The sequence below is a fragment of the Desulfofundulus thermobenzoicus genome (assembly GCF_009428905.1).
In the GTDB taxonomy this organism is placed as follows: Bacteria; Bacillota; Desulfotomaculia; order Desulfotomaculales; family Desulfovirgulaceae; genus Desulfofundulus_A; species Desulfofundulus_A thermobenzoicus.
The window spans coordinates 1-57,671 of the sequence record NZ_WHYR01000019.1 but is presented as its reverse complement, the minus strand read 5'-3'; the positions used below and the strand labels follow the sequence as shown (position 1 = coordinate 57,671).

Here is a 57,671-nt window from a genome sequence, read left to right as displayed (position 1 = left end):
TGCTCTCCGACATTGTCAATACATTACCAGATGACCTGATCCTTCTTGACAATACGGAAATTCTGTTCGATGTGGCGCTCAGGCAGGATGCACTGCGGCTGCTGCAGGGCCTTTCCCGGAACAGGACCATCGTTGCCGCCTGGAACGGCCGCCTGGAAAGCGGCTATCTGACCTATGCGGTGCCAAATCACCGTGAATACAGGCGCTATCCGGTGCGGGATTATCTGGTTTTAAACCTGGAGCCGCCCGCCGGCGGTTAAGGGGGGGACGGCGCTTCAGGGATCGATACAAAAACGGCAATGGATAGTAAGGAGGCAGATTTTTGATGAAATACCGGGATCTGATCCAATTCGATCCCATCAGATCCATCGTTCAGCTGCGGGATGCCGACCGGGAATCGGAGGCCCGGCAACTGGTGAAGACTTATGTCATTTCCCGGGAAATGGCCGAAAAGATAACCGGGTTGATCATTCCCCAGCTGCAGTTCGACCAGCCGGCGGATAACAAGGGGCTCCTGGTGGTGGGCAATTACGGCACCGGTAAATCCCACCTTATGTCGGTGATCTCCGCCCTGGCCGAGAATGCGGAACTGGTTGCCCTGCTCAATAACAGCCAGGTGGCCGGCGCCGCCGGCCGGATCGGCGGCCGCTTCAAGGTGGTGCGCACCGAGATCGGTGCCACCACCATGTCCCTGCGTGATATTCTCCTGGGCCAGCTGGAGGAACACCTGGCCGCCATGGGAGTGGATTACGGATTCCCCTCCGCGGCGGAAGTGCCCAACAACAAGCGGGCCTTCGAGGAGATGATGGCTGCTTTCCACCGGGTGTATCCCGATCACGGCCTGCTCCTGGTGGTGGACGAGCTCCTGGACTACCTGCAGACGCGCAAGGACCATGAGCTTATCCTGGATCTGAACTTTCTCCGGGAAATTGGTGAGGTCTGCAAAGACCTCCGCTTCCGCTTCATTGCCGGTGTGCAGGAGGCCATCTTCGACAGTCCCCGTTTTTCCTTTGTGGCCGATAGCATCCGCCGGGTGAAGGACCGGTTTGAGCAGATTCTGATTGCCCGTACCGATGTCAAGTTTGTGGTGGCCGAGCGCCTGCTCAAGAAAACGGGCGAACAGCAGGCCAGCATTCGCGAATACCTGACGCCCTTTGCCCGATTTTATGGACGCATGAACGAGCGCCTGGACGAGTTCGTCCGCCTTTTCCCCGTGCACCCCGATTTCATCGATGTTTTTGAACAGATCCGGGTGGCGGAGAAGCGTGAGGTGCTCAGAACCCTGTCCCGGGCCATGGAAGGGCTTCTCGACCGGGATGTCCCGGAAGACCGGCCCGGTTTGATCGCCTACGACAGCTACTGGAATACCCTGCGCGAAAACGCCTCCTTCCGTGCCGTTCCGGAGATCAGGGCGGTAATCGACTGCAGCCAGGTGCTGGAATCCCGCATCCAGCAGGCCTTCACCCGCCCCGTTTACAAACCCATGGCCCTGCGCATCATCTACGCCCTGTCGGTGCACCGGCTGACCACGGGCGACATTTATTCCCCCGTCGGCGCCACGGCGGAAGAACTGCGGGACGGGCTCTGCCTGTACCAGCCTGGAATCGAAGAACTGGGCGGCGACCCGGCCGACGACCTGCTCTCCCAGGTGGAAACGGTGTTGCGGGAAATCCACCGGACGGTGAGCGGGCAGTTCATTTCCCTAAATAAGGATAACCGCCAGTATTACCTGGACCTGAAAAAGACCGACGACTTTGACGCCCTGATCGAAAGGCGTGCCGAAAGCCTGGAAGCCTCCCATTTGGACCGCTATTATTACGAGGCTTTAAAGCGGGTCATGGAGTGTACCGACCGCACCTACGTGACCGGATTCAAGATCTGGCAGCACGAGCTGGAGTGGCTGGAGCGCAAGGCCGCGCGCCAGGGATATCTTTTCTTCGGCGCGCCCAATGAGCGTTCCACTGCGGTGCCGCCGCGGGATTTCTATATTTATTTCATCCAACCCTTTGACCCACCGTATTTTAAAGACGAGAAAAAGGCCGACGAAGTGTTTTTCCGCCTTAAAGACCTGGATGACGGGTTCCGTACCACACTTAAAAACTATGCCGCGGCCCTGGACCTGGCCTCCACAGCCTTGGGTCACGCCAAATCCACCTATGAATCCAAGGCGGGCGATTTCCTCCAGGAGCTGGTGCAGTGGTTGAAACAAAATATTTTCACTGCCTTTGAAGTGACCTGCCAGGGACGGGCCAGGTCACTGACCGGGTGGGTCAAAGGAAAGTCAATCCGGGAAGTCTCCGGCATCGCCCCGGGCGAGCGCCTGAACTTCCGTGACCTGGTGAATACCATCGCCGCCGTCTGCCTGGGCCCGCATTTCCAGAACATTGCTCCCGAATATCCGGCTTTCTCCGTGCTCATTACCGGGGCCAACCGTGCCCAGGCGGCCCAGGACGCCCTGCGGGCCATCGCCGGGCAGCACCGGACCAAACAGGCCACGGCCGTGCTGGACGCGCTGGAATTGCTGGACGGCGACAGGCTGGATCCCTACCGGTCAAGGTATGCCAAAACCGTCCTGGAGATCATGAACAAAAAGGGACACGGCCAGGTGGTCAACCGCCCGGAACTACTCCAGGAAATCTACAGTGAAGAGTATTTCGCCCCGGATAAAGGGTACCGTCTGGAACGGGAATGGCTGCTGGTGCTTCTGGCCGCCCTGGTCTACTCGGGTGATATCGTCTTGGCCATTCCGGGCCGGAAGTTCGATGCCACCGGGCTTCCCCAGCTGGCCGGGATTGCCGTGGACGAATTGATTCAGTTCAAACATATTGAACGGCCAAAGGACTGGAACCTCCCGGCACTCAAGGCACTGTTCGAGCTGCTGGGGCTGACGCCGGGCATGGCGCAGCTGGTTACCCAGGGGAAAGACGAGCCCGTTTATGAACTGCAGAAAGCCCTGGCCCGGCTGATAAGAAGGCTGGTACTGGCGCAGGAGACTTTGAGGGGAGGTTTGTCCTTCTGGGGCCGTAGCCTGCTGACCGGTGAGGAAGCCGAAAAACTGCGCTCCCGCCTGGAGCAAACCAAGACCTTCCTGGAATCGCTCCAGGTCTACACTTCACCGGGCAAGCTCAAGAATTTCCGGTATGACGTGACAGAAGTGAATGCCCACCGGGAAGGCCTGGCGGCCATGGACGAGGTTGGTTTCCTGCATGGACTGGTGGTGGAATTGGGGCCGGAGGCTGCGTACCTGGCCACCGCCGAGGCCGTCCTGCCCGGCGGGCATGGATGGATCGACAGGGTGAAAGCGGCGCGGGATGAGATCCTGGCCCAGATCAGCGATCCGGCCGGGCGCCGCCAGCCGGTCTTCCGCCAGGAGGCCCGGCGCAGGTTAACCGCGCTGAAAAAGGAGTACAAAGAGGCATACCTTTCTCTGCACGCCAGAGCCCGGCTGGGTGTAAACGAGGACAGGCAGAAGACCCGGCTGATGGGCGATCAGCGGCTGAAGGCTTTACAGAAGCTTTCCACCATCGACCTCATGCCCCGCCGGGAGTTGTCCGATTTCCAGCAACGTCTGGCGGGCCTGCAGAGTTGTTTTAAACTTACCGGGAGGGATCTGGGTGCCTCGCCCACCTGCCCGCACTGCGGCTACAGGCCGGCCGCGGAGCCGGCGGCAACCCCGGCAGCGACGGTACTGGCCGATCTGGACGGGAAACTGGACGAAATGGTGGAAAACTGGACCCGCACCCTCCTCAAAAACCTGGCGGATCCGGCGACGCAGGGCAACCTGGAACTGTTAAAACCGGCGGCCAGAAAAATTGTGGATGATTTTCTAGAAGTGCGGAAGTTGCCAGATGAAATAAGCGCAGAATTCATTCAGGCTGTGCAGGAGGCCCTCTCCGGGCTGATCAGGGTGCCGGTAAAGATGGGGGACCTGCGGGCGGCCCTGCTCTCCGGCGGTTCGCCGGCCACGCTTATAGAGCTGAAGAAGCGGTTTGAGGAGTACGTGGAGGGGCTGGCAAGGGGTAAAGAACGGGAAAAGATTCGGGTGGTATTGGAATAGGATGTCCGCTTCGGGGGAAGGAAAATGATGCCTTCGCTCATCCGTTTGGAAGCCGTCCGCGCCAGCTTCAGAAAAGTATGGCAGGAGCGGGATTATCAAACGATTGTTGCTGTGGCCAGGAAATTTATGGGAAATGTTTTGCCGGATGATCCCAAAATCCTCGTGTGGTACGATCAGACTTTATCTGGAATGGGGGTTGCTTGTTGAAAATGGGTGAACAAAGTTATGAAAGAGGAAAACTGGAGATCCGGCTAAAAGCATTGACCCCTATCTGGACCGGTGGGGTGCAGGGGATTAACGATTGCCTGCGCGAGACGGGAATCGCCGGTTCTTTGCGCTGGTGGTATGAGGCCATCGTGCGGGGCCTTGGTGGAACGGCCTGTGATCCATGCAAACATATTCACGAACTTTACGGAAAAAGCCTGCAGCAATACAAAGAAGCACTCCGGCAGGGAAATAATTGGTGGCAGGCTTTGGACACTGCCGGGTTATGCGATGCCTGTAAAATCTTTGGCACGACAGGATGGAAAAGGCAATTCCAGTTTAAAATACGGGATGAAACCCGGCTTTTGTGGGAACCGCCGCCTGATGCTTTGAATGTGCGCCCGCCGGACCGGACGAGAGGCTGGTTTATGTCGCCGGGAAGGGTTGAACGGGTAGTTCTGCAGTTTACCGGGAAAAATGAAGTTCTTGGCCAGCTGGCGTCCCTTTTCCTCTTTGTTGAAAAATGGGGGACACTGGGCGCTAAACCCCAGTTGGGCTATGGGGTTTTCCAGGTGGAGAACCGGGAGGCGGTCAAGAGCCGGGCGACAAAATGGACGCAAAAGGATAATGGATTACCTGGCGGGGAAGATAATTGTCCGGACCTGCGCCGCTTCGGCTTCTTCCGCTTTCGGTTCCGCCCGGAACGGCAAAACTGGTGGAGCTGGCTGCCGGCCCTGGAGAGGCTGCTGGGAAGAACCGATACGGCAAGGGTGCTGAAGAAAGCTGCTGAAGAGGGGATGGTTCCCGTTTCGCCGGTGTTGAAAAACGAATGGCGCTTTAATTATTGGAAAGGTCCTTTCCGGATTGAGCGCTGGTTGTTCGGAACTTCCTTAGGTAAAGAAAATCGGGTGCGAAGCAAAATCGGCGCCAGTTGGGCTTATAAAAATGGTGATGAATGGGAAGTGCGGGGATGGGTCTGGTTCCCTGAACAGGATAAAGAAAAAAGGCTCATACCGGGAGAATATCATCAACAGATTTGGGAAGCGGTGCGGGATGTGGATTTGTGGTGTGCGGCCCTGAAAGTAAAGAAAGGGGAACTCCAAACGTGGCCGGATGTTGAACTATGGCGAAAGTGGCAGCCTGACGAAGTGTTGAGTTTTTTGGAGGGGCGTCAATGATTGAGAAACTACTCATTCACCGTTTCCGGGGAATTTACAAAGGTCATCTCGAAGATTTCGCCAGGTTTAACCTCCTGGTGGGGCCGAATAACACCGGCAAGTCGGCAGTGCTGGAAATGCTGTATTTGGGCGGAGTGTGCGGGCGCGAATGCGGGCTTGTCGTGGAGGCAACGGGAGACCGCTTCACTGCTGCAGCCCCTTTGGAGAACGATTTTTTAGGCTTCAATCCTTGCTCCCGCCTTTGGGCCCGGCATGGGGAAAAGGAGGAATGGGAGAAATCGCCTGCCACCCTGACGGAAGACGGAACGTTGGTTTACCGTTTACCTTTAGACTACGAAGATTTCCTGCGGGAATTCCGCCTTGTGCCACCCCCCTCTGAAGAAACAGAATACGGGGGTTTTTCCGGGAAGGATAAAAAAAGTATTGCCGCCTTTGCCCTGCCGGGAGCGCCGGAAATTCCCGGTGAGCTCGTCCCTTTCAAAGATGAGATCGAAGGTCTTACCGGATACGTATTTTTATACCAGTGGTATGACCAGTTTGTCCATAAACATAGCGAAAAAGGCCTCTCCACCTGGGCGCTGGGCGGGAAGAGGCCGGATTCCAGGCGGGTCCTGTTTTTTGATTTCCATACCGCCCACGGAAATTTCCAGTCAAGTTTTTTTGAATTTGCCCGGATTCTTCCAGATTGGTACAGGAAAATCGAGAGATCGCTAGGAAAAATTTTCCCTGACATGGCAGGATGCCGGGTGGAAATGGTTCCTGCCGGAGAGAAGGAAATGCGGGGTGAAATCCGGCTTCCCGGTCGCAAGCCGCTTCCCGTTGACGCTTTCGGTGACGGTGCACGCCACGCCTTCAAGGTTCTTGCCGGGCTCGTCGCCCTGGTTGAAGCTGTGGACGAAGAACATCCCGGACTTTTCCTGTGGGAAGATCCGGAACTGTTCATGCACCCCGCTACCCTGGGAAAATTATTGGCCGAAACTATCAACCTGGTAAAGAAGAAACCTGTTCAGGTTTTTATCTCCACCCAGAGCCTGGAAGTGATCGCCTGGTTTGGTAAAATGATCGTAGATAAAAAATTGGAAGCCCAAGCATTGCGAACTTATACCCTGACTCTTTCTAAAGGGGAATTGCAGACGAAAATGCACCGGGGGGAGAACCTCAAGGAGTGGCTGAAGTCGGGCTTCGACCCCCGGTTCCGTGCCGTTTCTGAAGACATGCTTCCCTTTGGTTGGTACCTCCTGACGGATACGGAAGGAGGTCCGTTATGGTAGACATAGCTGTTTTTGCCGAGGGGCCAACAGAATGGCTTGCAGTTCGCAAGTTGTGGAAAAAGGGTATTCTCAAAGAAGCTAATTTATTAGGTAGCCAGAAGAAAAAAGTAGACGATTGGCTAAAAACTGTAGACAAGCTTATTGTTACCAAAGAGGAAGGTATTTTAATAGACCCGCCCTGTTCAAATATACTGTTGCTTTACGACCAGGAACAGGAATCTGAACCGGGTAATGTTTCGCAAAGGATCGCAAAAAATGCCCAAAAAGCTGGTTTATCTTTAATTTTTACTCCCATTCATCCATATGGTAATATTTTTCTTGCTAATGGAAATGAGCTGACGGTATCTCTTCACGTGGCAGATAGGCCCGGACCCGATGGAAACCGAGATTTTGACGGGTATATTATTGATTTACTTGAATCTGCCGGGCCTGAAATTGTTGCTGATTTATTAAATGACAATAAAATGACCATATCTTCCCTTAGAAACAAGGTCCAACATTTACCGGCGAAAGAGGAAACTGTATATTTGCTGGGCAAGGAAGATATCCCGGAGCTTATGAACGAACGCGGCTGGGGCGTGCAACGCTCCAAAACACTGCTTTACTCCTTTATTACTGCAACTCAGATTAACAAATCGCACGTCTGGTTTTCTGAAAAGGTTATTGAAAAAGCCCCTGCAGAAAAATTAAGGCTAGTTTTTGCTCCGCTTATTGCCGCCTGGGATGCTTTGGTGACGATGGCAACTGTGGATGCTTTGCGTGGGTAGCGCTTTTTGGTAGATAACTGAAAAAGGTTTTCCAGCAAGCTGAGCGTAATTTTTGACTGATTGGGCAAATTACCCAAAAGGGGGACAGGCACGGTGAAATATGAATTTCACGCCCTCTACGATTTCGCTTCGGCCGAAAGCCTCGTTCAACAGGAAGCCATTGCCTTTCTATCTGGTTTAATAATCCGGCCGCCGAAGGAGCTTTCCTGTTTCCTGGAGGTGACCGACCACGTTACCCGGGCCGGGCTGCTGGCCCAGGCTCTGGCCACGCCCCATAAGGATCTTGCCCGCGTGGGGCGGGGGCCCAAAAAGCCGGGCGGCCTCCTGGGTCTTTATAGAAGCGAGGAATACCGTCGCTTATTGGAAAGCAGGGTTAAAACGTTGTCATCCCTCGGGCTTGCAACTTTTCCTCCCAATCCTGCCACCTTTCCGCCCGGCTCCTGGACCGTTCAGTTTACCTTTACCCTGCAGGAGCCCTACTTCAGCCGGGATGACACAGATTTTTATGTCCTGGAGAATCCCGTTAAGAAGGAATGGATCTTCAGGGTGCCCTATGTGGCTCCCACCCAGTGGAAAGGGGCTTTGCGGGCGGCAATGGTGCGCCGGCTGGTGGATGGAAAAGAAAACCTTTCCCCTTCAGAATTTGCGCGACGGCGCCTGCGCCTTTCCCTGCTGTTTGGCGGAGAAAAGGGCGAAGAGGTAGACGGCCTGAGCAGTCCGGCCGATTATCTTGATAGAGCAGGGGGTGATGAAGCGGCCCGTCTGTACCGGAAAATGGTGAAGCAGTATTTTCACAGCATGGATGATGAAGATCTGCCTCATCATGCCGGCCGCCTTCATTTCTACCCCACGTATTTCGACTGCCTTGACCTGGAGGTAATCAACCCCCACCCCCGGGACACCGGCGCCGGAGAACTGCCTATCTATTTCGAGTGTGTCCCTGCCGGCGCCGAAGGCACCTTTGCCCTGTTTTACGCTCCTTTCGGGAGATCCGGCAACAGTGAAGCGGAAACCCGGAAAGAGGCGCTGGAGGACCTGCAAATGGTAGCGGAAGGAATCCAGTTCATGATGACCGGTTCCGGTTTCGGCGCCAGGACCTCCAGCGGATTCGGGGTGGCGGAGGAGAGGATCAGGGAAGGTATATATCAGGTCAAGGGACGGAAACCGGCGGAGTTTTCCACCTTGAGCGAGTTGGTTGGGGACGTTAAGAGACAGTTCGAGGTGGAGAAAAATGTATAATCTCGAGGATTTGAAAAAGCGGCGTGAAACTTTATTGCTGGCCGAAGTGGCTGCCTGGCTGCACGATATCGGTAAATTCACCGACCTCCATGTTGAACACGAAACAGGTGGCCCCAGGAAATGGTACAATAAATATGCTTATAAAGCAATTGTGGATGATCCGGCTTCTGTTGTAAAGCTTAGCAAAAAGGCATCAAGTGTTGGAAAACCCCGTAGTTTAAATAGGATCCTAAATGCAAAATCGCCAAAGTCTGCTGATTTCCTGCCGGCTGAAATTAAATCGTTTTTGGAAAACAGAAAAATAGAGATTAAAGGAGAATCATTTACCTTGGCGGAGCTTATCATGCTGGGTACTCCTGGATTCGCCGGATACCAGCACCGCTCCGAACTGGTTGAAAGTAAAAAGGGGTTGCTGCCGGCTTTATTGGGAGTCTGTCACAATGAGGCGCATTATGATAAACAGGAACCCGCAAAGGGGGAGGGAAACCAGAACTTCCCTATTGTACTGCTCAGCACGCCTTTTGGGTATGAGACCAGGACCTTCATTCCTGGCGACACTCGAAATAGCCTAGATGCAAAGTTAAAAAATCTTAATAATCTTTTTCTATTGATAGGCTTGCCTGGATTTGATTTACATACCATGGTCAAAAAAATAGAAGATGAATTAAAAGCCGGTCTGGGTGATACCCGTCGCCCGATTAATGAAGTATCTCTGGCCGGCTGGTCTTCAACCGTCGCGGCCCTGTTTAAATCCGCTTTGTCTCTTGTTGTTCTCGCTGATATACAACCCGAAATTCGTCAACATAAAGACTTAAAAACAATTGACCATGATATTTGCTGGCGCATTCTTCATATTACTGTTAATGGTATTGATTTCTGCGGGAAAGCGCTTCATCTTCCCGATTTATTAGCACGGCGACAGTTTTTAAAAAGTGCTTTGGATAATGTTCGACAGTTATTAGAGACAGATTACCCTTTAGGGAATGAAATTTATCGTGATGAATATGGCAGCGCCTTTGTTGTTCCTGACTTACCGGATAAGGAAAATGACGGAGAAGCATTCAAATCATTGCTTGCAAGCATTATAATAACGGAGTTTGCCAAACTTGGTCTTGATAGTGAAATTACACCAGTATTATGGGTCAGCCGGGCTACCCGGAAAGCGGAAGTGCTTGCAGAATACCTGGACCGGCTTTCTAAAAATCCTCCTTCGATAGAACCTAATTCCCAGATTGTGCGACAGTTTTGGACTGGAGTTCATGAAGAGGCGTGCACTGTTTGCTATAACCGGCCTATAGGCCCTTCTGAAAAAGCTAAAAAGCGCCTGGTTTGCGATATCTGTGAACAGCGCCGGGCCGACCGCGCGCAGGAATGGGCAACGGAAAGGCTTTTCACCACCATCTGGATGGACGAAGTGGCCGACATAAACGGGCGGGTGGCTCTGCTCACCGGACAGTTCGACCTGACCCACTGGCTGGACGGTACACTGGTAAGAACCCTGGCGGTGAGAAATCCTGCAAACGTAAATGACCCTGAAAAAAAGGCTGACGCGGTGGCCAAGAACCCCTCTTTTGCCCGCCTGCGCCGGATCTGGGAAACCACTCGCAAATTCTGGCAGGAAATCCTGCCTGCCGGGGAGGAGCAAAATCCCCGGAACAGCATAACTGGTGAGACAGTTGGTCAGGCGGGGCCGCGACTGGCAATCCAGGGTACCTTAAAACCGAAAAAAGGGGCTGTTAAACCCGGCCCCTACCATGCTTATTCATTGGTGCTTTCAAGCGGTGTGCGCCTGGGTGTGGTCTGGGACGAGCAAAATGAGCGTTTCCTTACCGCCGCCAGCCTGGCCTGCGTCGCCCGCTTATTGGGAGAATCACCACCGGGGCGACGTAACCATGAAGATGAATTGTCTTACCAGCAGCGTCTTCATGAATGGGGGGCGCAGAAAATTAAAAATGCGCTCAAGGAAACTCTTGCCATCGAGGAACCTGCCGGCTATGGCGCGGATAAATTTTGGGGAGAGATTACTGATCTTCACGTCAAGGAAGTTCAGGACAGCACATACACCCCTGTCATTCCCATCCTGGCCGAACCCCGGACTTTTCTGGCCCTGGTGCCGGCCGGGCGGGCCCTGGCGGTGGTCAAGGCCATTAAGGAAAAGTACGAGCGGGAGATGGGGAAGGTCCGCAACCGCCTGCCCTTAAATTTGGGCCTCGTTTATGCCGACCGGCGCACGCCGCTGCGGGCCATTCTGGATGCCGGGCGAAGGATGGTGGAAGGTCTGAAAGATGCGGGGAAAGCGGTTGAAGGCTGGCAGGTAGATTCCGTTGCCGATTTTAAGGGAGAGTTTTCTCCAGACTTTCTCAGGCCTGCAGGCCGGCCCGATCCCCATTTTGCCCGGTGGCGGGAGCTGAAACTGGTCAAAAAGGAGCACACCGCAATCTGGCGGGTGCCGCTCAGAATGGGCGACGGCCAGACAAAAGATGCCTGGTACCCTTATGTTTTTATTGAACAGGCAGCAAAAAAGCCGGCTAATCAACGAAGGCGTTCTTTTTCGGCCCCGAACCCGTGGAAAAACAACGGACCAGGCCAGCTTGTCCATGCTGAAGAATTGGAAGAAGGGGATCTTGTGTTCTTTACTCCCGCCACCCTGGACTGGGTCTGGCTTGATTCGGCGGGACGGCGCTTTGAAGTTGCCTACGATAAGGACGGCGTGTGCCTGGACCCCGCTTTGCAACGGCGTCCATACTTTCTGGATGAACTCGAACTTCTGGAGGAAATTTGGGAAAACCTTTCCAGCCACCTCACCACCACTCAGATTTACGCTCTCCGGGATCTGATCGAGAGAAAGCGCGCAGAGTGGCAAGCAGACAAATCCGAACTGCAAGATGAGGGACCGTTCCGGCAGTTTTGCCTGGACGCCGTGACCTCTGCCCGGTGGCAGAAAGGGAGAGATGGTTGGCGAAAAAACAAATATCCCTGGGACATTGCCGGTAAAGACAAGCCGGAGTGGCTTGTCACCATGGCCGGCCAGGCAGCGCGAGGGTTGCTGGCCGATTGTATTGAGCTTTATCTGCAGATTACGAAAAGCGAAACCCGTAGCCCGTTAAAAATTCAGGAGGTGGAAGGATGAGCCGGGAGAAAAACAAAAAACAATTCTTTGTCTGCCGCTATCTTATGATGACTGTAGACCCGGTCCATATCGGCACCGGCGGTTACCGCCTGGGGCGGGTGGACCTGAGCATTGTCCGGGAGCCGGGGACACGCCTTCCCAAAATTCCCGGCACCAGCTTCAACGGGGCCATCCGTTCTTACGCCGCCTACCGTTACGGCAAGCGCCGGTGCGCCGGACAGGGCCAACCCCGGGAGGGAAATGAAGGCCACTGCGGACGGCCCACCTGCCCTATCTGTTACACCTTCGGGACAGCCCGGGAGGAAGGGGGCGGGTTTAGCGGCGTAGTTTCCATCGGCGACGCCCGCCTCCTGCTCTTCCCCGCTTATTCCATGACCGGACCGGTCTGGGTAAGCACCCGAAACATTCTGGAAGAAGCGGGGTGGAAAGCCGATCCAGTGAATCCGCCTGCAACCACCATGGATTGGGACAGGCCGCTCAACCTGGGGTGGCTGATGATTGAAAAAACAGGGAAAGTGAGCATAGAGCCTCCGGCAGCCTGGCGAAATGTAAAGGAATGGCTGGAGGTCCGGGACCGGATCGTCCTCCTTCCGGAAAAACTCTTTTCCCAGGTGGTAAATTCCAATCTGGAGGTACGCACTTCAGTCAGCATTGACCCCGAAACCGGAGCAGCACAGGAAGGAGCTCTGTTCACTTACGAAGCCATCCCCAGAGCGACGTTCCTCTGGATGGATGTGATTGTGGATGATTACAGGCAGGCATTTCCCAGCCGGCAACGCCTGGACGAATGGAAAAGGATCCTGGAAGGGAAAGACGAGGCAGCGAAAAAGAAATTGCTTGCCAGATGGGGCCTCTGGAAAGAAAATGGCGGGAACGAGGTTCACGACAAGACAGTTGAGAAAGCTTTGGGTTGGGTAAAAAGCGACATAGAGCATTACTCTTCGGGATCATTGCCCCAAAATACCGGTTCCTGGCGTTTTGAGCCCGCTAAAGGCGATGATCGTCCCTCTGACGTGGTTGCCGCCGCCCTGGAGTGGCTGGAACATCTCGGTATCGGCGGCATGGGAACCCGGGGCTTCGGGCGAATCCGGATGATTGGCGGGGAGGTGCGGTGATGAGCGGCGATGTATTAAACCTGGACCTGCTTACCGCCGGTTACGCTCAAGAGATGGTTGAAAAAGCCCGGTGTATGACAGAAGGAGCCAATAAATCCATAGAAGCCCTGGAGCGCCTGGTGACCAAAACATTGGGCGTGCTTCAGGAACAGGGTATTTACGCCATGATATTGTTTCTTCACTCCCGCACCAGCACAGAAAAAGAACTGGCGAAAACTATTCGGGCCAGTTTATTTGGCTTGCTCAGAGAATTACCTGACCTTCAAAATAATGATCAATTTCCGGCAGACGATGCTCAGCCACAGGAAGTACTCAAGTTTTTTAAAGAAAACATTTTAAACGATCTGGATACCCTTCTCCTGATCCGCGATCTGTACGAACAAACGCTGATTTACTCCCGTTACGGAGCAAAGGCGGCTAAAGACAGGGGGGCGTGAAAAATGGGATGGCTGCACTACCGCATCGCTTTCCGCCTGCTTAGCCCCCTGCATGTGGGTCACCGCAAGTCAGGCAATCTAATGCAAACCCGGCGTTACGTACCGGGAAAATCGCTCTGGGGGGCGCTGACCGCCCGCCTGACCCGGGACGCCGGCAGCGGCTTTAAACCAGAGGCTTATGAAGCAATGGGCAGGGTTATTCAATCCTGTTTTCGTTTTGGGTACCTTTACCCGGCTTACTTAGAAACGGAGGTAGATGCACCGGACCCGGAAAATCTGAAACCCTGTTTCCCGTGGGAAAAAGACAAAGTTCCCTTTGATTATTTGTTTCTCGGAAGCTATACCGGCACTGCCGTGGATGAAAGCAGCCGGGGCGCTTTTGCCGGCAGCCTGCACGAAACGGAATTCATCTCTCCGCATACACGTCCTGTACGGGATAATTCCCTGAGCTTTCCCGTTTACCTGGTAGGAGATTTATGGGTGAAAAAAACGCCGGGAGAAATCGAAAACCACCTGAAGGAATTTCCTGAGGCACTGCGAAGCATGGTAATGAATGCAACCAGCGGGTGGGAGAATGTATTGGATAAACTTCAATTGGGCGGAGAGCAGAAGTACGGATGGGGTTTGGTCAGGCTAATCGCCAAAAAAGAAACGGAAAAACTTATTCATCCAGGCTGGCAATGGGTTAAAAGCGATGAGGGAGAAGTCGTGCTGGTCGCAAAGGAAGACGAAGCCCCTTTGCTTGCCCACGCCCTGGCAACAGAGGAAGGATCTTACCGGCAGTTAATTCCGGTTCGAGGACCCATCGAACCGGTGGTTAGCCGGGAAACCCGTAAAGAAGGTTTCGGCGCTTTCCTTCCTCCCGCCCTCATCTGCTGGGAACCGGGTGGCAAAGTCAAACAAAACCAAAAAATGCGCGTAGAAGAAAACGGTATCTGGAAGCCGGTTTAACAGAGGATGAGAAAAGAACATTAAGAAATCACGATCAGGACATTTGTCCGGCTAAAAAGCTTATGAGAGCGGCAAAAATTGAGAAGTTTGAGGATATAGAAGCCCGGCAGGAAGCTCGTGGATTGGCTAAAGCGGTTCGGGGATAGTGCCTTTTCCCGTGACGTTGTTCTCCGCGATCAAATCCGTAGAGCAGTTGTTTCCGTTATGTCAAATATAGCGGAAGGTTTCGACCGGAGCAGGAACCGGGAGTTCATCTATTTTCTTTTTGATTGATGACTTCATCCGTTATTTATCAGGTTCAAAAAAGAAGGAGCCAGGAATAAATGAAACAACTCTCCCTGTTTAACCCGGAACTCGAAACTCACAACTCGGAACGAAATTCGGTGGAGTGTCTGGGGATGACCTTCGCCAGCGATGAAGAACGGCGGAATTATTTTCTGGAAAAGCTCCGCGCCGGGCTCGAAGAGCTGCAAGAAAAGCTGGGGGGTGTCCCTTTTACCGGTGTTGAGGACACCGTGACGCGCCTGAAGTCTTTTCAGCACTGGCCCTTTGGTGATGAAGAGCGCATCCGGGAACTGGCCGCGCGCATCGCCGCTGCCGCCCGCGCGGCCCGGGGAAAGGAGCCGGCATCCTGCGACCTGCTCAGCCTCTACAAGGACGAGGCCGGCTTTCCCCACGGGAAGATGGAGGACATCCTGGCCCTGTCCGACCCGCCGTATTACACTGCCTGCCCGAACCCGTTCATTGAAGATTTCATCAGGTGTTACGGCAGGCCCTACAACCCCGCTGCGGACGACTACCGCCGGGAACCCTTTGCGGCGGATGTGAGCGAGGGGAAGAACGACCCCATCTACAACGCCCACTCCTACCACACTAAGGTGCCACACAAGGCGATTATGCGCTATATCTTACATTATACGGAACCGGGGGATATTGTTTTTGACGGCTTCTGCGGGACGGGGATGACCGGCGTGGCGGCCCAGCTATGCGGCGACAGGGCCACGGTGGAGTCCCTGGGTTACATGGTGGATGAAAATGGCATCGTTTATCAACAGGAAACGCAGGAAGGAACAGACGGGAAAGCCAGGACATTCTGGAGGCCCTTCTCGAAGCTGGGGGCGCGCCGGGCCGTATTGAACGACCTTTCGCCCGCCGCCACTTTCATTGCCTACAACTATAACACGCCGGTGGATGTGGAGGCTTTTGAACGCGAAGCCCGGCGCATTCTTGCCGAAGTAGAGGATGAGTGCGGCTGGATGTATGCTACGCTGGTTGCTGGTTCGGAGCTGCGGGCTGCGGATTCGGAGCTGGCAGTTGCGAGTCCAGCGTTGCGAGCTACGGGTTTGGAGTTGCCGGTTTCCGGTTCCGGGGCGGGAGACGATTGTTCGGCGGAGGCCGAAGTAAACAGGCTGGCAGAGATGATTCGCCATGCCGGATCCGCCGCCGATGTCCGCATACTGATCCACCGGCTCCGGACTGATGGCTCCAAACCCGGAACTCATAACCCGATACTCGGAACCATCAACTATACCGTCTGGTCCGATGTTTTCGTCTGCCCGGAATGCGCCCGGGAGGTGGTCTTCTGGGAAGCGGCGGTGGATAAGGATGCGGGCAGGGTTCATGACGAATTTCCCTGCCCCCACTGCACCGCCCGGCTCACCAAGCGCCGCCTGGAAAGGGCCTGGGTGACGCGGTTTGACAAAGCCGTCGGCGAAACCGTCCGCCAGGCCAAGCAGGTGCCCGTGTTGATCAACTATTCCGTGGGCAATAAGCGTTACGAGAAGAAGCCCGATGCCTTTGACCTGGCCCTGATTGAGAAAATTGAGGAATTCGATATACCGTACTGGTTTCCCACCGACCGGATGCCTGAGGGCTATAATACCCAGCAGCCGATTATTTCGCACGGTTTTACCCATGTGCATCATTTTTATACAAAGCGGAATTTGTGGGTGCTGGGGGTGCTTTATACTGGTGCGGAGCATTCCTCCTTGAAAGGTCTGTGTAAATTTTTTATTCAGTACGCCTGCCTGGGTTTTTGTAAGCTATCCAGGTATGTTCCAACGCATTTTTCGCAGGTTAACCAATATCTAAGCGGGACACTTTACATCGGATCGCAACAAGTGGAGGTTTCACCCGAGTACATTTTATCAGGAAAACTTGTAAGAATGATCAACCGAGAGCTAAGAAGAAATACATTGTCACAGGTAATGCATAGTATTTCAGATGTTTCAACTAACGGCCTTCCCTCTTCGTGTATTGATTACATTTTCACTGACCCGCCCTTTGGCGGCAACCTGATGTATTCAGAACTCAATTTCCTCTGGGAAGCCTGGCTCAGGGTTTTCACCAATAACAGGCCCGAAGCCATCGAGAACAAAGTGCAGGGTAAGGGGCCTGTGGAATACCAGCAGCTCATGACCCGCTGCTTTCAGGAATATTACCGTGTGCTCAAACCGGGCCGCTGGATGACGGTGGAATTCCACAATTCCAAAAACAGGGTGTGGAACGCCATCCAGGAGGCGCTCCAGGCCGCGGGCTTTGTGGTTGCCGATGTGCGGACGCTGGATAAAAAACAGGGTACATTCAAGCAAGTGACAGCGGCGGGAGCGGTCAAGCAGGACATTATTATTTCCGCATATAAGCCCAACGGCGGCCTGGAGCAGCGGTTTAAACTGACGGCCGGCACCGAAGAAGGCGTCTGGGATTTTGTCCGCTCCCACTTAAAGCAATTGCCCGTATTTGTGGCCAGGGACGACAAGGCCGAGGTCATTGCCGAGCGGCTCAACTACATGCTTTTCGACCGCATGGTTTCCTTCCATGTCCGGCACGGTGTGACCGTACCGCTTTCGGCGGCGGAGTTCTACCAGGGGCTGGTCCAGCGTTTCCCCGAGCGGGACGGCATGTACTTCCTGCCGGACCAGGCGGCGGAATACGACCGGAAGCGCATGACCGTAAGGGAGGTCCTGCAGCTGCAATTATATGTCACCGACGAGGCCTCGGCCATCCAGTGGCTCAAACAGCAGCTCACCAGGAAGCCCCAGACTTTCCAGGAACTTTTCCCGCAGTTCCTCCGGGAAATCGGCGGCTGGCAGAAGCACGAGAAGCCCCTGGAGTTAAAGGAACTGCTGGAGCAGAACTTTCTGGTATACAACGAAAAAGGCCCCATCCCGCCCCAGCTCGTCTCCTGGATGAAGCAGAGCGAGAAGCTGCGCGGTATTATCCAGGCGGAAATAGCCGCCGGCCGGGCGGTGGAGGATAACGGCCGGCTGGAAACCGGCAACCCGGAACTCCTTCGCGCGGCAAAGGACCGCTGGTACGTACCCGACCCCAACAAAGCGGGCGATCTGGAAAAGCTACGCGAGCGGGCCCTGTTGCGGGAGTTCGAGGAGTACAGGGCCTCATCCCAGCGCCGCCTCAGGGTGTTCCGCCTGGAGGCGGTGCGCGCCGGTTTCAAAAAGGCCTGGCAGGAGAAGGATTATATCACAATCATTACTGTAGCCCGCAAGATCCCGGAGAATGTCCTCCAGGAAGACCCGAAACTGCTCATGTGGTACGACCAGGCGGTGACCAGAATGGGGGAGGATGGGTAACCATGTCAAGTCTTCGTTTATTGAGGTATTGTCTGTCGGATAAGGCGGCCGGTCGGAACGACTTTTATTAATTGTGATAGTTCAATAAGGAGACACCCATGACCAGCTGGCGCGATCACATTCTTCAGGAATTCACCCCCGGCGTGGCCCGGCTTACCCTGGTGGCCGACCCGGACGGCCTTCTGCTGGAGGAAGGGATCCTGGAGGGCATCCGCGGGCGGGGCTTTGAAGTAATCCCCTTCGAGGATCCCGTTTCCTTCCGTTATACCTACGAATCCGGATTCCGTTCCCGCTGGGACCGGGGTGAGGAGACGGACCTGGTGGTTTTGTTGCGGTCCGGGGAAGGGGATCTGGACTCTTTGCCGTATGATCTGCTTCAGGTGGGCCGCAAACTTTATTTCAGTCTCGGGGAAATTTTTCCCCACCTGAGCTACCCGGTGGTGGCCGCCCTGGACCGGGGGGACATGGATGCCCTGTATGAGGCCCAGGAAAAATACGCGCCCGGTCAGCTCGGCGATAACGCCACGAAGGAATTCATCCTCCGCCATGTCTTTGAGATCACGCCGGAGTTCATCAAAGAGCCGAAGGACCTGCTCCGGGTGCTTCTCCGCCGCCACTACCGCGGGCAGCGCGTACCGGCGGTTATCGATGAGCGGTTCGTTCAACTGTTGCGGCAGAATGATGCTTTTCACTGCTGGCCGCTGGAAACCATCGTCCCGGACCGGGAGAACTTTTTCGCCTTCCTGCAGGAACGCTGGCCGCTGTTTCTCGATCGACTGGCCGGGGAAGGGCTGGCCCGTGCACGGGAAACCGGGGAACCTTACGGGCTGGCATTTGCCGGCCCCTTGGACCTGCCCTTTGACGACGGGGATGTCCGGGTCTATCTCGACAACCTGTTCCTTGAACGGCTGCTCCAGCCCCTGCCCCATAAGGCTGCAGGGGCCCTGTCCGGGACCTGGGCGGGCATTGGCGTGCGCACCGATCCCGCGGGGGACAGGTTGCGCCGCCTGGCCGGGTTGATGAAAAATCTCCGTTCGTCCATTCCGGCCGGAAATGCAAGGCACAGGGACTGGTTGCGTTTCGCCCGGGGGTGGGCGGAATTGACCGCACTGATCCACGGGCTGGGGGAAGTAAATGATAGTGCCGGTACAGGGGAAAACCGGGATTTCAGGGAACTGCAATCACAGGTGGATGCCGCCTTTACCGCCTGGCTGGCCGGGCGCTATGCGGGATTGGGCAATTTGCCGCCGGCGCCTCCGGTTATGCTTCATCACGTTCCGCGTTATCTGGCCCGTTATCTGGAAGAGAATCCGCAAGGAAAAATAGCGTTGCTTGTGCTGGACGGGCTTTCTCTCGACCAGTGGATTACCCTTCGGGAGGCGCTGACATTAAGGCGGCATGATCTCCGCTTCCGTGAAAACACCGTTTTTGCCTGGATTCCCACCATTACAGCGGTCTGCCGGCAGGCCGTGTTCGCCGGCCGGCCGCCCGTCCTGTATCCGGACAGCATCCATACCACCGACCGGGAGCCTGCGCTGTGGGCGCAGTTCTGGGTGGATCAGGGGCTGACCCAAAATAATGTTGTTTACGCCAGGGGATTGGGGGATGGTACACTGCAGAACGTCATGGATCTGCTTTCCAAACCCGGGGTGAGAGTCGCCGGGCTGGTCGTCGACAAGGTGGATAAAATCATGCATGGTATGGAACTGGGCACCGCCGGCATGCATAACCAGGTGCGCCAGTGGGCCCGGCAGCCATACCTGACGGATCTGCTGGAGTTTTTGCTGGAGCGGGGATTCCAGGTTTTTCTGACTTCTGACCACGGCAATATCGAGGCCGGTGGATGCGGCCGCCCGGCGGAAGGGGCGGTGGCCGACCTGCGCGGGGAGCGGGTGCGCGTTTTTGCGGACGCCCTGTTACGCGATCAGGTGCACGGCCGGTTCCCGGAAGCCCTGAAATGGCCGCCGGTGGGCCTGCCCGAAAACTATCTACCTCTTATTGCCCCGGCCAGACAGGCTTTTGTACGCCGGGGCGAGCGGGTGGTCTGTCATGGTGGCCTTTCCATCGAGGAGGTCATCGTCCCGCTGGTGCAAATCGAAAAGTTGCCCGCCGGATCTACCTGCGTCCCCGTAAATACGGCCGGGACACCTGCGGCCGGAGGAAGGGGAATGGAATGAACCTCCGCACAGATCAAATCGGCTTCAGCCAGCGGGTCCGCCTGGAGTGGCTTGAGCAAACGGCCGGGCTCGTCCTGGACGGTAATGATCGCTCCACCATATTCGCAGCGCTGGAGGATCTTTTAAAGGATAAGGTTTCCATTGGCGGCACCGCCGTGCGGGGCAACCGGGAAAAGATTATTACGATTCTTATGAAGGTCTGGTTCAACGCACCACGGGAACTTGAATCCCTGCGCATTGACGGGCTCCAGCTGATCAGGCGCCTTCCCTGTAACCATCATCTGGCGGTTCACTGGGGGATGATCATGGCCGTTTACCCGTTCTGGGGGGCCGTGGCGGCCTGCACCGGCCGTTTCCTCAAGCTGCAGGGTACGGCCGCGGCGGCCCACGTGCAGCGGCGGCTGCGGGAACATTACGGGGAACGGGAGACGGTATCCAGAGCGGCGCGGCGCGTGCTGCGCTCTTACGTGGACTGGGGGGTGCTCAAAGAGTCCGGTACGAAAGGTGTCTACAGTCAGGGAATGTCCTTGATGATAGAAAATCCCGGCCTTTTTGCCTGGTTGATCGAGGCCTTTCTGCATACATTGCCCGGTGGCCGGGCGCCGTTGAAAACTGTCCTGGAAAGTCCGGGGCTGTTTCCGTTTCGCTTTCAGCCGGCGGCCGCAGATGGCGCTCTGGCCGCATCTTCCCGGTTGGAGGTGTTACGCCTGGGGCTGGACGAGGAACTGGTAATGTTGCGGGATTAGTCAGAAATAATTAGCTGGCCCGCAAGATCTCGGAGAATGTCCTCCAGGAAGACCCGAAACTGCTGATGTGGTACGACCAGGCGTTGACGCGAATGGGGGAGGAATAACGACAAGAAACGTCTGAATAAAACCTGGATATAATGAAACGGAAGGGAGGCTGAAACGAAATGGCCACGGCTGAACAGATAAAGGCGCTGATTCGCTCACACTTGAACGAAGAACAGGAACAATTTATCACCACGGCTTTGCAGGTAGCGGCGCACGAAGCGCGCCACGGGCATACCGAACTCGCACATGAGATACGCCAACTGGTGGACAGAGCAAAATCAAAACCGGCGGTTGTCATAAAATTCCCAAATGAACTAAGTGGGTTAATTATTTCGGAAAAACCGGCGGTGCCTCTGGAGGCTCTGGTTTTGAGCAAGGATATGAAGGCCAGAGTTGAGCGAATCATCCTGGAATTCCGCCAGCAAAACAAACTTAAAAGCCATGGCCTTACCCATAGACGCAAGATTTTGCTCTCCGGAGCACCAGGAACTGGCAAAACCATGACCGCCAAAGTGCTCGCTTCTGAATTAAAGCAACCCCTTCACATGGTTCAGATGGATCGTATGGTAACAAAATTTATGGGGGAAACCAGCGCTAAACTGAGGCAGATTTTCGATCATATACGGGAAGTGCCCGGGGTATATCTCTTTGATGAATTTGACGCTATTGGTGGAGAGCGGAGCCTGGAAAATGACGTGGGTGAGATGCGCCGTGTTTTGAATGCCTTTCTGCAATTCATTGAGAACGACCCTTCTGATAACCTGATTGTGGCGGCTACGAATAATCCACGCCTGCTTGACCGGGCGCTGTTTAGACGATTTGATGATGTGCTCCATTACGACCTGCCAGGAAAGGAAGAACGATCGCGTTTGATTGCAAACTTGCTGGGTACTTATTATAATAAGAATTTCTCACTGAAAAAAGCAGTCGATGTGGCTTCGGGACTAAGCCACGCAGAAATCGACCGGGCTTGTCGGGATGCCATTAAATTGGCCGTTTTGCAAAGCAAAAACCGTGTTACCCTCAAAAGTTTAACGGAGTTGCTAAATGAGAGGCAGGAGGCATACCAGATCAGGGGGGAATAGGTAGTCGTGGCGGGGGAACGGTTTCGACATCTTTTTCTGGTTGATCATCCTGGTATAGAACCATTTACCAGTCCGTCTTCAGGCGGGACGAAAAAGCGGATACCCTCTCGAAATCGGCAGACACATAGTGAATACTTGATGCAAAGATTCATTGAGGCCTGGCAGGAAGCTGAGGCCGAGCAGGCTGTACATCATGTAGATCGGAATGGAGTTTATATTGAATTTAAAAGCGATCTCGGTGCCGATCTCGTTATCAAAAGCTTGGAAGACTTGCGTTCGAAAAAAGTGCGCCTGCTAAATGTACGCACTGAAGGGGAAGGGGATGAGCGTGTTACTTATGCCACCGTCTACGTGGCGCATGAGAAAAAGCGTCATTTCTTGAAAAAGATCGAAGAGTACGCATTACAAGTTACTCCAGGTGGAAAGCCTAAGAATGCTGATCTGGTGAACAGTATTGCCGACCTGCGCAAAGCGCTTTTAGTCGAATCCTTCTGGCAGGATAACCGGGATTTGATGCCTGCCGGTGAAAAAGCCTGGTGTGAAGTGTGGTTGAGCAGTGATAGGGATGAAGTCCGTCAGCGTTTCGAGGCTTTGCTTGAACGTGAAGGGATAAAAGCCACCAGTGGTTTTATTCGATTTCCCGAAAGAACGGTCAAGGTTATCCTGGCGAACAGACAGGATCTGGAGAGGTTGACTGCTATTTCAGACGATATTGCGGAGTACCGCCGGGCAAAGGACACGGCTGCCTTTTGGTTGCGGATGGAGAATCGCGAGCAGGCGGAATGGGTGCGTGATTTACTCGGACGCATTCAGGTTGAAAGTGATTCAAGGGTTGCGGTCTGTATTCTTGATACCGGGGTTAATAATGGACACCCACTTCTACAGCCGGTATTAAAAGATGAAGACTGTCTGACAGTGAATCCGGTTTGGGGTATAGATGATCATGATGGGCATGGAACTCTCATGGCTGGAATTGTAGCTTACGGGGATTTAACTGATTGCCTGGCTAAACAAGAAGCCATTCGGCTAAGGCACTCCCTTGAATCCGTTAAAATCCTTCCCCGCCCGCCAGCGCAAAACGCTCAAGAATTGTGGGGTTTTATTACCGCACAGGGTGTGAGCAGAGCTGAAATTCAGGCAGTCGGTAGAAAACGCATATTTTGCCTGGCGGTATCGGCAACGGATACAAGGGACAGAGGTCGTCCCAGTTCCTGGTCCGCCAGGCTCGATCAACTGTCATCGGGAGCGGATGACGATTTAAAGCGCCTTTTCATTGTTTGTGCGGGAAACGTGAGTGATTTGAATGCTGCGTTAAATTACCCGGATGCTCAATTGACCGATTCCATTCATGATCCCGGACAGGCGTGGAATGTTTTAACTGTTGGAGCCTACACGGAATTGGACGAAATCCGGGATCCGGCGCTAAATGGTTTTGTTCCTCTTGTACGTTCGGGAGAGCTCTCTCCGTTCACGACGACATCCTTTACCTGGGATAACAGGTGGCCAATCAAGCCGGAGATCGTCATGGAGGGAGGTAATCTGGCACATGATGGACAGGGTTTTTATGATGAAAGCGATGATCTTTCTCTTCTTTCCACGTATCGCGATCCGGCAACACGTTACTTCTACGGTTTCAATATGACCAGTGCCTCTACGGCCCAGGCAGCATGGTTGGCCGCCCAGATTCAAAATGAATATCCTGACATCTGGCCGGAGACCGTACGTGCCCTGATAGTACATTCAGCTGAATGGACGGAGGCGCTTAAAGCACGATTTTTGCCGGATCAATCAAAAACTTCCTGGGCAAGGCTCCTTCGTATCTGTGGATATGGCGTGCCTAGCCTCGAACGAGCACTTTACAGTGCTTCGAATTCACTTACTCTAATTGCGCAAGAGGAAATTCAACCTTTTGACAGAAAGAAAAATGGATCAGGTTATAAAACCAGAGAAATGCATCTTTATGAACTGCCTTGGCCAAAAGAAGTATTAATTGCGTTACCAGATAACGTGCAGGTACAAATGCGTATTACTCTCTCCTATTTTATTGAGCCCGGTCCGGGGGAGATTGGCTGGAAGGATCGTTACCGCTATGCCTCCCATGCACTGCGCTTCGATGTTAAGTCTCCAAATGAAAGGACAAAGGATTTTCTCAGGCGTATTAATGCTGCGGTCCGCGCGGAGGAAGAAGGGCATCCCGGAACAAAAAGTGCATCGGATCACTGGGTGATAGGGGCCAACGGCCGGAATAAAGGTTCAATTCATTCGGACATATGGCTGGGTACGGCCGCGGAACTTGCTGCTTCAAACGTGATCGCCGTTTATCCTGTCACTGGATGGTGGCGTGAAAGAGCTTACCTGGGCCGGTGGAACCGCCGGAGCCGTTACAGTCTAATCGTTTCGATTTCGACAACTGAGGAAAATATAGATATTTACACCCCTGTGGCCAATAAACTTGGTATTTCGGTACCGGTAGCTGTTAATGCTTAACTAATATCACTAGCATTACATAAATATATTTTTATATGTCAAGATCCAAAATTTTAGAAAACCTTTTCCTTTCACGTCCGGCACGGTGTGACCGTACCGCTGTCGGCGGCGGGGTTCTACCGGGGGCTGGCCCGGCGTTTTCCCGAGCGGGACGGCATGTACTTCCTGCCGGACCAGGCGGCGGAGTACGACAGGAAGCGCATGACCGTAAGGGAGGTCCTGGCAACTGCAATTGTGTGTCACCGACAGGCTACGGCCATCCAGTGGCTCAAGCAGCGGCTTACCAAACGGCCGGGCTCGTCCTGGACGGTAATGATCGCTCCACCATATTCACAACGCTGGAGGAGCTTTTAAAGGATAAGGTTTCCATTGGCGGTACCGCCATACGGGGCAACCGGGAAAAGATTATTACGATTCTAATGAAGGTCTGGTTCAACGCACCACGGGGACTTGAATCCCTGCGCATTGACGGGCTCCAGCTGATCTAGGCGCCTTCCCCGTAACCACCATCTGGCGGTTCACTGGGGGATGATCATGGCCGTTTACCCGTTCTGGGGGGCCGTGGCGGCCTGCACCGGCCGTTTCCTCAAGCTACAGGGTACGGCCGCGGCGGCCCACGTGCAGCGGCGGCTGCGGGAGCGGTGGCACTTGTGCTGAAAAATATTATTGAAGAAGAGTACCGGAAGATTGGTTTTTAGCCAGGAACGTGACAACTATTTATGATATAATGATCTCGGGATGATAACTGCCGAAGCCCCCCTGCCCGCTGATATACGGGAGCTGCTTGCCGGGGAAAACACCGGCCAAAAGCCATAAAGAGGTGTTAAGCGTGGGAAGGCAGAGAAGAACAAAACCCCAAACGAGCGGCAAGTGTTATTTATGTGGCAGCATCTATGGTAAATCAGGGATGACCAAACACTTGTCCATATGCAAAAAGAAATATCTATTATCTTCTCCGGAAATGGTGGTACCGGAAGAATATTTTCATATTGTTGTTGAGGGCCGCTATAATCCTGAATACTGGCTGCACCTGCTGGTGAAAAGCGAAGCAACTCTCAATGAACTGGACCAGTTTCTGAGGGATATCTGGCTGGAATGTTGTGGTCATTTGAGCCAGTTCGTTATCCAGGGCGTAAGGTATGTCAGTGAAATGGATGAGGATCTCTTTGACTTTTTTGGCAACGATAGAGATATGAATATTTCCCTGGCAGATGTGCTTGGGCCGGGAACCAGATTTCACCATGAATATGATTTTGGCACCACTACCGAACTGGCCCTGCGGGTATTATCAATAGACCGCCTGGATGGGGAAATAAAAACGGCAATTAAGAATGATGATGAGGAAGGCCTGGATTATGAAGACATCCAAATCCTGGCCAGGAATGAACCGCCTTTGCTTAATTGCGAAAAATGCGGGGCAGCGGCTACACTGGTATGTATTAATTGTTTTTACGATGGTGGAGGATGTTTGTGTCAGAAATGTGCTGGTGAGCATGAATGTGGTGAGGAAATGCTCTTGCCGGTGGTCAACTCTCCCCGGGTGGGCATGTGTGCCTATACAGGAAGATAAGTGCAGGCGGAGACGGTTCCTCCGTGTGCCTCTTTACCCTGCGGATACGGCGTAAACTGTAGTCAAAAGAATAAAGGAGCCGGCAAATTGTTCCTTACGGCGGGAACCGGGAACTTTCCCGGAAACCTCGCGCGAAATTACCGGCGGTCGTGTCGGATACCGCTATTATTTCCCTGACGAAGGAAGGAGAAAATTAATGGAAAATGGTCATGTCACCCGCGAAGAAGCCCTTGCCCTTTTAAAGGAGTACAACCAGAACGAAAGCCTGATCAAGCATGCCCTGGCCGTGGAGGCGGTGATGCGGCATTTTGCGGAGCTGTTCGGGGAGCCGGATGTGGAAAAATGGGGGATTATCGGCCTGGTCCATGATCTGGACTATGAAAGGTACCCGGAGCAGCATTGCCAGAAGGTGCGGGAAATACTGGCGGACAGGCAGTGGCCGGAAGAGTATATCCGCTCCATAGTCAGCCACGGTTGGGGAATCTGCTCCGATGTGGAACCGGTGGAAAGAATGGAAAAGGTGTTGTACGCCATCGATGAGCTGACGGGCCTGATCACGGCGACGGTCCTGGTCCGGCCGAATAAAAGCATAATGGATCTGACGGTAAAATCGGTGAAAAAGAAATGGAAACAGAAAAGTTTTGCCGCCGGGGCGAACAGGGAAGTTATTGAGGCCGGGGCGGAAAAACTGGGCATGAACCTGGATGAACTGATCGCCGAAACCATCAAGGGGATGCAAAAAGTTGCGGATGAAATCGGCTTGAAAGGGGAACTTTAGCAGCGCGGCACGGCGTTTCCCCTTGGGTTACGCGCCTGTTTTTCCCGTTGACAAATTCCAGCGGTCCGGATATGATTGTTTAAGTAAATAAACGAGCTCAAAGCTATTAGTCATGAGGGAGCTTGCCTGACACGCATCCTACGGTATGCGTGTAAAAAGCGGCTCCTTTTGTTTTTGCCCCGGGCTCCCATACCGGCGATATGGCGCCACTTTTAGATATCCGTACCGCCTACGCCGCTCCGGCAGCGCGTCCAAGATGGGAGCCATTGCCCATTTGTTATAGAATAGGGGAGGTCTTAAAATGGCCCTGGCCAGATCCACGGCGGGTGAAGGGGCGGTAGAAAAAGTAAGCCTGGACGGGGAAAGCCTGGACATCGAGCAGGTGGTCCGGGTGGCCCGGCAGCACGCCCCGGTTTTTCTGGAGCCGGCGGCCCGCCTGTCCATGGAAAAATCCCGCCGGATGGTGCAGCAGATAGTGGCGGAAAAGCAGGTGGTCTACGGCATTACCACCGGTTTCGGCAAGTTCAGCAATGTGGTCATTTCCCCGGCCCAGACGGAACAACTGCAAAAAAACCTGGTCATGAGTCACGCCGTGGGCACCGGAGAACCCTTCGACCGGGAGATTGTGCGGGCAGTGATGCTTTTGCGGGCCAATACCCTGGCCAAGGGGTATTCCGGCGTGCGGCCCCTGGTGGTTGAGCACCTTTTACAGCTGCTAAACCGGGGGGTACACCCGGTGGTGCCCGAGCAGGGTTCCGTGGGTGCCAGCGGGGACCTGGCGCCCCTGGCCCACGTGGCCCTGGTGCTTCTGGGTCTGGGGGAGGCCGAATACCGGGGAAAAAGGATCAGCGGCGCTAAGGCGCTGGCAGTGGCCGGGTTGCCGCCCCTCACATTGCAGGCCAAGGAGGGCCTGGCCCTGATCAACGGCACCCAGCTCATGGGCGCCATAGGCTGCCTGGCGGTATATGATGCCGAATTGATGGCCAAAACGGCCAGCATTGCTGCCGCCCTGGCCGTGGAAGCCCTGGACGGGCTGGTCATTGCCTTTGACCCCCGGGTGCAGCGGGTGCGCCCCCATGCCGGCCAGGTGCGCTGCGCCGCCCACCTGAGGCAGTTGCTGGCCGGAGGGGAAATTGCCAGCCGCTCCGCCGGGCCCCGGGTGCAGGATGCCTACACCCTGCGCTGCACGCCCCAGGTGCACGGCGCCACCCTGGACGCCATCGACTATGTGCGGGGCGTGCTGGAAATCGAAATTAATTCCGCCACAGACAACCCTTTGCTCTTCCCGGAGGAGGTGGAGGTAATCTCCGGGGGCAATTTCCACGGCCAGCCCCTGGCCCTGGCCCTGGACTTCCTGGGTATGGCGGTGGCCGAGTTGGGCAGCGTGGCCGAGCGGCGCGTTGCCCGCCTGCTGGACCCGGCCACCAGCGGCCTGCCCGCCTTTCTGACCAACCACGGCGGGCTTCATTCCGGACTGATGCTCACCCAGTACACGGCGGCGTCCCTGGTTTCGGAAAACAAGGTGCTGGCCTCACCGGCCTGCGTAGATTCCATTCCCACCTCGGCCAACCAGGAGGATCACGTCAGTATGGGCCCCATAGCGGCCCGCAAGGCCCGCCGGATCATCCACAATGTACAGCAGATCCTGGCCATCCAGCTTCTCTGTGCCGCCCAGGCCATCGACCTGGGACCGCGGCGCAATATGGGCCGGGGCACCGCCCGGGCCTACGAAGTGATCCGGGCGGAGATTCCCTTCCTGGACCGGGACCGGGTGCTTTACCCGGACCTGCAAAAGGCTCTGGCGCTGGTGCAGGGGGGCCATTTGCTGCGGGCCGTGGAGGATGAGGTGGGGGATCTGGAGTGAAGCGGCGGTAAAGGTTTGGCAAGATTGTGCTACCAGAGCAAAAATTTTTAGAGGAAAGAGAAAATGGATATAGAAAAAATAACTATGGTAGCATTCAGTAAACCAGCAATCAGTAAATCCGGTTTGGATATAGTAGCTTTTACCGGTTAGTTTTGTTCTTTGCTTTTGCATTTACTGCACTGCCGCACCAAATCCTGGCAAAATGGTTTTATGGAGTATTTGCGTACAAGTTAACTTTTCCCGCTCACCTGATCATTCTCTTTCCTTAATAGTTAAAATACAGAATGCAACGGCGCTTTGAAACATCAGGCGATGTGGCCGATGTGCTGCAGCTTCAAAGCGTCTTTTTGTTTCTATGAGAAACAAACGTAGCCTGCTGAACTTTAACTTCTTAATAATTCAATGAGTCATTTCCATTAATGGGAAACCCATTTTAAAATTGATTATTAAGTATGGTGGGAAAGCTGCGGAATTTAACGTTTGCGCCGGTACAGTTAGCCAGTTTGGACAGGAAGGGGTGTAATACGTGTATTTGACATCCGTTGAACGGGAGATGCTGGATGGAAAATACGGGGAAGGGGTGGCCCTGGCCATGCGCGTTCAGGTAGCCCTGGGAGAGGCCTTTGATGCCGAACGCATGGTGGAGATTGGCCGGGCCCATGTGGCACTGAGCAACCAGGAGGCGGATTTATGGTTTGTGGAAAAATTGCTGCAGGCCGGCGCCCGCTGCCGGGTATCACCTACGGTGAATCCCGGTTTCCACCTGGAGTATTTTCTGGATAAAACGGATCTTACCGGCCAGGATATGGAGATGATCTCCAGAACCAGGAAGGCCTACCGTCAAATCGGAGCCACATTGAGCTTTAGCTGTACCCCCTATCTGATGGAAAATATCCCTCGCCAGGGGGAAATAGTGGCTTTTTCCGAGTCCAGCGCCACTCCCTATGTAAATGCCGTCTGGGGCGCCCGGAGCAACCGGGAATCCGCCCAGAGCGCCCTCTGCGCCGCCGTTACCGGCCGTGTTCCTTTATACGGATTGCTATTGCCCGAAAACCGGTTGGGTAACATCCTGGTCAGGGTGGAGGCGGAAATGGGGGACGACTTTGATTTCCGTCTGCTGGGCTATTGTGCCCCCAAAATCGGTCACGGTGTGCCGGTTTTTACCGGCATTTCCGGGGCCACTCCGGAGGCATTGATGAACCTGGGCGCAGAGCTGAACACCGCCGGGGCTTACGGTATGTATCACGTGGTGGGCATCACTCCGGAAGCACCGGCTCTGGAGGCCGCCCTTGGCGGGCGCGCTCCCTTAAGGGAGGTCACCATCAGCCGCAGGGATCTGGATGAGGTGAGGGATTCCCTGTCCTGCCCGCCGGGGAAAATTGATTTTGCCCTGTTCGGCTGTCCCCATCTCACGTTGCACCAGGTCCGGCACATCGCCCGCCTGCTGGAGGGGGAGCAGTTGAAATCCCCCCTCTGGGTTATGACCTCTTCCACCACCAGGGAACTGGCCCGGCGGACGGGGTTGCTTTCCATTATTGAAAAGGCCGGTGGTTACATAGTGGAGGATACCTGCATCGACCAGCCCTGCTGGCGTTTTCTGGAGGGAAAGGTGGGCGTGACCGATTCGTTAAAGGGCGCCTATTACGCCCGCAGGCGGGGCATGTCCTTTGTTTTGCGTAGCATAACCGATTGTGTGCGGGCCGCTATAAAGGGGGAAGTGGAATGAAAGAAAGCCGGGAGTTTTCCTGTCATCCCATCTGCCGGGGAAGGGCCGGCGGTCCCGTTCTGATTTCCGGTGCGGATATTTGTTTTTATCTATGCGAACCGGAAACGGGGAAAGTCATTGAAAAGGGGCACCCCCTGGAAGGGGAAAGCGTCGGCGGCAAAATACTGGTCTTTCCGGGGGGTAAGGGCAGTTCCGTGGTCCAGGCGGATGGCCTGTACCAGCTGGCCATGAAAGGGAATGCGCCCAAAGCGCTGGTTATCCAGCATCCGGACACGGTGCTGGTCACTTCGGCCATAATCATGGATATACCTTTGGTGGATCGGGTCGATCCCGGTTTTTACCAGAACGTGAAAAATAATGATCATGTTCTGGTTGATGCCCAGGAGGGGCGTTTGATCATCAACCGGGACTGAATGATCAGAATTTCCGTCCGACGCCCAACGTCCAACGATCAACGCACTTTTTCCGGGTGTGTCCTGTAAAAACGATCTTTTCTTTTAGAGGCGATTAAAATTAGTGGTTATTTCTGGAATAAGCATCACTAATTCTTTTTAAGCTAACGACCAACAATCCATGATCATTTAGGGGAGGATGTCCTTTTGCGTTGCAAGGGCTGGGAACAGGAAGGTTTGTTAAGGCTTTTCCGGAACAGCCTGGATCCGGAAGTGGCCGAGTATCCGGAGGAGCTCATTGTTTACGGGGGTACGGGCAGGGCGGCCAGGGACGGGACCAGCGTGGCTCAAATAGAGGAAAGGCTGATGCAGCTGGAAAACGACCAGACCCTGCTCATCCAGTCGGGCAAGCCCGTGGGGGTGTTTACCACTTCCCCCCTGGCCCCCCGGGTGATTATGGCCGGTTCTTTGCTGGTGCCCGCCTATTCGGATGAGGAAACCTTCCGTCGCCTGGAAAGGCGGGGCTTGACCGCCTACGGCCAGTCCACTGCCAGTTGCTGGGCCTACATCGGTGTACAGGGTGTGCTGGAGGGCACGGCCAACACCTACGGTGAAATTGCCCGGCGGCATTTTGGCGGCAGTCTGCGGGGGCGCTGGGTGCTCACCTCGGGCCTGGGCGGTATGAGTTCCGCCCAACCCCTGGGGGTGGAATATAACGGTGGCGTGGTGCTGGTGGTGGAAGTGGATGAAACCAGGGTCAGCCGCCGGCTGCGCCACAGCCTGTGCCAGGTTAAGGCATCAAATCTGGACGAAGGTTTGATGCTGGTCCAGCGGGCGGTGGCCCGGAAGGAACCCTGCTCGGTGGCGCTGGTGGGCAATGCGGCCGAGGTTTACCAGGAAATATTGTCCCGGAGCCTTTTGCCCGATGTGGTAACGGACCAGACGGCGGCCCATGACCTTCTTTACGGCTATATCCCGCCGGGTATTTCCTTCAACGAAGCCATACAGCTGCGCTCTGCCGATCCGGAAAAATATCTGGAGTTCAGTCGCCGGGGCATTGTACAGCATGTAAAGGCCATGGTGGAGTTCATGCGCCGGGGGGCGGTGGTGTTTGATTACGGCAACAATATCCGGCAGCAGGCCGCCCGGGCCGGTTATCCGGAGGCTTTGGAGATACCCGGTTTTGTTTCCGCCTATCTGAGGGAATATTTTTGCGCCGGGCGCGGTCCCTTTCGCTGGGTTGCCCTTTCCGGCAAACCGGAGGATATCTATACCATCGATGAAGCCATACTGCAGGAGTTTGAGGATAATACCGGCATTGCCGGGTGGATTAAATTTGTGCAGGCCCGCATACCCTTTCAGGGATTGCCGGCGCGCATCTGCTGGCTCAACCTGGAGCAGAGGGTGCGCCTGGTGCATATCATTACGGAGTTTCTTCGGGAGGGAAAACTGGCAGCTCCGGTAGCTCTGACCAGGGACCACATGGGATCCATCGCCAGCCCCTGGCGGGAAACGGAAAAAATGCCTGACGGCAGCGATGCCATTGCCGACTGGCCGGTGCTGGGTGGACTGTTAAATGCCGTATCCGGTGCCAGCCTGGTCAGCATCCAGCAGGGCGGGGGTGTGGGCATCGGCCATTCCGTCCACTCAGGAATGACCGTAATTGTGGATGGCTCCGATCTGGCCGCTGAAAAGGCCGCCCGGGTGACATACAGTGATGTGGGCATGTGTATTCTCCGCCACGCCGATGCCGGCTATGCGTCGGCCCGGCAAATGGCTGTAAAATATGGTTTGCTGTCCCATTGAAACGGGTGGAGGCAGGGGCTATGGGTGAGAGCAAGGGCCGGCGGCGGGAACTGGCCTACAGCCTGCTTTTTGGCATTGTGGAAAATCTAAGGGAACTCTGGGAAATGACCAGGCGCTCGGGAATAGAAAACCCGCCCAACTATGTGACCCTGTGGGAAACATATGATGCTCGGGAATTGCACCAGAGAAGTGAACTGTGGAAAATTTCCCTGCGCAAAAAAATAGAACAGGCCTTCGATGAAATTGTTGGTGACGGCGGCCTGTATTGCTTTGTTGCCGAAGGGATGGCCTTGCTGATCAACAGCCGTCACTGGGGTGACCCGGGGGAGGATCTGTCCCGGTTGGTTGAGGCCAAAGAGCAGCTGGAACAGTGCCTGGGTGCCGGCTTTGTGGTGGGGGTGGGCCGTCCTTACGGCGATATGCGCCATCTCACCCTGTCCTACCGGGAGGCCGTCCAGGCCTTGACACACAGGGGAACGGGTGGGGAGCCGGCTATTTATTATTTTGAATCGGCGGACCCGCACCTTTTCTCCACCGAACAATTGGTAAACCTGCGCCGGGCTATTGTCAACGGTGAAGTGGAACCGGCGCGGCAGATGATGAAAAATATGCGTGAGAAAATTATTGGTACACCGGCGACGGATGTTAATCACCTGAAGATAGTGGTGCTGGAGTTTATGGCTGCGGTAATGGGGGCGTGTATGGAAACGGGCCGGGATCCGGGGGTTTTGTTCCGCTATGGTCTGGAGTGGGTGCAGCAGATGCAGGTAGCCCGGGATCAGAAGCAACTGGAGGCAATATGGGAAATGATTTGCGGGGAGGTTTTTGGGGTCACTCCGCCGGCCGATGAAGTGCAGGTAATTGAAAGGGCCAAACAGTTCCTGTCCGAACACTTTGCCGAGGATCTTTCCCTGGCCCAAATTGCCCGGCAGCAGTTTTTGAGCCCTTTTTATTTCAGCCGCCTCTTCAAACAGGTCACGGGCGTTACGGTAATGGACTACCTCACCGGTTTAAGGTTGCAGGCGGCCAGGGAACTGCTGGTGCGCAGCGATCAGCCGGTCAGCCAGATAGCCGGTGCGGTGGGATATGCCGATCCCAATTACTTCAGCCGGGTATTTCGCCGTCATGTGGGCGTTTCCCCCAGCGAATACCGCAGCCGTTTTGTCAACTCAAAATTTCGGGAGGGTTTGTGATGCAAGGCTCGCTTACGCAATGGTTCGGTTTGGAGGGAAGGGTGGCACTGGTTACCGGTGCCGGCCGCGGGCTGGGTGCCGGCTACGCATCGGCGCTGGCCGCGGCCGGAGCCTTTGTGGTGTGCGTGGGGCGCAGGATTGATTCGCTGGAAAAGACCGTGGCGCAAATTCACCGGGACGGCGGACGGGCGACGGCCTTTCCGGCCGATGTTACCCGGCCGGCGTTGATGCGGGAGATCATTGACCGGGTGGTAAAGGATTACGGCAGTCTGGATATCCTGGTAAACAATGCGGGTACCGAGATTGCCAAAGGGATCCAGGAAGTTGCCGAAAAGGACTACGATACCATTATGGGTACGAACCTCAAGGGGCTCTACTTTACGGCCCAGGCCGCGGCCAACCATATGATCCGCCGGCGAAGGGGGAAAATCATCAATATCGGCTCCCTGGCCAGTCAAATCGGTATTGCCGGTTCCACTGTCTACAGCGCTTCCAAGGGCGGCGTCCTGCAATTCACCCGGGCGCTGGCGGTGGAGCTGGCCCCTTATAATATACAGGTTAATGCCATTGGGCCGGGCTATTTTCGCACGGAGATGACCGAACCCTTTTTCCAGGATCCCGAACACCGGCAATGGATTGAGCAGCGTATCCCCATGGGGCGTGTCGGCACGGCGGCCGATCTGGCAGCCACGGTTGTTTTTCTGGCGGGTCCCGGTGCGGATTATATTACCGGTCAGATTATTTATGTGGATGGCGGCTGGCTGGCCAGCTGATATGGATTGATGGCCGGTTCTTGAAGGATCGGCCATCCGGGAAGATGTCCTTTGGTGCTAATAAGCAGGGGGTGAAGTGTTTTGCTGGCTCTCCGTTTTTACGGCCCCGGAGATATCATGATCCAGAATGTGGAAAAACCGGTGTGCGCCCCGGGGGAAGTGCTGGTAAAGGTCGCCTATGCCGGTATTTGCGGGTCCGATCTGCACGTTTATCGAAAGGGTATGTTTGTCACGTCCACGCCTGTGACCATGGGCCACGAATTTGCCGGGGTTGTTGTGGAGGTGGGGGAAGGGGTGGCGGCAGTTTCTCCGGGCGATCATGTGATCGGGGACCCGCGGGTGTCCTGCGGAAGCTGTCAATGGTGCCGGAGGGGACTGGATAACCTTTGTCCGGATCTGGGCTTTATCGGTGAGGTTTCCCCCGGTTGCTTTGCCGAGTATATCGTTATCAGTCCGGAGAAGCTTCTGGTGGTGCCGCCTGATCTGGACCTGCGCCTGGCTGCCCTGGTGGAACCCCTGGCAGTGGCCTGGCACGTCGTGCAAAAGGCCGGTCTTTCGGCAAACACCTCTGTAGGCATAGTGGGGGCCGGTCCCATTGGACTGCTTACTTTGATACTGGCCGGGATTGCTCCCGCGGGCGGGGTGACCGTGGTGGATATTTCTTCCTCCAGGCTGGATGTGGCCCGGAAGCTGGGGGCGGACAGGGTGCTGAGTGCTTTCCCCCATCAGAGTTCGGACCAGGTGGATGTGGTTGTGGAGGCTGCGGGCGTAAAGGACACTTTGTGGGCGGCGGTAAAATGGCTTAAACCCGGAGGAAGGCTCATTCTGGCCGGGTTGTACGAACAGAAGGTAGAACTGGATTTTAACGAAGTGATTGCCAAGGAACTCAGTGTAGCCGGCAGCAATGCCTATGATATTGCCGATTTACGCACTGCCATAGAATTATTATCCAGCAACCGGGTGAATGTTACCGGCATCATTTCCCATGTTTTTCCTTTAAGGGAGGCGGAACAGGCCTTTTCCCTTTTGACTTCCCGGGACAAAAGGGCCTTAAAGGTGCTTCTGGCCCCTTGACGGGGTAATGTTCAGTGAACCTGGCTGGCGCCAGGCACGCTGGCCCGGATAGCACCACGGCGGGCAATGGGACCGGGCCGGCGGCGCTGCAAATGCGGTATGGCCAAAGACCAGTGACTGCGACCAACGACCATTAAAGGAGGTTTATGTATGCTTATACTGAAGGAGGCCCGTGGGAACGGCCAGCAAAAGGACGGTGTGGGGGAGGTTGTGGCTTCCATCCTTGACCACGTCAAACAGGAAGGGGACAGAGCGTTATTCGATTTAACCCGCCGGTATGACGGGGTGGAATTAACCGGCTTGCGGGTGCAAAGGGAAGAAATAGATCGGGCATACGGTCTGGTTGAACGGGAGACCATCAAACATTTGCAATTTGCCGCTGCCCAGATCAGAAACTTTGCCCTGCACCAGTTAAATTGCCTGCAGGACATGCAAATAAATCCTATGCCCGGCGTCGTCCTCGGTCACAGGCTGGTTCCGGTCTCCTCCTGCGGCGCTTATGTGCCGGCCGGCCGTTATCCCCTTCCTTCGTCGGCGCTCATGTCCATCATTCCGGCGAAGGTGGCCGGAGTAAAACGGATTGCGGCCTGCTCACCACCGAACAAGGAATATGGGGGCATACACCCGGCCGTGCTGGTGGCCATGGATATGGCCGGGGCCGATGAAATTTATTGCATGGGCGGTGCCCAGGCCATCGGCGCCTTTGCTTACGGGACCGGCACCGTTCCCCGGGTGGATTTGATTGTCGGTCCGGGAAACAGGTATGTCACGGAGGCCAAAAAACAGCTGACCGGCATGGTGGGCATTGATTTGCTGGCCGGTCCCAGCGAGGTGCTCATAATTGCCGATGAAACCGCTACACCCCGCTATGTGGCCGTAGATCTGCTGGCCAAATGTGAACACGATCCGGCGTCCATAGCCATTCTGGTGACCACCAGCCGGGCACTGGCAGAGGCGGTGCAGGATTATATCGCCGCAGAGCTGGAAAACCTGGAAACCGCCCCACTGGCCCGGAAAACCTGGGCAGAAAACGGACAGATCATACTGGCAAAGACCCTGGAAGAAGCGGTGGAGATAGCCAACAGCATCGCTCCGGAACACCTGCAACTGCAAACAAAATGCAATGAGGATCTGGTGGAAAAGTTGCATAACTACGGTTCGCTCTTTATTGGCCATTACGCCCCGGTAGCCTTTGGGGACTACGTTTCCGGCCCCAACCATATTTTGCCTACCATGGGATGCGCCCGTTTTGCCGGCGGAGTCTGGGTGGGTACATTTATCAAGGTCCTCTCATACCAAAAGGTGAATAAAGAAGGGGCTGCGGCCCTGGCCAACACCTGCTCGTACCTGGCCGGACTGGAAGGCCTGGCGGCACACAGGCGTTCCGCAGATATAAGAAAGTGAAAAAAACGAGCCGCTGCCATAAAACCAAAACTTATGTGGAAACGCCGTCACTATTTCCAGTTCGCTGGCTGCATAAGTAAACGGGAGGATATTCCTATGCGCGAAACAGGTTCGGAAAGCAAATATGAAAACCAGGACAGTATGCTGGTGCTGCAGGATATTTGCAAGATCTATCCGGGCACAATCGCCCTGCACAAAGTAAATCTAGATGTTAAAAAAGGAGAAGTGCACGGAATAATTGGCAAAAACGGGGCGGGAAAATCGACCCTGGTGGGGATTATAGCCGGGGTTACCGCCCCGACAAAAGGGGTAATCAGGGTAAACAACAAAAGTTTTAACGCCCTGACCCGTGAGCTGGCCAAAAAAGAGGGCATTGCCATTGTTCCCCAGGAACCCCAGGTCATCCTGGATTTTACGGTGGCGGAAAATCTTTTTGTAGGCAATTATCTTTCCCGTAAAGGGAAGGTTGACTGGGCGGAGATGAAGCAAAGGGCCGCGAAAATATTTGAAAGGGTCAATCTTAATCTTAACCTGCAGTTGATCGCACGGGATCTTTCCGTTAGTGAACAGCAGTTGCTTTTGATTTTAAGGGCCTGCTTTGTGGAAAACGCCAGGATTATCATTCTGGACGAAGCTTCCGCTTCTCTTTCCCAGAAAGATCAGGAGCTTTTGTTTAAGATTATAGAAGAAAAAAAGAAAGAGGGCAAAACCATACTTTTCATCTCCCACCGGACGGACGAGTTGTTAAGAATTTGTGATCGGGTGACGGTAATCCGGGATGGCTGGTCGGTGGCCACCGAAGATTGCCGCCGCCTGGACAAGCAGAAACTTTCCGCCTTAATTGTCGGGGAAAATTCTGTCTTCGAAGGACCCGTCACCGACTCCCTTTCCCGGCGAAATGGGGTAACGGAAGAGATCTTCTCGCTGGAGGATTTTACACGGGCAGGCTGTTTTCACCATATAAATATCAGGCTGCAAAGAGGGGAAGTGCTGGGCCTGGCCGGACTGAGGGGGAGCGGGCGTACGGAAATATTTAAAAGCATCATCGGGATAGATCCGGTGGATGAAGGCTGGGTCTGGATCGATGGTAAAAGAACCCGTTTTGCCAGCCCGTCCCAGGCCCTGAAGGCCGGCATCGCTTATCTGCCCGAAGATAGGGATATGGAAGGGTTGATTCCTTCATTCAGTACCAGGGCCAATTTAATTTTAAACGCTCTAAAAAAAATCAGCCGCGCTTTCGTGATCGTTGGCCGGAGGGAAGGGGAACTGGTGAAGCAACTGATCTCGTCGGTGGGCATCAAGGTGGCGGCGCCGGAGCAGGAGGTCAGTCAATTAAGTGGCGGTAACAGACAAAAAGTGGTTGTTGGCCGCATTTTAGCCACGGAGCCCCGGATTTATCTTTTGGACGAGCCCACCAAGGGGGTGGACATAGCGGCCAAGGAAAGCATCCTGCGCATTATCAAAGAAAATTTAAGCCATTCGGCAGGTGTAATTATCACTTCCCCCGGGATCGACGACTTGATGTTGATTTGTGACAGGATTCTGGTGCTGTACCGGGGAAGGATCATCGCGGAGTTTCAGAGGGAACGGTTTACGGAAGAGGCCATATTTCTGGCCATGCAGGGAGTGATAGAGGGGGAAAGGGGTGCCCCCGCAGATTGTGTTGCCGGCTGACAGATGGGTTTGGCAAAAGCAGGGCAGGCCGGAAGGATGCTTTCCCCTGGAGAGCGCGAAGCGAGGGGGGTCACTGCCGTCAGGTGACTTGTCAGGGCATTTGCCAGGGGCTTGTTCAGGATCCGGTTAAAGCGACCTTTAGAAATAACGGTATGACTTTTACCATTTCCTGGGGCCGCTAGAGAGAATAGGGGAAAGGAGTATAGTTGCGTCATGAAAAGGCTTAATTTGCAATTGATGCTGCTGGACAACTTGATCTGGGTGCTGGTGGTCCTCTTTTTCCTGCTCAACCTGGTGATTACACCCAATTTTGCTTCATATAACAACCTGATCAATATACTTTATCATTCGTCCATATTGAGCTTATTAATTCTGGCTGAAGGTCTGACCCTTTTAATTGGTAAACTGGACCTGTCAATTGAATCAACACTGGCCTTTGCTCCCGGAATAGCCATGCTGCTGGCTACCAAATGGGTACCCGGCGGGATTGACCCGATAACAAGCATCTTTTTAACTTTGCTGATTGGGGCACTGGTTGGATTCTTCAATGGATACTGCATTGCTAAAGTGGGCATGGACCCCCTGCTGCAAACGTTGTCGGTATCCATTATGTTGCGGGGTCTGGTTCTTTTCCTGGTGCCTCTTTCCATTTTTCCCCTGCACAAAATTTATACCTATGCCGGGCAGGCACGGCTGGTGGCCAATATACCGGTGGCGGTGGTCATTGTCATCCTGGTTTACCTGCTGTTTCATTTTATAATGCAGCATACCATTTACGGCCGGCAATTCCTGGCCACCGGAGGCAACCCGAAGGCCAGTTTTATCGCCGGCATAAACACCGAACGCATCGTCGTATCTGCCTTTGTATTAAGCGGCTTACTGGCGGCGATGGCCGGCTTGTTGACTGCCGGCAGGCAGGGATCAATTTCCAATTCCATGGGCACCGGTATGGTTATGCTGGCCTTCGCCGGGGCCATTCTGGGCGGGACCAGCCTGGAAGGAGGCAAGGGTACTCCCATGGGTATGCTGGGCGGCGCCCTTCTTCTGGGCATGATTTCCAATGCCTTAAATCTCCTGGGAGTGGGTGTCACCCTGGTGTATGCCACCCAGGGAGCATTGATTTTTGTGGCCATAGTTATCGACCGGATCAGGGTAAGGATCAGAAATCGTTTGCTGCATCAGGAACAGATCAGACACCTTGATGCGGCGGAAGATACGGAAAAAGGGCTTGTTGTGGGACAGTCGTTGCACTGAATAAAAGTAGCGGAACACTAAACGGGAGGTGAGAATGACTGAGATTTGAATCATTCCCCGGTATCCAGAATAAATCAAAACCAGGAGGTAATGGCGATGAAAAGCAGGTGGGTTTTCTTTTTCTTCATCTTTTTGGGGTTGGGGCTGATCCTGGCCGGATGCGCGTCGCCCCAGGGAAACCAGCAGACCGGTAAGGATACGTCCCAGAAGCAGCTGACCTTTGGTATGATCATCAAAGAACCCAGCGCCCCCTACATCCAGGCTTTTATCAATGGAGCCCAGGAAAAGGCGAAGGAATTGGGTGTGAAGGTTGATATCAAGGACGGTCAGGCCGATTCATTAAAGATTATGGAAATCATGGACAACTACATCCAGCAAAAGGTGGACGGCTTTATCATGGCCGGGGCCGTAGATTTGAAAGCCATCGTTCCCGGTATTAAGAAATTGAACGAGGCGGGTATTCCCGTAATCGCCCTGGATACCTCCCCCGAGGGGGGAAAGGTGGACCTCTTTATCTCTTTTGATATTCAAGAGTCCAGCAAGCGGGCCGCTGAAGCCTTCATTCAGGGAATCAAGGATCGTCATGGCGGCAAGGTTCCCCCGGGAGTGGTTCTGGAAATCACAGGTTCCCTGGAAGATATGTTTACCCAGGCCTGTTCAAAGGGTTTCCACTCGGTAGTGGACCAGTATCCCCAGTTAAAAGTGGCCCAGGGCGAGGGTAAATGGAACAATGTGGATTCCAATCAAAAGACAACAGATCTCTTAACCCGTTATGGAAAACAGGTTATGGGGATATATGTGCATACTCCCGATATCATGGGCCCCGGTGTGGTCAATGCCATTGAGTCTGCCGGGCTAAATCCGAAGGATTACGGTATTTGCGGAATATGTATCGGTCCGGAAGGGCTGGAGCTTTTAAAACAGGGGAAACTGCTCGCTGCGGTAGAGCAACCGGCCCTGGATTCCGCCGAACTGGCCGTACAATACCTGTATGATATCAAGAATGGAAAGCCCATTCCCAAAATCGGCGAGACGGTGGTTAAGGAGGGCGCCATCTGGTCGCCGGCAAAGGTAGTGAAGAATCCCTGGGCCGATGAAGGTGCATTTATGGTTCTTCAGGGTCCCCTGGTACCCAATGAGGTAAAAACTGATGATCCACGGTTATGGGAAAATAAGCTGAGCAATTTGTGGAAGAAGTGAGCTAGTTAATTCAAATATATGCAGACAAGTATTTGCTTCCCTTATGTGGTGAATAATCAGGTGGTTAGTTGGCCAGAGAGATTGCTACGCATAAAGCAAAATGATAAGTACCTGCAGTTGGGACAGCCTGTTCTATCATCGTCACCAAGCCCCGTTCCCGGTTCCCCGGGCCGGGACGGGCTTTACCTTTATTTCACGCGATGCTGTTCATGAGAATCATGTTCTCTGTTTAATTTATTTTCAATGGGGGCTTTATTATGTTCGACTTCACCAACCACACCAACATCCGCGCGCCGAGGGGCAACCGGCTGCACTGCAAGGGCTGGGGTCAGGAAGGTGCCCTGCGCATGCTCATGAACAACCTGGATCCGGAGGTGGGGGAGCGCCCGGACGATTTGATTGTCTACGGCGGGCGGGGCCGGGCCGCTCGCTCCTGGGAGGCCTACGATGCCATTGTGCGGACCCTTTTGGAGCTGGAGAACGACGAAACCCTGCTGGTGCAGTCCGGTAAGCCGGTGGCCGTATTCCGCACCACCAAAGCCGCCCCCCGGGTGCTCATCGCCAACGCCAACCTGGTGCCCCAATGGGCCACCTGGGAAGATTTTAACCGGTTGGAGGAAATGGGCCTGACCATGTTCGGGCAGATGACCGCTGGTTCCTGGATTTACATCGGGAGCCAGGGGGTGATCCAGGGCACCTTTGAAACCCTGGCCGCCCTGGGGCGCAAGCATTTTCAAAATCACACCCTGCGGGGCCGCCTCTATGTTTCCGCCGGGCTGGGTGGTATGGGCGGCGCCCAGCCCCTGGCGGCCAAAATGCTGGAGGCCGTGGCCCTGCTGGCGGAGGTGGACCCGGCCCGCATTGAAAAGCGCCTGGCCACCGGCTACCTGGACAGGGTGTCGCCCACCGTTGAGCAGGGGGTGCAGGAAGCCCTGCGGGCGAAGGAAGCAGGGGAAGTGGTGAGTATCGCCGTGCCAGTGCACGCCACGGAACTGCTGCAATATCTGGTGGACCACCAAATCACCCCGGACGTGCTGTCGGACCAGACGGCCGCCCACGACCCGCTGGTGGGGTACATCCCCGATGGCTACGATGTGCGGTCAGCCGCCCTTTTGCGCGCCGCCGACCCCGCGGAATACCTGAAAAGGGCCCGGGCTTCCATTGCCCGTCATGTGCAGTTGATGCTCACCCTGACCCGCCGTGGGGCCAGATCCTTCGATTACGGCAACAACATCCGGCGGGTGGCCTATGAGGCCGGGGTGCAGGATGCCTTTGAGATTGACGGCTACGTTCCCGCCTACATCCGGGATCTGTTTGCCCAGGGCAAGGGCCCCTTCCGCTGGGCCGTGCTTTCCGGCAAGCCCGAAGAGATCTATAAATTGGACCGGCTGGCCCTGGAAATGTTCCGGGAAAATGAGGCGCTGTGCCGGTGGATAGAGCTGGCTGGAAAGCACATTCAGTTCCAGGGGCTGCCGGCGCGCATTGCCTACATGGGCTACGGTGAGCGGGAAGCCTTCGGCGTGCGGGTGAATGAAATGGTGGCCAGGGGCGAGCTCTCCGCACCGGTGGTCTTCGGCCGGGACCACCACGACACTGGCTCCGTGGCCTCCCCCTTCCGGGAAACGGAAGCCATGCGGGACGGATCTGATGCCATCGGCGACTGGCCCATTTTAAATGCACTTTTGAATGTGGCTTCCGGCGCCCACTGGGTATCCTTCCACCACGGTGGCGGCACGGGCATCGGTTATTCGCTGCACGCCGGGATGGTGGTGGTGGCCGACGGTTCGGCGGACAGCACTGGCCGGCTGGAGAGGGTGCTGCACAACGACAGCGGCCTGGGCGTGGTGCGCCATGCCGACGCCGGTTATGAGCTTGCCGTGCAGACATTGCAAAAGAACCCGGTGAAAACTCCCCTGCTGGGGCCGGAAACCCAGCCCCGGCGTAAGTAAAAGGAGGATTAAGTTTTGTCCAAACTGGTGGAATGCGTACCCAATTTCAGTGAAGGCCGTCGTCCGGAGGTGGTGCGGGCTATTGTGGCCGCCGGCGAAAAATGCGGTGTAAAAATCCTGGACTGGACCATGGACGCGGATCACAACCGCAGTGTGGTCACTTTTGCCGGTGAACCGGAGGCGGTGCTGGAAGCGGCCCTGGCCATGATCCGGGAGGCCGCAGCCCGTATCAATATGGAGGAACACCGGGGTGCCCACCCGCGCATCGGGGCGGCGGACGTGGTGCCCTTTGTCCCCATCGGCGGGGTGACAATGGCCGAATGCGTGGCCCTGGCCCGCTGCCTGGGGGAAAGGGTGGCCCGGGAACTGGAGATACCCGTTTACCTTTACGAGGAGGCGGCCACCCGGCCGGAAAGGCGCAACCTGGCCCATGTGCGGCGGGGAGAATATGAAGGGTTGAAAGAGGAAATTGCCAGACCGGAGCGCCGGCCCGATTTCGGCCCGGCCCGCCTGCACCCCACCGCCGGGGCGGTGGTCATCGGCGCGCGCAAACCTTTGATTGCCTTTAATGTGAACCTGGGCACGGACGATCCGGCGGTGGCCAGGGCCATCGCCCGGGCGCTGCGGGCTAAAGATGGGGGCCTCACCTTTGTTAAGGCCCTGGGGGTGGAGCTCAAGGATCGCCGCCAGGTGCAGGTGTCCATGAACCTGGTGGACTACGAGCGCACGCCCATTTACCGGGCGCTGGAACTGGTGCGCCTGGAAGCGGCCCGTTACGGTGTGTCCGTGGTGGGGACGGAAATAGTGGGCCTGGTGCCCCTGGACGCCCTGCTGGGTTCCCTGGAGTATTACCTGCAGAGCGAATCCTTCCGCCGGGAACAGGTGCTGGAAGTAAAACTGAACGCATAGTTGGGGATTGGTACAGGGCATGGGGGGTGTTTATATTTTGCAGCCATACGCGGAAATGGTGGTGCATAATATTGGTGTTCTGGCCACCTGCGCCGGGGGGATAAAAAAAGGCCGGGACATGCTGGACGCCGGCCTGGTGGAGGGCGCGGCGGTGGCCGTGTCCGGCGGCCGGATCCTGGCCGCCGGACGGGAGGATGAAGTAAAGGGGGCCGTGCGGACGGACGGCCGGACAAAATTCATCGACGCCATGGGCTGTCTGGTGACCCCCGGCCTGGTGGACTGCCATACCCATATGCTCCACGCCGGTTCCCGGGAAAAGGAGCTGGCCTGGAAACTGGAAGGCAAAAGCTATCTGGAGATTCTCTCCGCCGGCGGGGGGATATTGAGCACTGTAAGGGAAACCCGCCGGGCCGGTGATGAGATCCTGCTGATGCAAACGAAAAAACGCCTGGCCCGGGCACTGGCCCACGGCACCACCACCGTGGAAATAAAAAGCGGCTACGGGTTGAGCGTGGAGGAAGAACTGCGGGCGCTGCGGCTGGTCCGCCGCTTGCAAAGGGAGCAGCCGGTGGAGCTGGTGCCCACCTTCCTGGGCGCCCACGCCGTGCCGGAGGAGTGCAAAAACGAGCCGGACCGGTATGTGGACCTGGTCTGCCGGGAAATGATCCCCCGGGTGGCAAGGGAAAAACTGGCCCTTTTCAACGATGTTTTCTGCGAAGAGGGAGTATTTACCGTGGACCAGTCCCGCAGCATTTTGCAGGCCGGTCTGGCCCACGGGCTGCGGCCGAAAATACACGCCGACGAAATGGCCGGCAGCGGCGGGGCGGAACTGGCGGCGGAGGTGGGGGCGGTGAGCGCCGATCACCTGCTGCACGTTTCTCCCCGGGGGGTCCGGGCCCTGGCGGCCTCAGGCACTGTGGCCGTGCTGCTGCCGGGCACCGCCTATTACCTGGCTTCCGGGCATTATGCCCCCGCCCGGGCGCTCATCGAAGCCGGCGTGCCGGTGGCCGTCGCTTCCGACGCCAACCCGGGCTCCTGCCCCACCGAAGCCCTCCAGTCCCTTTTCAATATGGCCTGCCTGTACCTGCGCCTGCGGCCGGCGGAAGTGCTCAACGCCATGACCGTTAATGCTGCGGCAGCCCTGGGTCTGGTCGGGCGGCTGGGCAGCCTGGAGCCGGGCAGGCAGGCGGACCTGGTGATCTGGGACGCGCCCAACCTGGACTACCCGGCCTACCACTTCGGGGTCAACCTGGTGCGGCAGGTGATCAAGACCGGGCAAATAATCGGACGGGGAGAAGAATGTGCATGCTGATGGACTTAACCGTTCATGACTTCATGGGTACCGTGGCTGCGGACAGCCCCGCCCCGGGCGGGGGAAGCGTGGCCGCCTGCACCGGCGCCTGCGGGGCGGCGCTGATGGCCATGGTGTGCCGCCTTACCCTGCGCGGCCGGGAGGAAGGGGATACTGCCGTGGGCCGGATGCTGGCCCTGGCCGAGGAAAAGCGCCGGGAAATGGAAGTTCTGGTGGAGGAGGATGCCGCCGCCTTTCACCGGGTGATGGATGCCCTGCGGCTGCCCAAAGGAACACCCGCGGAAAAAGAAAAGCGGCGCCAGGCCCTGCTGGAGGCTACATTGTACGCCGCCCGGGTACCCCTGCGTACGGCTTTCCTTTGTGTGGAACTGCTGGAGCATATCCAGGTGCTGGTGGACCGGGGCAATCAGAATGCCTTAAGCGATGCGGCCGTGGCCCTGGAGTGCCTGTATGCCGCCTGCCGGGGGGCGTGCTATAACGTGCGGATCAATTTAAAAGGGCTGGAGCCGTCGGCAAGAAAGGAAGTCATTTTGCAACAGATGGAGGAGATGGAAAGGCGGGCGGTCGGTTATTATCTTGCCGGCAGGGAGTTGCTTGGGCAAAAGGGCCTGTAAGCCCGGCCTTCTGCCCAAAAGATTGTTTTAACGAATTCCACTGGGAAGGCCGGCCGAAAATCATAGCTCCGGTGAGGACCTTTTGCGCCCCGGGGCAAAGACAGAAGCAAAGGGCCTTCCCGGAAAGCACCCGGCCGGCAGCGAAAAAGCCTGTCGGGTCCAAAACGAATGACTTGCGGGGCACTGAAGTGAGCGTGGACAACGCGGTACCATAGCCGGGTTACTGAACATAAATCGTGTACATGAGCAGGTGAGTATTCTTGCACAGCATTGGTAAGGTGGCCATTCTCACCGTTTTGGGCCAGCCCGTGCCGGACGATGTATTTCAAGTGGTTACGGGACAGGTGGGTTCCATGAGTGTAGAAAAGGTGGTGGCGGCCGTGGAAACGGCCGCTAAAAGGGAGGGGCTCATTGCCGCCGATCATTACCGGGGCGAGCACGCCCTCTATCACGCTGTCCTGGAGGCCCTGCACGGCGTCTGCCGGGGACAGCTGGAACTGGGTTCCATCCTGCGCACGGCCGGGTTGAAATTTGCCGTGGTGGCCGGACCCCGGGACGCTGACCGGCCGGAGGAGGGGCACTGGCTGGCCGTGGCCCTCTACGGGTATATCGGTGCCCCCCGCCGGGGCTTTGAGCATGAGGTCATCGGGCTGGGGATCAATCATCTTTAAATCTCCCTGCTGATCACCCTGGAAATGGCCGGCGCGGCGGCGGATAAAAATAATTCTGCCGGCGGGCAGGATGGCGCGCTGCCGCTTTTTTGTGCATGGTTTGGCTCCGTTATACCAGGTGGTGTCCGGTAAAGTTTTTACTAAGCTGACCGGCTGGCCATGAATATATGCAACCGTTCACCCACCCGCCGGATCTCCTCTGTGCCGGGCAGGCTGTCCAGGATCTTTTCCACATGGCCGTTGCGCCGGATCTCCGCCAGTGTCCACGGAAAGTTGATATCGTAAATCCAGGAGAGCATCAAGAGTTTCCGGTCGTTGAAATTCTTCATATCGCTATAATTGCAGAGCTCGCCCTGCAGCAGGTTGCGGATCAGTACCGGCGAATAGCCCGGCGTGTCCGGCAGGCCGGAGTTTAAAAGGGGATTGGGTGCGGCTTCCTTTCGTTCCAGGGACCCGGTGAACACCTGCAGGATGTCCAGTTTGTCCGCATCCCGGATCAGGCGGGCAAACAAGGCCGGGCGCTCCGGCAGTTTCCCCGGCAGGTCCCGCAGATTGTGATACTCTATGGACATGGTGATCAGGTTTCTTTCTTCCTCCGGCAGGCCGGCCAGCACCCCGGCCCTTTCCAGTTCCCGCACGCCCAAAAGGGCGTGGTTCTCCGAGCGGCGGTCGTTAAAGGTGTGGTAGGTGGCGTACTGCCGGAAGCGGCCCAAATCGTGGAACAGGGCGACGGCTTCGGCCAGGTGCAGATCCTCCGGCGGCAGGTCCAGGGATCGGCCGATACCCACAATGGCCGTGCACACCCGCCGGGTGTGCTCCTCCTTGAGCCGGATCCCGGCCTGCACGGCGGGGTCGTCGCTGTAAAAGCCCTGTACGTATTGTTTGAACCATCCCTTGAAAGTCTGGAGTTCTTCCCGGTGCAAGATATAACCCCTTTCCATTGAAGTCCACAAGGTATATACTACCATGTCACTGTTAAAAAACGAAGACGGTGTGGTTAAAAAACGGGCTTTAAAATACATGCGGGGCGGAAATGCGTCTTGCAAAAACCGGGAAACCGGTGTAAAATATAAGTTACGGGGTGGTATCCCCCTCCCGGCGTTCCGGTTAATGGGCCATTGGCCCGGTAAGGGATTACCCGCGGGGTTAAAAACCGGTTTCACGCCCGGTGTGCCGGCGGGATGGCAATTGTTCCCCCTTGAGTTTTTTATGCCGGGAAGTTATAATATAAATCCAGTGGCAGTAGACCATGGCCGAAAGTGTGGAGAGATGGCTGAGTGGTTGAAGGCGCTCGCCTGGAGAGCGAGTAGACGGGCATTAAACCTGTCTCGTGGGTTCGAATCCCACTCTCTCCGCCAGCAGTTGCCGGCCGCGGGTTCACCAGCCCGCGGCTCACAATATAAATTTGGTCGTGCTAGACGGGGAGGTAGCGGTGCCCTGTACCCGCAAGCCGCTATAGCGGGGTCGAATTCCTGTCCGCGGATTTAGCTTGTGGGGTCCGGCTCCTGTAAGGGGTGACGACGGTTGGGTCTTGCGCGACGGAGACTTCTGAACCGTGTCAGGTCCTGGCGGAAGCAGCACTAAGGAAGCCCCTCCGGGTGCCGCAAGGGCGCCTGACCCGAGCTACCTGCAGGAGTAACGCCCGGAAGCTATTATTCAACGACAGGTGCACGGCCAGTCATTTTAAAGAACTGCTTTAGTGCAGTTCTTTTTTGTTTTTAAAAGGAAACCCATATGAAAGTGGCGAATTAATCACCGGGTTCAGCGGAAAAACAATCCAGGCGGAACTGAACGGGCCTCTCCCGGGCAGGCGAAGCGAATGATTGTAATTCACCGGGTTTATGTTACAATATATGTAATGATGTAAGGAGTTAAGCGGAGTTTTCCGGATAAAACAAAACCGGAGTGATGGTCATGGCCTATCAGGCCCTTTACCGCCGGTGGCGACCCCGGCGGTTTGCCGATATCGTCGGGCAGGAACATGTCACCCGCACGCTGCAAAACGCCCTGCTGGCCGGGCGGTTGACCCATGCCTACCTTTTCTGCGGCCCCCGGGGCACCGGTAAAACCACCACCGCCCAGGTGCTGGCCCGGGCTTTAAATTGCCGCAGCCGCCGGGGGGCGGAGCCGTGCAATGAATGTCCTTCCTGCCGGGACATCACCGCCGGTACATCCATGGACGTGGCGGAAATTGACGCCGCTTCCCACCGGGGGATTGATGAAATCCGTGAATTGCGGGAAAAGGTGCGTTTTATGCCGGCCGGTTCCCGCTACCGGGTTTATATTATCGACGAAGTGCATATGCTGACCAGTGAGGCCTTCAATGCCCTGCTGAAAACCCTGGAGGAGCCGCCGGCCCACGTGGTTTTTATCCTGGCCACCACCGAGCCCCACAAGGTGCCCCTGACCATCATCTCCCGCTGTCAGCGCTTTGATTTTCACCGTATCGGCCTGTCCGTAATGGTGGATTATTTAAAAAAGGTGGCTGCCGGCGCGGATCTGGTGGTGGAGGACAGCGCCCTGTACCTCATCGCCCGGGTGGCGGAAGGAGGCCTGCGGGACGCCCTGGGCGTACTGGACCAGGCGGCCGCCTTTGCCGGCGGGCGGATCACCGCCCGGGACATCCACCAGATCCTGGGCACGGTGCGGGAAGAGATGCTGGATGAGGTGGCTGCGGCCCTGGCGGACGGCCGGGCGGACCGCCTGCTGGGGCTGGTGGCCGCCCTGGTGGACCAGGGTAAGGATCTGCTCCTTTTCACCCGCTCGGTCACTGCCTTTTTGCGCAATCTTTTGCTGTGGCATGCGGGCTGCGTGGAAGAACCGGTTGTGGCTCCGGCGGAAGGGGAGCGGGTGGGTGCCCTGGCCGGCCGTTTTACCCGGGAGCAACTGGTGCATGTCCTGCACATTCTCACCCGGGTGGAGCAGGAGATGAAATGGGCCAGCCAGCCCCGCATCCTGCTGGAAGTGGCCCTGGTGGAGGCGGTACATACCGCTGGCGATGGCTCCCTGGTGGCGCTGCAGCGGCGGGTGGCCGAACTGGAACGGCGCCTGGATCATTTAACCGGGATGCTGCCTGTGGAATCCGAAGCCGCTGCCGGACTGGAGGGGGATTTGGAATGCAGTCCTCCTGCCGGCAGGGTCGGGGATACTGCACGGAAAAGGGAGGAACTCCCGCCCGTACCCCGCCGGAAGGGCGATGCTGAAAATGCGGGCGAAGAACGGGGCAGCGCTGGCGGTCCGGGGGAGGATGGGGGAACCGGTGCGGGCAACCGCCCCGGTGATAGTCGGGAGGGACGGGAACAAACGGGGACGGCCGCCGACCGGGCCGGAGGTTGTGACCATCTGGCGGGAGCAAATACGGCAGAAACGCCTCTGCAGGCCCGGAACGCACGGTCCGTTGGAGATGACGCTTTCGATAAAAGTGATGCCGGAAGCAAAAACGCCCTCCGGCTCAAAGACATGCAGGACCGCTGGGAGCAGATACTGGATGTGGTGCGGGGAATCAGCAGGCCGGTGTCCGTTTACCTGGCCCGCAGCTGGCCGCAGCAGGTGGAGGAATATTGTTTGACCGTGGCCTTTGAACAAACGGACCCGTGCAAGGACCGGCTGGAAAGTCCGGAAAACCGCCGGGTGCTGGAGCAGGCTTTGGCCGTGCTTTTCCCCGGTCGATGGGAGGTGCGTGTATCCTGCAGCTCCGGTGGGGCTCCTCCAGAGATGAAACGTTCCCCGGAGGAACAGGTGGATGCTGCGGCCGCCATCGACCTGTTCGGCGGAGAGGAAGTGGAACTGGACCGGGGTTAGCTTATCCCGGAAAAAAGGGACGGGGAAGCCGGCGCAAAACATTCCCAAAAACGAGAGGAGCGATGTATTCAATGATGGGTCCCAATATGAACAAAATGATGAAACAAGTGCAGAAAATGCAGGCAGAAATGATGCGCATGCAGGAGGAACTGGGCAACCGCACGGTGGAGGCCACGGCCGGCGGCGGGGTGGTCAGGGCGGTGGCCAACGGAAAACAGGAGCTGGTTTCCCTGGAAATCAAGCCGGAAGCGGTGGATCCGGAAGATGTGGAAATGCTGCAGGATCTGATCCTGACGGCCGTGAACAGTGCCCTGGACCAGTCGCGGGAAATGGTAGCTGCGGAAATGGGCAAACTCACCGGCGGATTGAATATCCCCGGCCTGTTTTAAAAATAGAAAATTACCCGTGATTTTTTAAAGGAGTGCGGACAGGTGCGTTATTTCACCGGGCCGGTGACCCGGCTGATTGAAGAGCTGTCCAGACTGCCGGGCGTCGGACCGAAAACGGCCCAGCGCCTGGCCTTCTTTCTCATGAATGCCCCGCCCCAGGTGGCCCACAACCTGGCCCGGGCCATGGTGGAGGCCAGGGATACCATTCGCTTCTGTTCCGTGTGCGCCAACCTGACCGACCGGGAGATCTGCCCCTTATGTTCGGATCCGGACCGGGACCACTCCCTGTTATGCGTGGTGCAGGAGCCCAGGGATGTACTGGCCATGGAGAAAACCCGGGGCTACAGGGGGCTTTACCACGTTTTACAGGGGGCCATCAACCCCATGAACGGCGTGGGGCCGGAAGATCTGACCATCAAGCAGTTACTGGCCAGACTGGGCGAGGGAAAGGTTAAGGAAGTAATCCTGGCCACCAACCCGGATATCGAGGGAGACGCCACCGCCCTTTATCTGGCCCGCTTAATTAAACCCCTGGGTATAAAGGTTACCCGTATCGCCCACGGCCTGCCCGTGGGCGCCCACCTGGAATATGCCGATGAAATGACCCTGGCCAGGGCGCTGGATGGCAGGCGGGAAGTCTGAAGGACGGCCGGATGGGCGGCCTGCCGGGATGTTCACCGGGAAGGACGGCAAATCGTAATAATTTACCCGTCCCCTTCATATAAATGCCAGGACAGGATGTCTTTGGACAGGGGGTGGGAAGGGTGGACTTGAAGCTGGTATTTTTGCTTCTGGCCGGTTTTCTGGGGCTCATACTGGTGGTCGGTGTGTTCACCGCGCCACTGAAATTTTTCCTGCGGCTGGGGTTTTACGCCGTTGCGGGGTGGGTAATATTAACGGTGGCCAACTTCCTGCTGGACCGGTGCGGTTTGCACATTGCCCTGAATCCGGTTACGTTGCTCACGGCCGGGGTGTTGCACCTGCCGGGGGTGATTTTACTGGCCCTTCTGGATTACCTGTTCACCTGAAAAACCATGGCCAAATTTTTCGAAAAGGGCCGGTTTATGAAGAAATATGCATAAATATTCCTCCTGCCCGGACAAAACCGGGCAAATTTTCTGCCTTTGGGAACCATTGTTGACGGGGAATAATTTTTGCACTATACTTTAACAGAATGGTTTGGTTAAAGTGATACTTTTTATTTTTTCAGTTCTCACCAGTATTACAATAATGCTTGCCTCTTTTTTCGTTCTCGAATTTATTTATTACTTCTATAAAATAATAAAGCCGGGTTGCCGGAAGCCGGGTGTTTACCCGTTTGTATTGTTCCCCGGCAAGTCACCTCCGGAAGGGGGATGGCCCGGAGCCCGGCGGATCGTCTGCTTTCGTGCTTACCTTCTTCTTTGCGGCGGGTTGTCCAACACATGATTTTCCGGAGGTGACGCATATATTTCCAGCCGTACAGTGGAAGCATATGTAGGAGAATACGCCAGCGGCAAAAGCGAGGTGGCCGTAAACCGGGCGCTGGCCCTGGCCGCCGCCGGCCGGCAGGTTAATCTGGTGGACCTGGATATTGTCGAGCCCTGTTACACCCTGCGGCCCATCAAAAAACGGCTTTCCGCCCTGGGGATAAATGTGCTGGCCTGGGAAAACAGGACCATCGGCCTTGGTGAAACGGGCTGTGTGTTGCGCCCGGCCAACCGCTGGGCTTTAAAGCTGCCGGGGGATGTCATCCTGGATATCGGCTATGGAGTGGCAGGGGCCAGGACGCTTCATCTCCTGGAGGGTGCCGGTACAGATCCGGATCTTAAGGTGCTGGCGGTAATCAACATTGCCCGCCCCATGACCGGGTCGGTGAAAGAAGTGGTGGAGTACATAAAAGAACTGGGCCGGGTGGACGGATTGATCAACAACAGTCACCTGGGGGACGAAACAACGGTGGAAATCGTCCAGGAAGGTGCCCGGGTCGTGGAACAGGCCGCCCGGGAACTGGGCATACCGGTGGTGGCCACCACCGCGGTGGAAGAACTGGCCGCTGTTATCGGCCCCCGGGACGAAACCGGGCATCCCGTCTGGCCCATTAAACGGTTTATGCCCCAAACCCTGTGGTAAACTGACCGGCTTGAACCGGTTCCGGCTATAGAATCAGGAGGTGTAATTTATGCCAGACAAACCCATTGAGGGGGAAAAGCGCGTCTTTATGACCGGTAACGAAGTGGTGGCCTGGGCGGCTTTAGCGGCCAAAGCCGAAATCATGTACGGCTACCCCATTACCCCCCAGAACGAGATCATGCATTACTGGACCCGGATGGCGCCCAAATTCGGCCGTGAATTTTTGCAAACGGAGGACGAGCTGTCTGCCGGCTTCACCACCATCGGCGGCGTACTGGCGGGGCGCAAAGCCTTCACGGCCACAGCCGGGCCGGGCAACACCCTGATGCAGGAGCCCATGTCCATGGCCGAAGCCATGCGCCTGCCCACGGTGGTGGTGATCCAGCAGCGGGGCGGCCCCTCCACCGCCACGGTCATTTATTCCCAGCAGGAAGTGACCATGACCACCCTCGGCGGTAATGGCGAGGGCCTGCGCATTGTTTACTCCACCGCCAACCACCAGGAACTTTTCGACTACACCATCAAGGCCTTCAATACCGCCTGGAAATACCGTTTCCCCACCTTTGTCCTGGGTGACGGTTATCAGGCCAAAATGAGAGAGTCCCTGACCATTTATGATCCCGAAGGCCGGGGAATCGAACTGATCCCTGCCGAACCATACCTGGGCAAGCCCGGCACCCCCGGTGTGGACAGGCCGCCCACCCAACTGCGCAACACCTATAACGTGGAGGAAGAACTTTACGAAGTGCTGGAAGGGTACTTCAGGGACTATGAAAAAATTGCCCCGGAAATAGCGGAACACGAAGCCTTTGGCCTGGAAGACTCCAGCCTGGTGGTGGTTTCCCACGGTGTGGTTTCCCGGGCCTGTAAGGCGGCGGTGAAGGAATTGCGGGAAGCGGGGATAAAGGTGGGTTATTTCCGTCCCATCACCCTGCGGCCGCTGCCGGTGGCGGCGTTGCAGGATACGGCTGCCCGGGCGAAGCAATTCCTGGTGGTGGAATCGGCCAACGGCCAGCTGGCCCGCCTGATCAAAGAGGCCATCTATGGCAGTACGGTGGAAATGCTGCCCCTGTTCAAGCCCGGAGTGGGCATCACCGCCGAAGAAGTGGTGGAAAAGGTTAAGGAAATAGCCGGTTAAGTGTATTGACATCACGTAGTATATAAATGGATTTGCGAAGAGGCGGGTTAAATCCGCCCGGCACTCACTGACATGCGGATTTTACCTGGTGTTACTTGAGAAAACAACGGGCAGATAAGCATAATTCTCTTCAAAATTACCTTAATACCGGTGAGTGGGGGGCTGCTTAACCCGGCGACTGACGTCCGACGACCGACGACTATTTAAGGAGGTTCACCTTATGTCAGTACAGCCTGCCATGCCCAAAAGCTGGCGTGTGGATACAAAACCCCATAAATTTTGTCCCGGTTGCGGCCACGGTCTGGTTTTAAAAGCCCTGGGCCAGGCCATTGATGAACTGGGCATTCAGGACCGGGCGGTTTTCGGCTGCGATATCGGATGTTCCCTTTTGTCCTGGGACTTCTTCAATGTGGATACCATCCAGACCCACCACGGGCGGACCACGCCGGTGATTACCGGTCTGAAGCGGGCCAATCCCAACCTTATTGGCATCGCTTACATGGGGGACGGGGGCGGCTACGCCATCGGTTCCCAGCACCTGGTCAACGCAGCTGCCAGAAATGAAAAGATCACCGCCATTCTGGTGAACAACACCCAGTACGGTATGACCGGCGGCCAGATGGCTCCCACCACCCTGCCCGGTCAGAAAACGGAAACCACTCCCTATGGCCGGGACCCGGAAAAAACCGGTTATCCGGTACAGGGGCCGGAAATGGTGGCCGCCATTACCAAAGAGGGTGCTTATGTGGCCCGGGGTACGGTGGCCAACCTGAGGCAGTTAAAGAACTTCCTGAAAAAGGCACTGGAAAACCAGATGGCCGGCAACGGCTTCTCCTTTGTGGAAGTGCTTTCGGCCTGCCCCACCAACTGGCGGACCAACGCCCAGGAAACCTGGAAGATGGTGGAAGAGGAAATGCCCAAATACTTCAAGGTGGGCGAAATAAAAGTGCCCGGCGGCCAGAAGGAGGGACAGGAGAATGGGTAAGGCGGTGAAAATACTCCTGGCCGGTGAAGGTGGCCAGGGTGTGCAGTCGGTGGCCGAAATTTTGGCGGAAGCGGCCAATGAAGAAGGCCGGGAAGCCCTGTACATCCCCAATTTCGGCGTGGAACAGCGGGGTGGCGTTTCCATCGCCTACCTGCAAATTGGGGATGAACCCATCGGCGCGCCCAAGTTTGAAAAAGGCGATATCGTCATTGCCTTAAGTGACCGGGCGGTGCACCGTACGCGGCAGTACGTGGGTCCCCAGACCCTGTTCGTATACGATTCCGGCATCGAGGATATTGAAGACGCCCTGCCCAAAGGGGCGAAAAAAATCCTGCCCATTCCAGCCATTGAAGTATCTAAAAAAGAACTGCATCCCCGGGTGTTTAACATTGTAATCATGGGGGCGGTGATCAAGGCCACCGGCGTGATTTCCGAAGATGATGCCAGGAGGGCTATTGAGAAAAAACTGGGCTACAAGTTTGAAAAGAATCCCCGGTTGCGGGAATTGAATTTCAAGGCCCTGCAGCGGGGCATGGAACTTGTGGCCGGTGTAGCATAAGGAGGCGGAAATAATGACCCAGACTTTTAAGGCCCGTACCATTGAAACTCCGAAAAGTTTCTGGACCGTTTTCCCCGGCCTGTGCAAGGGATGCGGGTTATGCATTCAAAAATGCCCCAAAAAATGCCTCGCCTGGTCCGACGTGCTGGGAGTATACGGCACCCCGTCCATAGAGCCCAATGATGAGTGCATAGGCTGCGGTATCTGCCAGTCGGTTTGTCCGGACTGTGCCATAAATGTCACCAAGAAAAAGGCAGAAAAGAAAGCCAGCTAAAATCAATGGGCCCTTTCCCGGAAGGGAAAGGGCCTTTATTTGAACAGCCGCCGCCGGACGGCGGAAGCTGGTTCAAGGTTGATGCAATAAACCCGGCAGTGTATGGGCCGGCGGGAAGTACCGGCTATATTAGACTATGATCAATGGGGGCCGGTTGCTTATTCCCTCTTCTATAACCTTATCAGTTCAGCCGGAACATAATCTGGCGTTCACCGGACGATTCCTTTTTGCGGGCCTGGCGCAGGCGCCGGTGGGCCATTTCGATATCAGAGCGGATTTGCTGTAATGTAAGCGGATCTACACCGGTGCCGGCGGCAATCTCCATATCGGAAAGGCCCTTTTTCCAGGCACGGACCAGACGTCCCACGTTGGTGCGGTATTTGCGGGAAAGGCTCTTTTCATCTATGGCCTGATCCCTGGGCACGGCCACCAACTCCTTTTGTTCGTTATGTTTGTCTTTATTTTGGCCATCAACTCCGGTGGATATAAGTTTAAACTGATGGCAACTCTTTTGCTCTTTAATTCCCTTTATGACAGCCAATGGTTATGTTAAAATAGAAATAATATAAAAATAACAAAAGGAATAGCCAGGTGGGACAATTATGTACGAAGGCCAGGGGGAAACGCCTCTGATCACTGCATTATTGCAACATTGTGCCGGGAATTACGCCCACCTGCATGTTCCGGCCCACCGCCAGGGGCGGGCTATTTTTCCAAAGTGGCGTGGTTCGGGCGGGCCGGATCTGCTGACCCTGGATCTGACCGAATTGCCCGGCCTGGACGACTTGAGCTGTCCCCGGGGAGTAATTGCCCGGGCGCAGGATCTGGCAGCGCAGCTTTTTGGGGCGGACAGGACTTTTTTTCTGGTGAACGGCAGTACCGTGGGATTGCAGGCCCTTTTGCTGTCCCTGTGCCGGCCGGGGGAGGAAATCCTCCTGCCCCGCCACGCCCACCGGGCGGTGCTGGGCGGGCTGGTGCTTTCCGGGGCCAGGCCCGTGTTTTATCACCCGGCCGTCATCCAGGAGTTTGGCGTTCCGGCCGGGCCGGATCCCGGGGCGGTGGAGGAACTGCTGGAGAAATATCCCCGGCTGAAAGGGGTGCTGGTCCTGCATCCCACCTATTACGGGATAACCGGTGACCTGGAACGGCTGGTGGCCACGGTTCACCGGCTGGACAAACCGGTGGTGGCCGACGAAGCCCACGGGACCCATTTCCCCTTTCACCGGGAACTGCCCCCGCCGGCCCTGGCCTGCGGGACGGACGCCACCGTCCAGAGCATGCATAAGACGGGCGGTTCCCTGACCCAATCCTCCCTTTTGCATCTGGCGGGCCGCCGGGTGGATGCCGGCCGGGTGGCCGGTGCCCTGGGTCTGTTGCAGACCAGCAGCCCCTCCTACCTGTTAATGGCTTCCCTGGACGGCGCCCGGCAGCAACTGGCCATGCGGGGGGAAGAACTGCTGGAGCAGGCCCTTTCCCTGGCCCGGCAGGCCAGGGAAGAGCTGGCCTCCCTGCCCGGGATCCGGGTGCTGGGTCCGGAACATCTGGCAGGCCCGGGAGCCTGCCGGCTGGATCCCACCCGCCTGGTCATTTCCGTGCGCCGGCTGGGCTTAACCGGCTATCAGGCGGCTTATATCCTGGCCCGGGAGTACGGGGTGCAGGTGGAGATGGCCGATTATTGCAACCTGGTGGCCGTAACCGGTATGGGTACCACCCGCCGGGACTGTGCCTTGTTGATCAGGGGCTTGAAAGAGGTGGCGCGGCGGGAGGG

At 56.1% G+C, this 57,671-nt stretch carries 49 protein-coding genes, 1 tRNA gene and 1 other RNA gene (1 of these 51 running past the window's edge); 49 read left to right on the top strand and 2 right to left on the bottom strand.

What is annotated here, in order from left to right; genetic code table 11:
* From brxF to GFC01_RS08445, 37 genes are all read left to right on the top strand, one after another.
* Positions 1-260, top strand: partial view of a BREX-3 system P-loop-containing protein BrxF gene (gene brxF / locus GFC01_RS08620; RefSeq protein WP_152946247.1) — the 3' portion only. 211 nt of this gene lie to the left of the window's left edge; the window shows 260 of its 471 coding nt (coding positions 212-471); its start codon lies beyond the left edge, outside the window; the stop codon is at positions 258-260.
* A 65-nt stretch (positions 261-325) separates the two neighbouring features.
* Positions 326-4,057 carry a DUF6079 family protein gene (locus GFC01_RS08615; protein WP_152946296.1) on the top strand — a complete coding sequence of 1,244 codons (3,732 nt, stop codon included), beginning with the start codon at positions 326-328 and terminating at the stop codon, positions 4,055-4,057.
* A 24-nt stretch (positions 4,058-4,081) separates the two neighbouring features.
* Positions 4,082-4,264 carry a hypothetical protein gene (locus GFC01_RS08610; protein WP_152946245.1) on the top strand — a complete coding sequence of 61 codons (183 nt, stop codon included), beginning with the start codon at positions 4,082-4,084 and terminating at the stop codon, positions 4,262-4,264.
* A gap of 2 nt (positions 4,265-4,266) precedes the next feature.
* A complete protein-coding gene (cmr1, locus tag GFC01_RS08605) occupies positions 4,267-5,439 on the top strand; it encodes a type III-B CRISPR module RAMP protein Cmr1 (RefSeq protein WP_243137382.1) in 1,173 nt (390 codons plus the stop codon).
* Entirely contained in the window at positions 5,436-6,710 is a 1,275-nt protein-coding gene (locus GFC01_RS08600) for an ATP-binding protein (protein WP_152946241.1), read from the top strand. The genes cmr1 and GFC01_RS08600 overlap by 4 nt, the downstream gene beginning before the upstream one ends.
* The gene (locus tag GFC01_RS08595; protein WP_152946239.1) at positions 6,704-7,477 is read left to right on the top strand and encodes a hypothetical protein; all 774 of its coding nucleotides are present in this window, start codon (positions 6,704-6,706) and stop codon (positions 7,475-7,477) included. The genes GFC01_RS08600 and GFC01_RS08595 overlap by 7 nt, the downstream gene beginning before the upstream one ends.
* Before the next feature lie 93 nt (positions 7,478-7,570).
* A complete protein-coding gene (locus tag GFC01_RS08590; protein WP_152946237.1) occupies positions 7,571-8,716 on the top strand; it encodes an RAMP superfamily CRISPR-associated protein in 1,146 nt (381 codons plus the stop codon).
* On the top strand, positions 8,709-11,846 hold the full coding sequence (locus GFC01_RS08585; RefSeq protein WP_152946234.1) for a CRISPR-associated protein Csx11: 3,138 nt from the start codon (positions 8,709-8,711) through the stop codon (positions 11,844-11,846). The genes GFC01_RS08590 and GFC01_RS08585 overlap by 8 nt, the downstream gene beginning before the upstream one ends.
* On the top strand, positions 11,843-12,961 hold the full coding sequence (locus GFC01_RS08580) for an RAMP superfamily CRISPR-associated protein (protein ID WP_152946232.1): 1,119 nt from the start codon (positions 11,843-11,845) through the stop codon (positions 12,959-12,961). The genes GFC01_RS08585 and GFC01_RS08580 overlap by 4 nt, the downstream gene beginning before the upstream one ends.
* A complete protein-coding gene (locus GFC01_RS08575; RefSeq protein WP_152946230.1) occupies positions 12,961-13,398 on the top strand; it encodes a hypothetical protein in 438 nt (145 codons plus the stop codon). The genes GFC01_RS08580 and GFC01_RS08575 overlap by 1 nt, the downstream gene beginning before the upstream one ends.
* A 3-nt stretch (positions 13,399-13,401) precedes the next feature.
* Positions 13,402-14,349, top strand: a complete 948-nt coding sequence (locus GFC01_RS08570) for an RAMP superfamily CRISPR-associated protein (protein WP_341473851.1) — start codon at positions 13,402-13,404, stop codon at positions 14,347-14,349.
* 117 nt (positions 14,350-14,466) lie between these two features.
* On the top strand, positions 14,467-14,622 hold the full coding sequence (locus GFC01_RS20310) for a four helix bundle protein (RefSeq protein ID WP_207707595.1): 156 nt from the start codon (positions 14,467-14,469) through the stop codon (positions 14,620-14,622).
* A gap of 50 nt (positions 14,623-14,672) precedes the next feature.
* Positions 14,673-17,939 carry a DNA methyltransferase gene (locus tag GFC01_RS08560; protein WP_152946226.1) on the top strand — a complete coding sequence of 1,089 codons (3,267 nt, stop codon included), beginning with the start codon at positions 14,673-14,675 and terminating at the stop codon, positions 17,937-17,939.
* 98 nt (positions 17,940-18,037) lie between these two features.
* Complete coding sequence (gene pglZ / locus GFC01_RS08555) at positions 18,038-20,116, top strand: BREX-3 system phosphatase PglZ (protein ID WP_152946224.1); 2,079 nt, start codon at positions 18,038-18,040, stop codon at positions 20,114-20,116.
* Positions 20,113-20,862 carry a hypothetical protein gene (locus GFC01_RS08550; RefSeq protein WP_152946222.1) on the top strand — a complete coding sequence of 250 codons (750 nt, stop codon included), beginning with the start codon at positions 20,113-20,115 and terminating at the stop codon, positions 20,860-20,862. The genes pglZ and GFC01_RS08550 overlap by 4 nt, the downstream gene beginning before the upstream one ends.
* A 167-nt stretch (positions 20,863-21,029) precedes the next feature.
* Positions 21,030-21,995 carry an AAA family ATPase gene (locus GFC01_RS08545; RefSeq protein ID WP_152946220.1) on the top strand — a complete coding sequence of 322 codons (966 nt, stop codon included), beginning with the start codon at positions 21,030-21,032 and terminating at the stop codon, positions 21,993-21,995.
* A 6-nt stretch (positions 21,996-22,001) separates the two neighbouring features.
* Positions 22,002-24,482, top strand: a complete 2,481-nt coding sequence (locus GFC01_RS08540; RefSeq protein ID WP_341473850.1) for a S8 family peptidase — start codon at positions 22,002-22,004, stop codon at positions 24,480-24,482.
* A gap of 263 nt (positions 24,483-24,745) precedes the next feature.
* Positions 24,746-24,970 (top strand): hypothetical protein, encoded by a 225-nt coding sequence (locus tag GFC01_RS08535; RefSeq protein WP_152946218.1) that lies wholly within the window; start codon positions 24,746-24,748, stop codon positions 24,968-24,970.
* Between the two features lie 46 nt (positions 24,971-25,016).
* A complete protein-coding gene (locus GFC01_RS19740; protein ID WP_279233451.1) occupies positions 25,017-25,139 on the top strand; it encodes a hypothetical protein in 123 nt (40 codons plus the stop codon).
* A gap of 262 nt (positions 25,140-25,401) precedes the next feature.
* Entirely contained in the window at positions 25,402-26,052 is a 651-nt protein-coding gene (locus GFC01_RS08530) for an IS1096 element passenger TnpR family protein (protein WP_207707594.1), read from the top strand.
* 196 nt (positions 26,053-26,248) lie between these two features.
* Entirely contained in the window at positions 26,249-26,830 is a 582-nt protein-coding gene (locus GFC01_RS08525) for an HD domain-containing protein (protein ID WP_152946214.1), read from the top strand.
* A gap of 301 nt (positions 26,831-27,131) precedes the next feature.
* Positions 27,132-28,694 carry a histidine ammonia-lyase gene (gene hutH / locus GFC01_RS08520; protein WP_152946212.1) on the top strand — a complete coding sequence of 521 codons (1,563 nt, stop codon included), beginning with the start codon at positions 27,132-27,134 and terminating at the stop codon, positions 28,692-28,694.
* Between the two features lie 526 nt (positions 28,695-29,220).
* On the top strand, positions 29,221-30,420 hold the full coding sequence (locus GFC01_RS08515; RefSeq protein ID WP_341473849.1) for an aconitase X catalytic domain-containing protein: 1,200 nt from the start codon (positions 29,221-29,223) through the stop codon (positions 30,418-30,420).
* A complete protein-coding gene (locus tag GFC01_RS08510) occupies positions 30,417-30,833 on the top strand; it encodes an aconitase X swivel domain-containing protein (protein WP_152946210.1) in 417 nt (138 codons plus the stop codon). The genes GFC01_RS08515 and GFC01_RS08510 overlap by 4 nt, the downstream gene beginning before the upstream one ends.
* Positions 30,834-31,019: 186 nt before the next feature.
* Entirely contained in the window at positions 31,020-32,618 is a 1,599-nt protein-coding gene (gene hutU, locus GFC01_RS08505; protein WP_152946208.1) for a urocanate hydratase, read from the top strand.
* Positions 32,619-32,638: 20 nt separating this feature from the next.
* Entirely contained in the window at positions 32,639-33,811 is a 1,173-nt protein-coding gene (locus tag GFC01_RS08500; RefSeq protein ID WP_152946207.1) for a helix-turn-helix domain-containing protein, read from the top strand.
* Entirely contained in the window at positions 33,811-34,584 is a 774-nt protein-coding gene (locus GFC01_RS08495) for an SDR family NAD(P)-dependent oxidoreductase (RefSeq protein WP_152946205.1), read from the top strand. Before GFC01_RS08500 ends, GFC01_RS08495 begins: the two co-directional genes overlap by 1 nt.
* A gap of 81 nt (positions 34,585-34,665) precedes the next feature.
* Positions 34,666-35,658: a zinc-dependent alcohol dehydrogenase gene (locus GFC01_RS08490; protein ID WP_152946204.1), complete on the top strand. Its 993-nt coding sequence runs from the start codon at positions 34,666-34,668 to the stop codon at positions 35,656-35,658.
* A gap of 150 nt (positions 35,659-35,808) precedes the next feature.
* The gene (gene hisD, locus GFC01_RS08485; RefSeq protein ID WP_152946203.1) at positions 35,809-37,062 is read left to right on the top strand and encodes a histidinol dehydrogenase; all 1,254 of its coding nucleotides are present in this window, start codon (positions 35,809-35,811) and stop codon (positions 37,060-37,062) included.
* A 96-nt stretch (positions 37,063-37,158) separates the two neighbouring features.
* Entirely contained in the window at positions 37,159-38,736 is a 1,578-nt protein-coding gene (locus GFC01_RS08480; RefSeq protein WP_194174877.1) for a sugar ABC transporter ATP-binding protein, read from the top strand.
* 213 nt (positions 38,737-38,949) lie between these two features.
* Positions 38,950-39,990 carry an ABC transporter permease gene (locus GFC01_RS08475; RefSeq protein ID WP_152946202.1) on the top strand — a complete coding sequence of 347 codons (1,041 nt, stop codon included), beginning with the start codon at positions 38,950-38,952 and terminating at the stop codon, positions 39,988-39,990.
* Positions 39,991-40,086: 96 nt separating this feature from the next.
* Positions 40,087-41,190 (top strand): sugar ABC transporter substrate-binding protein, encoded by a 1,104-nt coding sequence (locus GFC01_RS08470; RefSeq protein WP_243137376.1) that lies wholly within the window; start codon positions 40,087-40,089, stop codon positions 41,188-41,190.
* Between the two features lie 257 nt (positions 41,191-41,447).
* The gene (gene hutU / locus GFC01_RS08465) at positions 41,448-43,139 is read left to right on the top strand and encodes a urocanate hydratase (protein WP_152946200.1); all 1,692 of its coding nucleotides are present in this window, start codon (positions 41,448-41,450) and stop codon (positions 43,137-43,139) included.
* Between the two features lie 15 nt (positions 43,140-43,154).
* Complete coding sequence (gene ftcD, locus GFC01_RS08460; RefSeq protein WP_152946199.1) at positions 43,155-44,048, top strand: glutamate formimidoyltransferase; 894 nt, start codon at positions 43,155-43,157, stop codon at positions 44,046-44,048.
* Between the two features lie 37 nt (positions 44,049-44,085).
* Positions 44,086-45,360, top strand: coding sequence for an imidazolonepropionase (hutI, locus tag GFC01_RS08455; protein ID WP_279233450.1), 1,275 nt, complete (start codon positions 44,086-44,088; stop codon positions 45,358-45,360).
* The gene (locus tag GFC01_RS08450) at positions 45,354-45,974 is read left to right on the top strand and encodes a cyclodeaminase/cyclohydrolase family protein (protein ID WP_194174876.1); all 621 of its coding nucleotides are present in this window, start codon (positions 45,354-45,356) and stop codon (positions 45,972-45,974) included. Before hutI ends, GFC01_RS08450 begins: the two co-directional genes overlap by 7 nt.
* A gap of 260 nt (positions 45,975-46,234) precedes the next feature.
* The gene (locus tag GFC01_RS08445; RefSeq protein WP_152946196.1) at positions 46,235-46,645 is read left to right on the top strand and encodes a HutP family protein; all 411 of its coding nucleotides are present in this window, start codon (positions 46,235-46,237) and stop codon (positions 46,643-46,645) included.
* Positions 46,646-46,785: 140 nt separating this feature from the next.
* Here GFC01_RS08445 and GFC01_RS08440 read toward each other — a convergent pair whose 3' ends face one another.
* Complete coding sequence (locus GFC01_RS08440; RefSeq protein WP_152946195.1) at positions 46,786-47,568, bottom strand: HD domain-containing protein; 783 nt, start codon at positions 47,566-47,568, stop codon at positions 46,786-46,788.
* Positions 47,569-47,908: 340 nt separating this feature from the next.
* Here GFC01_RS08440 and GFC01_RS08435 point away from each other — a divergent pair.
* From GFC01_RS08435 to GFC01_RS08385, 11 genes are all read left to right on the top strand, one after another.
* Positions 47,909-48,003, top strand: a tRNA-Ser gene (locus GFC01_RS08435).
* Between the two features lie 51 nt (positions 48,004-48,054).
* Positions 48,055-48,319, top strand: an RNA gene (ffs, locus tag GFC01_RS08430) — signal recognition particle sRNA large type.
* Between the two features lie 240 nt (positions 48,320-48,559).
* Positions 48,560-50,446, top strand: coding sequence for a DNA polymerase III subunit gamma/tau (gene dnaX, locus GFC01_RS08425; protein ID WP_152946194.1), 1,887 nt, complete (start codon positions 48,560-48,562; stop codon positions 50,444-50,446).
* 71 nt (positions 50,447-50,517) lie between these two features.
* Positions 50,518-50,835 (top strand): YbaB/EbfC family nucleoid-associated protein, encoded by a 318-nt coding sequence (locus tag GFC01_RS08420; RefSeq protein ID WP_243137374.1) that lies wholly within the window; start codon positions 50,518-50,520, stop codon positions 50,833-50,835.
* Positions 50,836-50,877: 42 nt separating this feature from the next.
* The gene (gene recR / locus GFC01_RS08415) at positions 50,878-51,477 is read left to right on the top strand and encodes a recombination mediator RecR (protein ID WP_341473848.1); all 600 of its coding nucleotides are present in this window, start codon (positions 50,878-50,880) and stop codon (positions 51,475-51,477) included.
* A 122-nt stretch (positions 51,478-51,599) separates the two neighbouring features.
* Positions 51,600-51,863 (top strand): pro-sigmaK processing inhibitor BofA family protein, encoded by a 264-nt coding sequence (locus GFC01_RS08410; RefSeq protein ID WP_341473847.1) that lies wholly within the window; start codon positions 51,600-51,602, stop codon positions 51,861-51,863.
* A gap of 436 nt (positions 51,864-52,299) precedes the next feature.
* The gene (locus tag GFC01_RS08405) at positions 52,300-52,947 is read left to right on the top strand and encodes a hypothetical protein (RefSeq protein WP_341473846.1); all 648 of its coding nucleotides are present in this window, start codon (positions 52,300-52,302) and stop codon (positions 52,945-52,947) included.
* Between the two features lie 49 nt (positions 52,948-52,996).
* Entirely contained in the window at positions 52,997-54,085 is a 1,089-nt protein-coding gene (locus tag GFC01_RS08400; protein ID WP_152946191.1) for a ferredoxin oxidoreductase, read from the top strand.
* A gap of 220 nt (positions 54,086-54,305) precedes the next feature.
* Positions 54,306-55,070 (top strand): thiamine pyrophosphate-dependent enzyme, encoded by a 765-nt coding sequence (locus tag GFC01_RS08395; RefSeq protein WP_152946190.1) that lies wholly within the window; start codon positions 54,306-54,308, stop codon positions 55,068-55,070.
* The gene (locus GFC01_RS08390) at positions 55,063-55,629 is read left to right on the top strand and encodes a 2-oxoacid:acceptor oxidoreductase family protein (protein ID WP_152946189.1); all 567 of its coding nucleotides are present in this window, start codon (positions 55,063-55,065) and stop codon (positions 55,627-55,629) included. Before GFC01_RS08395 ends, GFC01_RS08390 begins: the two co-directional genes overlap by 8 nt.
* Positions 55,630-55,642: 13 nt before the next feature.
* Entirely contained in the window at positions 55,643-55,903 is a 261-nt protein-coding gene (locus tag GFC01_RS08385; protein WP_152946188.1) for a 4Fe-4S dicluster domain-containing protein, read from the top strand.
* 181 nt (positions 55,904-56,084) lie between these two features.
* On the opposite strand, the gene GFC01_RS08380 is transcribed toward GFC01_RS08385, so the two are convergent.
* Positions 56,085-56,327 carry a hypothetical protein gene (locus GFC01_RS08380; RefSeq protein WP_341473845.1) on the bottom strand — a complete coding sequence of 81 codons (243 nt, stop codon included), beginning with the start codon at positions 56,325-56,327 and terminating at the stop codon, positions 56,085-56,087.
* Between the two features lie 178 nt (positions 56,328-56,505).
* Here GFC01_RS08380 and GFC01_RS08375 point away from each other — a divergent pair.
* Positions 56,506-57,671 (top strand): aminotransferase class I/II-fold pyridoxal phosphate-dependent enzyme (locus tag GFC01_RS08375; protein ID WP_152946186.1); only part of this gene is annotated, 1,166 nt, incomplete at its 3' end.

Coding starts and splice junctions, on each gene's coding strand:
- GFC01_RS08615 (WP_152946296.1), top strand. CDS start 326: ATGAAATACCGGGATCTGATCCAATTCGATCCCATCAGATCCATCGTT.
- GFC01_RS08610 (WP_152946245.1), top strand. CDS start 4,082: ATGATGCCTTCGCTCATCCGTTTGGAAGCCGTCCGCGCCAGCTTCAGA.
- cmr1 (WP_243137382.1), top strand. CDS start 4,267: ATGGGTGAACAAAGTTATGAAAGAGGAAAACTGGAGATCCGGCTAAAA.
- GFC01_RS08600 (WP_152946241.1), top strand. CDS start 5,436: ATGATTGAGAAACTACTCATTCACCGTTTCCGGGGAATTTACAAAGGT.
- GFC01_RS08595 (WP_152946239.1), top strand. CDS start 6,704: ATGGTAGACATAGCTGTTTTTGCCGAGGGGCCAACAGAATGGCTTGCA.
- GFC01_RS08585 (WP_152946234.1), top strand. CDS start 8,709: ATGTATAATCTCGAGGATTTGAAAAAGCGGCGTGAAACTTTATTGCTG.
- GFC01_RS08580 (WP_152946232.1), top strand. CDS start 11,843: ATGAGCCGGGAGAAAAACAAAAAACAATTCTTTGTCTGCCGCTATCTT.
- GFC01_RS08575 (WP_152946230.1), top strand. CDS start 12,961: ATGAGCGGCGATGTATTAAACCTGGACCTGCTTACCGCCGGTTACGCT.
- GFC01_RS08570 (WP_341473851.1), top strand. CDS start 13,402: ATGGGATGGCTGCACTACCGCATCGCTTTCCGCCTGCTTAGCCCCCTG.
- GFC01_RS08560 (WP_152946226.1), top strand. CDS start 14,673: ATGAAACAACTCTCCCTGTTTAACCCGGAACTCGAAACTCACAACTCG.
- pglZ (WP_152946224.1), top strand. CDS start 18,038: ATGACCAGCTGGCGCGATCACATTCTTCAGGAATTCACCCCCGGCGTG.
- GFC01_RS08550 (WP_152946222.1), top strand. CDS start 20,113: ATGAACCTCCGCACAGATCAAATCGGCTTCAGCCAGCGGGTCCGCCTG.
- GFC01_RS08545 (WP_152946220.1), top strand. CDS start 21,030: ATGGCCACGGCTGAACAGATAAAGGCGCTGATTCGCTCACACTTGAAC.
- GFC01_RS19740 (WP_279233451.1), top strand. CDS start 25,017: ATGGCCGTTTACCCGTTCTGGGGGGCCGTGGCGGCCTGCACCGGCCGT.
- GFC01_RS08525 (WP_152946214.1), top strand. CDS start 26,249: ATGGAAAATGGTCATGTCACCCGCGAAGAAGCCCTTGCCCTTTTAAAG.
- hutH (WP_152946212.1), top strand. CDS start 27,132: ATGGCCCTGGCCAGATCCACGGCGGGTGAAGGGGCGGTAGAAAAAGTA.
- GFC01_RS08510 (WP_152946210.1), top strand. CDS start 30,417: ATGAAAGAAAGCCGGGAGTTTTCCTGTCATCCCATCTGCCGGGGAAGG.
- GFC01_RS08500 (WP_152946207.1), top strand. CDS start 32,639: ATGGGTGAGAGCAAGGGCCGGCGGCGGGAACTGGCCTACAGCCTGCTT.
- GFC01_RS08495 (WP_152946205.1), top strand. CDS start 33,811: ATGCAAGGCTCGCTTACGCAATGGTTCGGTTTGGAGGGAAGGGTGGCA.
- hisD (WP_152946203.1), top strand. CDS start 35,809: ATGCTTATACTGAAGGAGGCCCGTGGGAACGGCCAGCAAAAGGACGGT.
- GFC01_RS08480 (WP_194174877.1), top strand. CDS start 37,159: ATGCGCGAAACAGGTTCGGAAAGCAAATATGAAAACCAGGACAGTATG.
- GFC01_RS08475 (WP_152946202.1), top strand. CDS start 38,950: ATGAAAAGGCTTAATTTGCAATTGATGCTGCTGGACAACTTGATCTGG.
- GFC01_RS08470 (WP_243137376.1), top strand. CDS start 40,087: ATGAAAAGCAGGTGGGTTTTCTTTTTCTTCATCTTTTTGGGGTTGGGG.
- hutU (WP_152946200.1), top strand. CDS start 41,448: ATGTTCGACTTCACCAACCACACCAACATCCGCGCGCCGAGGGGCAAC.
- GFC01_RS08450 (WP_194174876.1), top strand. CDS start 45,354: ATGCTGATGGACTTAACCGTTCATGACTTCATGGGTACCGTGGCTGCG.
- dnaX (WP_152946194.1), top strand. CDS start 48,560: ATGGCCTATCAGGCCCTTTACCGCCGGTGGCGACCCCGGCGGTTTGCC.
- GFC01_RS08420 (WP_243137374.1), top strand. CDS start 50,518: ATGATGGGTCCCAATATGAACAAAATGATGAAACAAGTGCAGAAAATG.
- GFC01_RS08400 (WP_152946191.1), top strand. CDS start 52,997: ATGCCAGACAAACCCATTGAGGGGGAAAAGCGCGTCTTTATGACCGGT.
- GFC01_RS08395 (WP_152946190.1), top strand. CDS start 54,306: ATGTCAGTACAGCCTGCCATGCCCAAAAGCTGGCGTGTGGATACAAAA.
- GFC01_RS08390 (WP_152946189.1), top strand. CDS start 55,063: ATGGGTAAGGCGGTGAAAATACTCCTGGCCGGTGAAGGTGGCCAGGGT.
- GFC01_RS08385 (WP_152946188.1), top strand. CDS start 55,643: ATGACCCAGACTTTTAAGGCCCGTACCATTGAAACTCCGAAAAGTTTC.